At 53.0% G+C, this 57441-nt stretch carries 55 protein-coding genes (1 of these 55 running past the window's edge); 24 read left to right on the top strand and 31 right to left on the bottom strand.

Annotated elements, in window-relative coordinates; genetic code table 11:
- Nucleotides 1-156 precede the first annotated feature (156 nt).
- Both CKQ54_RS08715 and CKQ54_RS08710 read left to right on the top strand, forming a co-directional pair.
- Nucleotides 157-1521 carry an MFS transporter gene (locus CKQ54_RS08715; RefSeq protein WP_120160798.1) on the top strand — a complete coding sequence of 455 codons (1365 nt, stop codon included), beginning with the start codon at nt 157-159 and terminating at the stop codon, nt 1519-1521.
- Between the two features lie 170 nt (nt 1522-1691).
- Nucleotides 1692-2990: a Gfo/Idh/MocA family protein gene (locus CKQ54_RS08710; protein ID WP_120160800.1), complete on the top strand. Its 1299-nt coding sequence runs from the start codon at nt 1692-1694 to the stop codon at nt 2988-2990.
- A 116-nt stretch (nt 2991-3106) separates the two neighbouring features.
- On the opposite strand, the gene CKQ54_RS08705 is transcribed toward CKQ54_RS08710, so the two are convergent.
- Nucleotides 3107-3598 carry a YajQ family cyclic di-GMP-binding protein gene (locus tag CKQ54_RS08705; RefSeq protein ID WP_112287500.1) on the bottom strand — a complete coding sequence of 164 codons (492 nt, stop codon included), beginning with the start codon at nt 3596-3598 and terminating at the stop codon, nt 3107-3109.
- Nucleotides 3599-3838: 240 nt separating this feature from the next.
- On the opposite strand from CKQ54_RS08705, the gene panE reads away from it, so the two are divergent.
- Nucleotides 3839-4750: a 2-dehydropantoate 2-reductase gene (panE, locus tag CKQ54_RS08700; RefSeq protein WP_120160802.1), complete on the top strand. Its 912-nt coding sequence runs from the start codon at nt 3839-3841 to the stop codon at nt 4748-4750.
- A complete protein-coding gene (gene yajL / locus CKQ54_RS08695) occupies nt 4713-5321 on the top strand; it encodes a protein deglycase YajL (RefSeq protein WP_112287498.1) in 609 nt (202 codons plus the stop codon). Before panE ends, yajL begins: the two co-directional genes overlap by 38 nt.
- Before the next feature lie 74 nt (nt 5322-5395).
- Here the strand turns inward: yajL and thiI are convergent, their stop codons facing one another.
- Nucleotides 5396-6844 carry a tRNA uracil 4-sulfurtransferase ThiI gene (gene thiI, locus CKQ54_RS08690; RefSeq protein WP_120160804.1) on the bottom strand — a complete coding sequence of 483 codons (1449 nt, stop codon included), beginning with the start codon at nt 6842-6844 and terminating at the stop codon, nt 5396-5398.
- A 276-nt stretch (nt 6845-7120) separates the two neighbouring features.
- Here thiI and xseB point away from each other — a divergent pair, with 276 nt between their 5' ends.
- The 4 genes from xseB to CKQ54_RS08670 all read left to right on the top strand — a co-directional run bounded on the left by xseB (nt 7121) and on the right by CKQ54_RS08670 (nt 11306).
- The gene (gene xseB / locus CKQ54_RS08685; protein WP_013576657.1) at nt 7121-7363 is read left to right on the top strand and encodes an exodeoxyribonuclease VII small subunit; all 243 of its coding nucleotides are present in this window, start codon (nt 7121-7123) and stop codon (nt 7361-7363) included.
- A 6-nt stretch (nt 7364-7369) separates the two neighbouring features.
- The gene (gene ispA / locus CKQ54_RS08680) at nt 7370-8299 is read left to right on the top strand and encodes a (2E,6E)-farnesyl diphosphate synthase (RefSeq protein WP_120160806.1); all 930 of its coding nucleotides are present in this window, start codon (nt 7370-7372) and stop codon (nt 8297-8299) included.
- A gap of 18 nt (nt 8300-8317) precedes the next feature.
- Nucleotides 8318-10180 (top strand): 1-deoxy-D-xylulose-5-phosphate synthase, encoded by a 1863-nt coding sequence (dxs, locus tag CKQ54_RS08675; protein WP_120160808.1) that lies wholly within the window; start codon nt 8318-8320, stop codon nt 10178-10180.
- A 151-nt stretch (nt 10181-10331) separates the two neighbouring features.
- Complete coding sequence (locus CKQ54_RS08670; protein ID WP_112287494.1) at nt 10332-11306, top strand: aldo/keto reductase; 975 nt, start codon at nt 10332-10334, stop codon at nt 11304-11306.
- Between the two features lie 79 nt (nt 11307-11385).
- Here CKQ54_RS08670 and pgpA read toward each other — a convergent pair whose 3' ends face one another.
- From pgpA to nrdR, 6 genes are all read right to left on the bottom strand, one after another.
- A complete protein-coding gene (gene pgpA, locus CKQ54_RS08665; protein WP_112287661.1) occupies nt 11386-11880 on the bottom strand; it encodes a phosphatidylglycerophosphatase A in 495 nt (164 codons plus the stop codon).
- 62 nt (nt 11881-11942) lie between these two features.
- Complete coding sequence (gene thiL, locus CKQ54_RS08660; protein WP_120160810.1) at nt 11943-12929, bottom strand: thiamine-phosphate kinase; 987 nt, start codon at nt 12927-12929, stop codon at nt 11943-11945.
- Nucleotides 12930-13095: 166 nt separating this feature from the next.
- Nucleotides 13096-13509, bottom strand: coding sequence for a transcription antitermination factor NusB (gene nusB / locus CKQ54_RS08655; RefSeq protein WP_013576663.1), 414 nt, complete (start codon nt 13507-13509; stop codon nt 13096-13098).
- Between the two features lie 20 nt (nt 13510-13529).
- On the bottom strand, nt 13530-14000 hold the full coding sequence (gene ribH / locus CKQ54_RS08650) for a 6,7-dimethyl-8-ribityllumazine synthase (protein WP_095924936.1): 471 nt from the start codon (nt 13998-14000) through the stop codon (nt 13530-13532).
- A 124-nt stretch (nt 14001-14124) separates the two neighbouring features.
- Complete coding sequence (gene ribD, locus CKQ54_RS08645) at nt 14125-15279, bottom strand: bifunctional diaminohydroxyphosphoribosylaminopyrimidine deaminase/5-amino-6-(5-phosphoribosylamino)uracil reductase RibD (protein WP_113876154.1); 1155 nt, start codon at nt 15277-15279, stop codon at nt 14125-14127.
- 9 nt (nt 15280-15288) lie between these two features.
- Nucleotides 15289-15738 (bottom strand): transcriptional regulator NrdR, encoded by a 450-nt coding sequence (nrdR, locus tag CKQ54_RS08640; RefSeq protein ID WP_015698341.1) that lies wholly within the window; start codon nt 15736-15738, stop codon nt 15289-15291.
- 160 nt (nt 15739-15898) lie between these two features.
- On the opposite strand from nrdR, the gene CKQ54_RS08635 reads away from it, so the two are divergent.
- Nucleotides 15899-16486: a DUF3251 domain-containing protein gene (locus tag CKQ54_RS08635; RefSeq protein ID WP_120160811.1), complete on the top strand. Its 588-nt coding sequence runs from the start codon at nt 15899-15901 to the stop codon at nt 16484-16486.
- Between the two features lie 79 nt (nt 16487-16565).
- Here the strand turns inward: CKQ54_RS08635 and secF are convergent, their stop codons facing one another.
- From secF to queA, 5 genes are all read right to left on the bottom strand, one after another.
- Nucleotides 16566-17477 carry a protein translocase subunit SecF gene (gene secF / locus CKQ54_RS08630; protein WP_211334002.1) on the bottom strand — a complete coding sequence of 304 codons (912 nt, stop codon included), beginning with the start codon at nt 17475-17477 and terminating at the stop codon, nt 16566-16568.
- A 73-nt stretch (nt 17478-17550) separates the two neighbouring features.
- On the bottom strand, nt 17551-19398 hold the full coding sequence (gene secD / locus CKQ54_RS08625) for a protein translocase subunit SecD (protein WP_112287489.1): 1848 nt from the start codon (nt 19396-19398) through the stop codon (nt 17551-17553).
- A gap of 27 nt (nt 19399-19425) precedes the next feature.
- On the bottom strand, nt 19426-19758 hold the full coding sequence (gene yajC, locus CKQ54_RS08620; protein ID WP_013576670.1) for a preprotein translocase subunit YajC: 333 nt from the start codon (nt 19756-19758) through the stop codon (nt 19426-19428).
- A 162-nt stretch (nt 19759-19920) separates the two neighbouring features.
- Nucleotides 19921-21045, bottom strand: coding sequence for a tRNA guanosine(34) transglycosylase Tgt (gene tgt / locus CKQ54_RS08615; protein ID WP_015698345.1), 1125 nt, complete (start codon nt 21043-21045; stop codon nt 19921-19923).
- Nucleotides 21046-21156: 111 nt separating this feature from the next.
- Nucleotides 21157-22227: a tRNA preQ1(34) S-adenosylmethionine ribosyltransferase-isomerase QueA gene (gene queA, locus CKQ54_RS08610; RefSeq protein WP_113876156.1), complete on the bottom strand. Its 1071-nt coding sequence runs from the start codon at nt 22225-22227 to the stop codon at nt 21157-21159.
- A 134-nt stretch (nt 22228-22361) separates the two neighbouring features.
- On the opposite strand from queA, the gene CKQ54_RS08605 reads away from it, so the two are divergent.
- The 3 genes from CKQ54_RS08605 to ggt all read left to right on the top strand — a co-directional run bounded on the left by CKQ54_RS08605 (nt 22362) and on the right by ggt (nt 25778).
- Nucleotides 22362-22943 carry an acyl carrier protein phosphodiesterase gene (locus CKQ54_RS08605; protein ID WP_120160813.1) on the top strand — a complete coding sequence of 194 codons (582 nt, stop codon included), beginning with the start codon at nt 22362-22364 and terminating at the stop codon, nt 22941-22943.
- A gap of 224 nt (nt 22944-23167) precedes the next feature.
- The gene (locus CKQ54_RS08600; RefSeq protein ID WP_095924927.1) at nt 23168-23770 is read left to right on the top strand and encodes a peroxiredoxin C; all 603 of its coding nucleotides are present in this window, start codon (nt 23168-23170) and stop codon (nt 23768-23770) included.
- 256 nt (nt 23771-24026) lie between these two features.
- Nucleotides 24027-25778, top strand: coding sequence for a gamma-glutamyltransferase (gene ggt, locus CKQ54_RS08595; RefSeq protein WP_120160815.1), 1752 nt, complete (start codon nt 24027-24029; stop codon nt 25776-25778).
- 196 nt (nt 25779-25974) lie between these two features.
- Here ggt and proY read toward each other — a convergent pair whose 3' ends face one another.
- From proY to CKQ54_RS08580, 3 genes are all read right to left on the bottom strand, one after another.
- The gene (gene proY / locus CKQ54_RS08590) at nt 25975-27399 is read right to left on the bottom strand and encodes a proline-specific permease ProY (protein WP_208644587.1); all 1425 of its coding nucleotides are present in this window, start codon (nt 27397-27399) and stop codon (nt 25975-25977) included.
- Nucleotides 27400-27561: 162 nt separating this feature from the next.
- On the bottom strand, nt 27562-28881 hold the full coding sequence (gene brnQ, locus CKQ54_RS08585; RefSeq protein ID WP_120160819.1) for a branched-chain amino acid transport system II carrier protein: 1320 nt from the start codon (nt 28879-28881) through the stop codon (nt 27562-27564).
- 444 nt (nt 28882-29325) lie between these two features.
- Nucleotides 29326-30429 (bottom strand): cobalamin-independent methionine synthase II family protein, encoded by a 1104-nt coding sequence (locus tag CKQ54_RS08580; protein WP_113876159.1) that lies wholly within the window; start codon nt 30427-30429, stop codon nt 29326-29328.
- Between the two features lie 269 nt (nt 30430-30698).
- On the opposite strand from CKQ54_RS08580, the gene CKQ54_RS08575 reads away from it, so the two are divergent.
- Together CKQ54_RS08575 and CKQ54_RS08570 are read left to right on the top strand one after the other, a co-directional pair.
- A complete protein-coding gene (locus CKQ54_RS08575) occupies nt 30699-31094 on the top strand; it encodes a type II toxin-antitoxin system RelE/ParE family toxin (RefSeq protein ID WP_120160820.1) in 396 nt (131 codons plus the stop codon).
- On the top strand, nt 31087-31419 hold the full coding sequence (locus tag CKQ54_RS08570) for a helix-turn-helix domain-containing protein (RefSeq protein WP_120160822.1): 333 nt from the start codon (nt 31087-31089) through the stop codon (nt 31417-31419). The genes CKQ54_RS08575 and CKQ54_RS08570 overlap by 8 nt, the downstream gene beginning before the upstream one ends.
- A gap of 32 nt (nt 31420-31451) precedes the next feature.
- Here the strand turns inward: CKQ54_RS08570 and phoR are convergent, their stop codons facing one another.
- Together phoR and phoB are read right to left on the bottom strand one after the other, a co-directional pair.
- The gene (gene phoR, locus CKQ54_RS08565; RefSeq protein ID WP_120160824.1) at nt 31452-32771 is read right to left on the bottom strand and encodes a phosphate regulon sensor histidine kinase PhoR; all 1320 of its coding nucleotides are present in this window, start codon (nt 32769-32771) and stop codon (nt 31452-31454) included.
- 22 nt (nt 32772-32793) lie between these two features.
- Nucleotides 32794-33483, bottom strand: coding sequence for a phosphate response regulator transcription factor PhoB (gene phoB / locus CKQ54_RS08560; RefSeq protein ID WP_112287479.1), 690 nt, complete (start codon nt 33481-33483; stop codon nt 32794-32796).
- Between the two features lie 238 nt (nt 33484-33721).
- Between phoB and sbcD the strand changes: the two genes are divergently transcribed.
- From sbcD to CKQ54_RS08535, 5 genes are all read left to right on the top strand, one after another.
- Nucleotides 33722-34960, top strand: coding sequence for an exonuclease subunit SbcD (gene sbcD / locus CKQ54_RS08555; protein WP_120160826.1), 1239 nt, complete (start codon nt 33722-33724; stop codon nt 34958-34960).
- Entirely contained in the window at nt 34957-38205 is a 3249-nt protein-coding gene (gene sbcC, locus CKQ54_RS08550) for an exonuclease subunit SbcC (protein WP_120160828.1), read from the top strand. The genes sbcD and sbcC overlap by 4 nt, the downstream gene beginning before the upstream one ends.
- A gap of 236 nt (nt 38206-38441) precedes the next feature.
- The gene (locus CKQ54_RS08545) at nt 38442-39455 is read left to right on the top strand and encodes an ABC transporter substrate-binding protein (protein ID WP_120160830.1); all 1014 of its coding nucleotides are present in this window, start codon (nt 38442-38444) and stop codon (nt 39453-39455) included.
- Between the two features lie 11 nt (nt 39456-39466).
- Entirely contained in the window at nt 39467-40231 is a 765-nt protein-coding gene (locus tag CKQ54_RS08540; RefSeq protein WP_120160832.1) for an ABC transporter permease, read from the top strand.
- Nucleotides 40228-41049: an ABC transporter ATP-binding protein gene (locus tag CKQ54_RS08535; protein ID WP_232829820.1), complete on the top strand. Its 822-nt coding sequence runs from the start codon at nt 40228-40230 to the stop codon at nt 41047-41049. Before CKQ54_RS08540 ends, CKQ54_RS08535 begins: the two co-directional genes overlap by 4 nt.
- Before the next feature lie 57 nt (nt 41050-41106).
- Here the strand turns inward: CKQ54_RS08535 and mak are convergent, their stop codons facing one another.
- Nucleotides 41107-42027, bottom strand: a complete 921-nt coding sequence (gene mak / locus CKQ54_RS08530) for a fructokinase (RefSeq protein ID WP_113876166.1) — start codon at nt 42025-42027, stop codon at nt 41107-41109.
- A 210-nt stretch (nt 42028-42237) separates the two neighbouring features.
- On the opposite strand from mak, the gene rdgC reads away from it, so the two are divergent.
- On the top strand, nt 42238-43152 hold the full coding sequence (gene rdgC, locus CKQ54_RS08525) for a recombination-associated protein RdgC (RefSeq protein ID WP_112287473.1): 915 nt from the start codon (nt 42238-42240) through the stop codon (nt 43150-43152).
- 66 nt (nt 43153-43218) lie between these two features.
- Here the strand turns inward: rdgC and ppnP are convergent, their stop codons facing one another.
- From ppnP to CKQ54_RS08485, 8 genes are all read right to left on the bottom strand, one after another.
- Entirely contained in the window at nt 43219-43509 is a 291-nt protein-coding gene (ppnP, locus tag CKQ54_RS08520) for a pyrimidine/purine nucleoside phosphorylase (RefSeq protein ID WP_013576688.1), read from the bottom strand.
- A gap of 181 nt (nt 43510-43690) precedes the next feature.
- Complete coding sequence (locus tag CKQ54_RS08515; RefSeq protein WP_120160834.1) at nt 43691-44368, bottom strand: AroM family protein; 678 nt, start codon at nt 44366-44368, stop codon at nt 43691-43693.
- Nucleotides 44369-44372: 4 nt separating this feature from the next.
- Nucleotides 44373-45302 carry a DUF1177 domain-containing protein gene (locus tag CKQ54_RS08510; RefSeq protein ID WP_120160836.1) on the bottom strand — a complete coding sequence of 310 codons (930 nt, stop codon included), beginning with the start codon at nt 45300-45302 and terminating at the stop codon, nt 44373-44375.
- A gap of 130 nt (nt 45303-45432) precedes the next feature.
- A complete protein-coding gene (locus CKQ54_RS08505; protein WP_113876169.1) occupies nt 45433-47010 on the bottom strand; it encodes an OPT/YSL family transporter in 1578 nt (525 codons plus the stop codon).
- Nucleotides 47011-47085: 75 nt separating this feature from the next.
- Nucleotides 47086-47862 carry an IclR family transcriptional regulator gene (locus CKQ54_RS08500; protein WP_120160838.1) on the bottom strand — a complete coding sequence of 259 codons (777 nt, stop codon included), beginning with the start codon at nt 47860-47862 and terminating at the stop codon, nt 47086-47088.
- Between the two features lie 542 nt (nt 47863-48404).
- Nucleotides 48405-48929, bottom strand: a complete 525-nt coding sequence (gene aroL, locus CKQ54_RS08495; RefSeq protein ID WP_113876171.1) for a shikimate kinase AroL — start codon at nt 48927-48929, stop codon at nt 48405-48407.
- Nucleotides 48930-49203: 274 nt separating this feature from the next.
- Nucleotides 49204-49782 carry a class I SAM-dependent methyltransferase gene (locus CKQ54_RS08490; RefSeq protein WP_112288210.1) on the bottom strand — a complete coding sequence of 193 codons (579 nt, stop codon included), beginning with the start codon at nt 49780-49782 and terminating at the stop codon, nt 49204-49206.
- Nucleotides 49783-50017: 235 nt separating this feature from the next.
- A complete protein-coding gene (locus tag CKQ54_RS08485) occupies nt 50018-50293 on the bottom strand; it encodes a YdgH/BhsA/McbA family protein (RefSeq protein ID WP_112288209.1) in 276 nt (91 codons plus the stop codon).
- 386 nt (nt 50294-50679) lie between these two features.
- Between CKQ54_RS08485 and CKQ54_RS08480 the strand changes: the two genes are divergently transcribed.
- Complete coding sequence (locus CKQ54_RS08480; protein WP_120160840.1) at nt 50680-51597, top strand: DUF808 domain-containing protein; 918 nt, start codon at nt 50680-50682, stop codon at nt 51595-51597.
- 53 nt (nt 51598-51650) lie between these two features.
- On the opposite strand, the gene CKQ54_RS08475 is transcribed toward CKQ54_RS08480, so the two are convergent.
- On the bottom strand, nt 51651-52421 hold the full coding sequence (locus CKQ54_RS08475; protein WP_120160842.1) for a class I SAM-dependent methyltransferase: 771 nt from the start codon (nt 52419-52421) through the stop codon (nt 51651-51653).
- 163 nt (nt 52422-52584) lie between these two features.
- On the opposite strand from CKQ54_RS08475, the gene CKQ54_RS08470 reads away from it, so the two are divergent.
- The 3 genes from CKQ54_RS08470 to sseA all read left to right on the top strand — a co-directional run bounded on the left by CKQ54_RS08470 (nt 52585) and on the right by sseA (nt 54938).
- Nucleotides 52585-53376 (top strand): helix-turn-helix transcriptional regulator, encoded by a 792-nt coding sequence (locus CKQ54_RS08470; RefSeq protein ID WP_120160844.1) that lies wholly within the window; start codon nt 52585-52587, stop codon nt 53374-53376.
- A gap of 133 nt (nt 53377-53509) precedes the next feature.
- Nucleotides 53510-54058, top strand: a complete 549-nt coding sequence (locus CKQ54_RS08465) for a GNAT family N-acetyltransferase (RefSeq protein ID WP_120160846.1) — start codon at nt 53510-53512, stop codon at nt 54056-54058.
- A 34-nt stretch (nt 54059-54092) separates the two neighbouring features.
- Nucleotides 54093-54938, top strand: coding sequence for a 3-mercaptopyruvate sulfurtransferase (sseA, locus tag CKQ54_RS08460; protein ID WP_120160848.1), 846 nt, complete (start codon nt 54093-54095; stop codon nt 54936-54938).
- A 67-nt stretch (nt 54939-55005) separates the two neighbouring features.
- Here the strand turns inward: sseA and CKQ54_RS08455 are convergent, their stop codons facing one another.
- The 3 genes from CKQ54_RS08455 to agp form a co-directional block, all read right to left on the bottom strand.
- Nucleotides 55006-55797: a phosphate/phosphite/phosphonate ABC transporter substrate-binding protein gene (locus tag CKQ54_RS08455; RefSeq protein WP_120160850.1), complete on the bottom strand. Its 792-nt coding sequence runs from the start codon at nt 55795-55797 to the stop codon at nt 55006-55008.
- A gap of 12 nt (nt 55798-55809) precedes the next feature.
- Nucleotides 55810-56817 (bottom strand): fatty acid desaturase, encoded by a 1008-nt coding sequence (locus CKQ54_RS08450; RefSeq protein WP_120160852.1) that lies wholly within the window; start codon nt 56815-56817, stop codon nt 55810-55812.
- A 101-nt stretch (nt 56818-56918) separates the two neighbouring features.
- Nucleotides 56919-57441, bottom strand: the 3' end of a protein-coding gene (gene agp / locus CKQ54_RS08445) for a bifunctional glucose-1-phosphatase/inositol phosphatase (RefSeq protein WP_120160854.1). Its footprint extends 779 nt past the window's final position; 523 of the gene's 1302 nt are visible here — the last part of the coding sequence; its start codon lies beyond the right edge, outside the window; the stop codon is at nt 56919-56921.

Genomic DNA, 57441 nt, shown 5'->3' with positions numbered 1-57441 from the left:
AACGCTCTGAAATCATAGCGAAAGGCCAGTAGCAATACTGGCCTTTTCTTTTGCTCTTTCAGTCAGACCACTCCCGTAATATCTGCTAAAGATCCATCGTTTTACCCTGACCGGCTTAATCATTAAAATGTCGGATTGTTATTTTGAGGTAGTAATGTGAACGATAACCAGATGACCCCGCAGGAAAGTCGGGCTACATGGGGACTAGGGACAGTATTTTCTTTACGCATGCTCGGCATGTTCATGGTTCTGCCGGTGCTGACCACCTATGGCATGAAACTCTCCGGCGCCAGCGAAACGCTTATCGGCATCGCTATCGGTATTTACGGACTGGCACAGGCCGTTTTCCAGATCCCATTTGGACTGCTTTCTGATCGCGTTGGCCGCAAACCCCTGATCGTCTTTGGTCTGGTCATCTTCTGTATCGGCAGCATTGTGGCTGCTTCAACCGAATCAATCTGGGGCGTGATCATTGGTCGTGCCCTGCAAGGCTCCGGCGCGATTGCCGCCGCCGTGATGGCCCTGCTTTCTGACCTGACCCGCGAGCAAAACCGCACCAAAGCGATGGCATTCATCGGCATCAGCTTCGGCATTACCTTTGCGATTGCGATGGTACTCGGCCCGATCATCACCCACGCCTGGGGTTTACACGCCCTGTTCTGGGCGATCGCGGTACTGACTATTCTCGGCATCATTATTACCGTTGCCGTGGTGCCCTCCCCTGCCACGCACATCCTCAATCGTGAATCGAGCATGGTGAAAGGCAGTTTCGGCAAAGTGCTGAGCAACGCCAAACTGCTCAAACTCAACTTCGGCATTCTGTGTTTGCACGTTTTGCTGATGTCGAGTTTTGTGGTGTTACCGCAAGTCATGGAACACGCCGGATTCCCGCCTAGTGAACACTGGCGTGTGTATCTGGTGACCATGCTGACCTCATTCGTCGCCGTCATTCCGGTGATTATCTATGCCGAGAAAAAACGCCACATGAAACAGGTATTCATGGGCTGCGTCGCGGTACTGCTGCTGGCGGAAATCGTGCTGTGGTCGGCGGGTTTGCATTTATGGGCGGTCATTGCAGGTATCCAGCTGTTCTTCCTGGCGTTTAACGTCATGGAAGCGATTCTGCCGTCGCTTATCAGTAAAGAATCACCGGCAGGCTACAAAGGCACCGCAATGGGACTTTACTCCACCAGCCAGTTTATCGGCGTGGCGATTGGCGGCAGTTTAGGCGGTTATGTCTACGGACACGCCGGTGCTGGGGCGGTATTCCTGGTCTGTGCAGCGATTGCCGTTGTCTGGTTGGTGGTCAGTTCCACCATGACCGAACCGCCGTATGTCAGCAGCCTGCGCATTACCTTGTCTGAACTGGCGGTGAAAGATTCCGCCCTGCAGGCACGCATTCTCGCGCAGCCGGGCGTGGCAGAAGCCATTGTCGTACCGGAAGAATTCAGTGCTTACGTGAAGGTCGATACCAAACAGACCAACCGTAAAGCCCTTGAGCAACTGGTCAGCGCTGCCTGACGCGCTATAACGTTAATAAACGCTGTGCCTGCAAACTGGCACAGCGTTTCAATTTTATCCCCACCGCGTGACTCCCCTCACTTAAAAAACCTCAGTAATCATTATCCTCAAGAATTCCTTAACAAAATTTTTTGTCAGTGATGACGGCTTTCGGGCCTATTGAGGATCTCATGAAAACATATGCTCTCGTTGGCACCGGCGGACGCTCAGGTTTATACATTGAAGCGATAACCGGCAAATACCGCCACAACGCAAAATTTGTGGCCTTCTGTGATACAAACCAGACGCGAATGGATTATGCGAACCGCCAGCTTGAGCAAAGCGGCATCGCCCGGGTATCGACCTGGAAAGCCGCTGATTTCTCTGCGATGCTCGACGAGACTAAACCGGACATCGTGATCGTCACCAGCATGGATCGCACGCACGACGATTACATCGTCCGCGCCCTGCACGCGGGGTGCGACGTCATTACTGAAAAGCCGATGACCATTGATGAACCGCGCGCGCTGCGTATTCTTGATGCCGTCGATGCCACCGGTTATCAGGTGCGCGTGGCGTTTAACTATCGCTACGCACCGCATCACAGCAAAATGCGCGAACTGCTGATGCAGGACACCATTGGTGAAGTGCTGTCTGTGCATTTTGAATGGCTGCTTAATACCGAACACGGTGCAGATTATTTTCGACGCTGGCACCGTGAGAAACGCAATTCCGGCGGCCTGCTGGTACACAAATCCACCCACCATTTCGACCTGATGAACTTCTGGCTGAACAGCACACCGGAGAAAGTTTATGCTCTGGGCGACCTGCGTTTTTATGGCAAAGAGAATGCAGAGAAACGTGGCGTGACCGAATTTTATCCGCGTGCGCATGGCTATGCACAGGCGCAGAACGATCCGTTTGCGCTGCATATGGAAGACAACGCCCAGCTCAAAGCGCTGTATCTGGATGCCGAGCATGAGGATAACTATTTCCGCGACCAGAGCGTGTTCAGCGACGGGATCAACATTGAAGATACGCTGTCGGTGTTGGTGAAATATCAGAACAAAGCCCAGCTGACTTACTCGCTGAATGCGTATCTGCCGTGGGAAGGACTGAATGTGGTATTCAACGGCACCCAGGGCCGCATTGAAATGAAAATCGTCGAGATGTCTTACGTGAATGCCGGTGGCAAACGCGAAAATGAAGGCAGTATCGAGAAAGCAGAAATCACGGTTTTCCCGTTATTTGCAGAGCCCTGGAAAGCTGAATTCCAGATGGGAGAAGGCGGTCACGGCGGCGGCGATAATGCCATGCTCGAGGACCTGTTCGGCGAGCGCAAAGACGATCCGTTAAAACGCGCTGCCGATCACCGCGCAGGTGCGATGTCGATCCTGACCGGGATCGCCGGAAACCTCTCTATGCAGCACGACAAGCCGATCTATTTTAAAGACTTCGAACTGGTGAAAAGACTGCGCCAGCGGAAGTGAACGCTATAAAAAAGGGACGCACAGCGTCCCTTTAAAAACAGCTAGCCAACGTAATTCGTGTTGCAGGAAGGCGGCCAGCGCAGCCAACGCATCTGCAGCGCGAAGTACGTTGGCTATTAGTCGCGGAAGTTTTTGAACTGGAAGGGCTGGCCCAGATCACCTTTCTTAACCAGCGCCATTACGGCCTGCAAATCATCACGTGCTTTGCCGGTGACGCGAACTTCGTCACCCTGCACCTGCGCCTGCACTTTGATTTTACTGTCTTTGATCAGCTTGACGATTTTCTTCGCCAGCGCAGATTCAATGCCAGAATGCAGTTTAGCTTCAACGCTGTATGTTTTACCGCTGTGATCCATCTGCTCAGGAATTTCCAGCGCGCCACCTTCGATACCACGTTTGGCTAGCTTCTCACGCAGAATATCGACCAGTTGGTTTACCTGGAAATCAGATTCACTGGCGACTTTGATACTCTCGTTTTTCTCGTTGAGATCGAAGCTGGCAGGAATGTTGCGGAAATCCCAGCGGGTTTGCAGTTCACGGCTGGCATTTTCCACGGCATTGCGCACTTCCTGCATGTCGATTTCGGAAACAATGTCAAAAGACGGCATAATCGCTTCTCCCTGTAGTTTTTGTATTGCACGTTATATGGCGTGCATAATACCGCCTTCAACCGTCGATGCCAAACAACAGCAAAGCACCGAACATAAAATGCCCCGATGGTCAAAAAGTGCAGGTGAAAATGTGATCTACAGCACGAATGTCTATACTAATAAGATAACCGGACAGCAGAATATTCTTTCTACAGCCGTTTTAGCGGGCGTATTTCGCCCCACATCCCTGGAGGCACAATGAAAATAACAGTATTGGGTTGCGGTGCGCTGGGACAACTTTGGCTTTCAACCCTTTATCAGCAAGGCCACGATGTTCAGGGATGGATCCGTATTCCTCAGCCTTTCTGTGCCGTCAATGTCATCTCGCCGGAAGGCATTGCATTTAACCGCAATATGCCAACCAATGATCCGGAACATCTGGCGCAGAGCGAATTGCTGCTGGTCACGCTGAAAGCGTGGCAGGTTTCCGGCGCGGTCAGCACGCTGATGCCGATGCTCAATGACAATTGCGCGATATTATTGCTGCATAACGGCATGGGTACAGTCGATGAATTACCGCCTAACCGCCTGGCAATTTTACAGGGCGCGACAACCCACGCGGCGCGACGTGAAGGCAATGCGATTGTCCATGTGGCTGCCGGTGCGACGCACATCGGCCCGGTGACACCCCGAGGTGCGGCGCTGAGTTCTCTGGCGGATACGCTGCATAATGCCTTACCGGACGTCGCCTGGCATGACAACATTAAGCCATCGCTGTGGAATAAACTGGCAGTGAACTGCGTGATTAATCCGCTGACAGCTTTGTATGATTGTACCAACGGCGACCTGGTGGCGTATGCCGATCAGATTGAGCAAATTTGTCAGGAAGTTGCGCAGGTGATGGCGATTGAAGGCGTCGAAATCCACAGAGAATCATTGCTCAGCTTTGTCTATCAGGTGATTGAATCGACCTCCGCCAACCATTCATCGATGTTGCAGGATATCCGCAACCAGCGTCATACCGAAATTGATTACATCACCGGCTATCTTCTGCGTCGCGGGCGCAAATTCGGTCTGACCCTGCCGGTCAATACCCGCTTATTTGAACAGATTAAGAGAAAGGAAAACGATTATGAGCGCGTCAGTTCTGGTCTGCCTGGCACCTGGTAGCGAAGAAATAGAAGCCGTTACTGCGATTGATTTGCTGGTGCGGGCGGGTATTAACGTTACCACCGCCAGTGTCGCCGGTGATGGAAATCTTGAGATCCGCTGCTCGCGTGGCGTGCGCATTCTGGCCGACGTCGCGCTGGTGGATGTCGCGGATGAAGATCATGATGTGATTGTATTGCCCGGCGGTCTGGGCGGCGCGACCTGTTTCAGCGAAAGTCCGCTGCTGGTGGAAAAAGTCCGCCAGATGCACGTCAGCGGTAAAATTGTTGCCGCTATCTGCGCCGCACCCGCGCTGGTACTGGAATATCATGATTTATTCCCGGTCGGCAATATGACCGGTTTTCCGGGCTTAAAAGATAAAATCGACCCGAACAAATGGTCCGATCGCCGGGTAATTTTTGATCCTCGCGTGAATCTGCTCACCAGCCAGGGACCGGGAACATCGATGGAATTCGCCCTGAAGATTATCGATCTTCTGCTGGGAAAAACAAAAGCTGCCGAAATTGCCGCCCAGCTGGTTCTCGCACCGGGGATCTACAATTATACCGATGAAGGCGCACGGGAATCCTGACTGGCATTGGGATCTGGACAAACAAAAAAGGGGCTCAGCATGGCTGACCCCCTTTTTTATAGAAGGAACGCTTGTCAAGGGCGATATACCTTAACGTTATCGAAACCTTGCTCTTTCAGATACAGCGCCTGCAAACGACTCATCACGCCACGATCGCAATACAGCAGATAGGTTTTGCTCTGGTCCAGATCGCCAAACTGCGTCGCCAGCTTGTAGAACGCTAACGGCTTCACTTCAACGTTTTCCAGCGCCAGCGGCTGCGCTTCCACTTCATCCGGCGCGCGTACATCCAGCACGATATCCGTTGAAGTAAACTCGGCCACGGTTTCTACTTCCGGCACCACTTCTGCGGCCTGCTCGGCGATTTCGCGAATATCGACGTTTCGCGCTTCGCTGACCACTTTATCCAGCACATCGAAATCGAACATCGCTTCTTCGGCTTCAATTTTGGCTTTCACGGCTTTCACCGTCGGACTTTTCGAAATCACACCGCAATATTCCGGCATGGTTTTCGCAAAATCTTCGGTACCGATTTCACGGGCAATCTTGATGATGTGCTCTTTATCGTGAGAAATCAGCGGACGCAGGATCAGTGTGTCAGAAACGTTGTCGATCAGACGCAGGTTAGTCAGCGTCTGGCTGGACACCTGACCCAGCGCTTCACCGGTCACCAGCGCCTGCACGCCGTAGCGCTCAGCAATGGAAGAAGCGGCGCGTACCATCATACGTTTCAGGACGACGCCCATCTGGCCGTCTTCGACTTTTTCGAGGATTTCACCCACTACCGGTTCGAAATCGACGGAGATAAAGCGGACGCGGTGTGAACTGCCGTAACGGTTCCACAGATAATGCGCCACCTGTTTCACGCCGATTTCATGCGCTGCACCGCCGAGATTAAAGAAGCAGTAATGCACACGACAACCGCGACGCATAAGCATATAACTGGATACGCCGGAATCGAAACCGCCGGAAATCAGCGAGATCACATCTTCCTGCGTGCCAATCGGGTAACCGCCCTGACCTTCCAGGCGACTTTTCACCAGCACCAGCTGATCGTCGTTGATTTCCAGTTTCACCGTCACTTGCGGATCTTTCAGGCTGACTTTCGCCGATTCGATGTGCTGATTCAGACCGCCGCCGACATAGCGTTCTACTTCGGTCGACGTGAAGTCATGTTTACCACGACGTTTAACGCGCACGCAGAAGGTTTTGCCTTCTACTTCAGAACGATAAGCTTCCAGCGTTTGCTCGAAGATGTTGTGAACGTCGGTATAAGGACGGTCTTCGACTTCTTCAACATAACGGATGCCCGGAATGCGGCAGAGCAATTCCTGGATCAGGTCGTGTTTGCTTTCGTCTTTACTGCGAACTTCGATATGATCCCAGTGGCGAACCACCGCCAGCGTCTCATCATGCGGTCGCACGATATTGCGAATGCTGCTTGAGAGGATCTTAATGAAGCGCAAACGCACAGATTGGCTCTTGATGGTGATTTCAGGGAACAATTTAATGATAAACTTCATGGCAGTCTTTTGTTAGCGGGTGAAAAAACGGGGTAGTAAGTCGCTGAATAAGGATCTAGGATCCTATTATTGCTAAGCCAAATGGTCGATATGTGTCACATTGGGCTTAGCAATAATATCTGCGGCGCAGAGTATATCACTTAAAATGGGTACTCTGTGCACAAAACCCTGCAGCAGATGTCATGCTGAGCAGGAATGTCTCTTGAGGCCGAGCGCTGACTCTGCCGCCTCAGTACTTCGATCATCCAGTCTGATCAACGATATTAAAAGAGAATTATGCCAAAAAAATCTGCACCACCTGCCAATTTTGAAACGGCTCTGGCCGAACTTGAACAGATCGTTTCCCGCCTCGAATCAGGCGAGCTGCCTCTGGAAGACGCACTTAACGAATTTGAGCAAGGCGTCCAGCTGGCGCGTCAGGGACAGCAAAAGCTGCAACAGGCAGAACAACGTGTTCAGATCCTGCTCGACAGCGACAACGATGCTCCGCTGACTCCGTTCACCCCAGAAGCCGAGTAACTGGCCATGTCTGAAGCGATTTCCTTTTCCGGTGCTGACGGGTTTACGCATGAGCTGCGCGCGAAGCAAAAGCGTGTGGATGAAGTCTTAACGGCGTATGTCAGCGCACAGCCACTGGCAGATTTACCGCTGGTTGAGGCGATGCGTTACGGCGCGCTGCTGGGCGGTAAACGTCTGCGCCCGTATCTGGTTTACGCCAGCGGTCAGCTGTTCAGCCTTGATTTAAAGAATCTTGATGCCCCCGCGGCGGCCGTGGAATGTATCCACGCGTATTCCCTGATCCACGATGATTTACCGGCGATGGACGACGACGATTTACGTCGCGGCCAGCCGACCTGCCACATTAAATTTGGCGAAGCCAATGCGATTCTGGCCGGTGATGCGCTGCAGACACTCGCATTCTCAATTCTGGCTGACAGTGAAATGCCAGACGTCGCGGTAAAAGATCGTCTGGCGATGATTTCCGAACTGGCCAGCGCCAGCGGTGCCAGCGGCATGTGTGGCGGTCAGGCTCTGGATTTGGCCGCTGAAGGTCAGCAGGTCGGCCTTGAAGCGTTAGAAAAAATTCACCGTCATAAAACCGGTGCGCTGATCCGCGCCGCGGTGCGCATGGGCGCGCTGGCTGCCGGTGAAACCGGACGCGCCGTTTTGCCTATACTGGATAACTACGCGCAAGCCATTGGCTTAGCGTTTCAGGTCCAGGACGATATTCTGGACGTGGTTGGCGATACCGCCACACTTGGTAAACGCCAGGGCGCTGATCAGCAGCTGGGAAAAAGTACCTATCCTGCCCTGCTGGGGCTGGACGGCGCCAAGACCAAGGCCATGGACCTGTATCAGGAAGCCGTTTCCGCACTGGATCAGCTGGCAGCACTTTCTTACAACACCGCGCCACTTCTCGCGTTAGCCAGCTTTATCATTGAACGCGATAATTAAACTTACTATGAGCAACTGATGAGTCTTGAATTAGCCAAATACCCGACACTGGCGCTGGCGGAGAATCCTGAAGATCTCCGCTCACTCCCTAAAGAGAGTCTGCCTAAGCTCTGCGATGAACTGCGCCAATATTTATTGGCCAGCGTCAGCCAGTCCAGCGGACACTTTGCGTCCGGTCTGGGAACGGTGGAACTGACCGTTGCTATGCATTATGTCTACAACACGCCATTCGACCACGTTGTCTGGGATGTCGGCCATCAGGCCTATCCGCACAAAATTCTGACCGGCCGTCGTGACCGTATTTCTACCATCCGCCAGAAAGGCGGTCTGCACCCGTTCCCGTGGCGCGGTGAAAGCGAATACGACACGTTGTCCGTGGGTCACTCATCGACGTCCATCAGTGCAGGTCTGGGCATGGCTGTGGCTGCCGAGCGTGAAGGCAAAGGCCGCCGCACCGTGTGTGTGATTGGCGACGGCGCGATCACCGCGGGTATGGCGTTTGAAGCGATGAACCATGCGGGCGATATCAAACCCGACATGCTGGTTATCCTCAATGACAACGAAATGTCGATTTCCGAAAACGTCGGCGCGCTGAATAATCATCTGGCACAGCTCTTGTCCGGCAAACTGTATTCACGCCTGCGTGAAGGCGGTAAGAAAGTCCTGTCCGGCCTGCCACCGATTAAAGAACTGGTGCGCCGTACCGAAGAACACCTGAAAGGCATGATGGTGCCGGGCACGCTGTTTGAAGAACTCGGCTTTAACTATATCGGGCCAGTTGATGGTCACGACGTGGTGGCGCTGGCGCAAACGCTGAAAAATATGCGCGACCTGAAAGGCCCGCAGTTACTGCATATCATGACCAAAAAAGGCAAAGGCTACGAGCCCGCCGAAAAAGATCCGATCAGTTTTCATGCGGTGCCGAAATTCGATCCGGCTTCCGGCACACTGCCGAAAAGCAAAGAAGGTCTGCCAACGTATTCGAAGATCTTCGGTGACTGGTTGTGCGAAACCGCCGCCAAAGACAGCAAGCTGATGGCAGTCACGCCAGCGATGCGTGAAGGCTCGGGCATGGTGCGTTTCTCGCGAGAATATCCTCAACAGTATTTCGATGTGGCGATTGCCGAGCAGCACGCGGTGACATTTGCCGCCGGTCTGGCAATTGGCGGATACAAACCGATCGTCGCAATCTACTCGACATTCCTGCAACGTGCTTACGATCAGGTGATCCACGATGTGGCGATCCAAAATCTGCCGGTGCTGTTTGCCATCGATCGCGGCGGTATTGTCGGTGCCGACGGACAAACGCATCAGGGCGCATTCGATCTCTCTTTCCTGCGCTGTATCCCGAACATGACCATCATGACGCCGAGCGACGAGAACGAATGTCGTCAGATGCTGCATACCGGTTATCACCATAACAGCGGGCCGGTTGCCGTGCGTTATCCGCGTGGTAACGGGACGGGCGCCACCTGTGAACCGCTGGCGTCATTGCCCATCGGTAAAGGCGTGGTGCGCCGTGAAGGCGAAAAAGTCGCGATCCTCAACTTCGGTACATTGCTGCCGGAAGCGCTGGCTGCGGCAGAAAAACGTAACGCCACCGTGGTGGATATGCGCTTTGTGAAACCGCTGGATGACGCGTTAATTCAGGAACTGGCCGCCAGCCATGAAGTGCTGGTCACGCTTGAAGAAAACGCCATCATGGGCGGCGCAGGCAGCGGCGTGAACGAACTGCTGATGTCTAAGCGTATCCTGGTGCCGGTGCTGAATATCGGTCTGGCGGACAGCTTTGTCCCGCAGGGCACGCAAGACGAAATCCGTCATGATGTAGGGCTGGATGCCGAAGGCATCGACCGTCAGATCACCGACTGGATGGCCTGATTATTCTCCCCTCTTTTAGTCTGAAAGAGGGGAATTTCCTTCCCCACGCCCTTCTTTGTCACACGTTCATCTCGTTCTGTGAGCTACAGTTATAGCAAGCTAATCATTTCCCACGGCTTCTGAAATCAACTTGTGTTTACCAGGAGATGTCATGCAATACACCACCTTAGGAAAAACCGGTCTGAACGTCTCACGCCTGTGTCTGGGCTGTATGACGTTTGGCGAACCGGATCGCGGAACTCATGCCTGGACGCTGCCCGAAGAAAGCAGCCGCCCGATCATTAAGCAGGCACTCGACGCGGGTATCAATTTCTTTGATACCGCCAACAGTTATTCCGACGGCAGCAGTGAAGAAATCGTCGGTCGCGCCCTGAAAGACTTCGCAAAACGCGATGAGATTGTCGTCGCCACCAAAGTCTATAACGCGGTCACTGGCCTGAAGCCGGGACTGTCGCGCGCCTCGATTATGCAATCTATCGATGACAGCCTGCGCCGCCTTGGCATGGAGTATGTCGATCTGCTGCAAATCCATCGCTGGGATTACGAAACACCGATTGAGGAAACGCTGGAAGCGCTAAACGACGTCGTGAAAGCCGGTAAGGCACGCTTTATCGGCGCATCATCCATGCATGCGCATCAGTTTAAACAGGCGCTGGATGTCTCAGAGCAAAATGGCTGGGCGAGCTTTGTGTCGATGCAGGATCAATACAATCTGATCCAGCGTGAAGAAGAAAACGAAATGTATCCGCTGTGTCTGGAAAGGAACATCGCGGTGCTGCCGTGGAGTCCGCTGGCACGCGGCAAACTGACCCGTCCGTGGGGAGAAACCACCGCACGTTCAGTTTCCGACAATTTTGCCAAAACGTTGTACGACGCTACCGATGAAGCTGACGGTAAAATCGCTGAACGTGTGGGTAAAATTGCCGAAGATCACGGCGTACCGCGCGCGCAGATCGCACTGGCGTGGATCCTGAGCAAGCACGTGGTAACGGCTCCGATTATCGGCGCTTCACGCGCAGCTCATCTGGAAGATGCTGTCGCCGCACTGGAGATAAAACTCTCCATTGAAGAAATCGCCGAACTGGAAATGGCCTACGTGCCGCACGAAGCCACCGGTTTCAAATGATCCGAAGTGATTTGAAGTCATAAAAAAGGCGTTGTCAGGGCAAACCTGGCAACGCCTTTTTACTGCTATTTAATGCAAATCAGAACAAGCCAATCGGCCAGTGATGCCCGATCAGATAGATGATCGCCGCACCCAATACACCGGCGACGACATCATCGATCATGATGCCCATTCCGCCCTGCACGTTGCGATCAAACCAGCGGATCGGCCAGGGTTTCCAGATATCCAGTACGCGGAAAACGATAAACCCGATCAACACCCAGCGCCAGTCATTCACAGGGATCGCCATCAGCGTGATCCACATGCCGACAAATTCATCCCACACAATGCTGCCGTGATCATGAACCCGCATGTCGCGCGCGGTCTGACGGCAGAGATACACGCCGATACAGATACTGAACATGACGATCATGGAATAGACCTGCCACGGCAGGTACGTCATGACAATCCAGAACGGGATCGCGGCGATGGAACCTGCGGTGCCCGGCCCGACCGGGAATAATCCGCTGCCAAAACCGGTTGCCAGCAAGTGCCATGGATTACGCAGATTTAAACGTTTTTTGGCCGCAGCCATGTCCTGAACCGGATCACCGGTTTTGCCTTTATACCCGGCTGGGCGTTTTTTACGGCCAATATTCACAGCAATTCCTCTGCGGCAAAGTGATCAAAACCCTGCCATTCAAGTTCTACCGGTGCGCCTGAACGCAAAAATTTAATTCCTTCAGACAGCGGCGCAATCTGCCCGATACAGGTGAAATCAACACCCAGATGGCTTAGCGCTACATCCAGCGCGCCACGGTTGATTTCCGGCACGGTGAAGCAAAGCTCGTAATCTTCACCACCGGTCAGTGCCCATTTCAGCGCCTGCTCAGGATCCGTGACATTCTTTAATGCCGCAGATAACGGGATCGCGTCGAGATCGAGGCGCGCGCCACATTCACTGGCATTCAGTATATGTTTAAGATCCGAAATCAGCCCGTCGGAGAGATCGATAGCGGATGTCGCTAAATCACGCAATGCCTGCCCCTGCAACACGCGCGGCGACGGCCGAAGATGACGCTTAAGCAGGAATTCACGGGTATCGGACTCCGTCACATTCAGCTGTTCCAGCAGAATGGCGAGCCCCGCAGCGCTGTCGCCCAGCGTTCCGGTCACGAAAATCCAGTCACCAATACCTGCGCCGGAACGGGTTAATGCGCGCCCTGCGGGTACCAGCCCCTGAATGGTTAACGTCATGCTCAGCGGACCGCGGGTGGTGTCGCCGCCAATCAGCTGCATGCCGTAATAATTAAGTTGATCAAACAGACTGTCGCTGAATGCCTGCAGCCAGTCGGCGTTGACTTCCGGCAACGTCAGTGCCAGAGAAACCCAGGCAGGATCAGCGCCCATCGCGGCCAGATCACTGAGGTTTACCGCCAGAGCTTTATAGCCCAAATCGGCCGGTGAAATCGTTTTTAGAAAATGAATGCCTTCAACCAGAGTGTCGGTACTGACTGCTAACAGCTGCTTCTCGCCAACCGTCAGTAAGGCACAATCATCACCAATGCCTAAATGAACGTCCTGTCGGGCGGTTCTGTAACGGTTAAAGTAGCGAGTGATTACATCAAATTCGCCGCATGACATAGTACATTTCCAAATCGTTAGAATGACTTAAGGCCGGAAATCCGGCCTTAAGAGGGGTGTCACATAAAAGATAAACCAGGTGACATCACCAGATTATCAACAGAGGCGGTATTCAGGCGAAAATGACTGTCGCCATTTGTGACTGAAGCCGGCACTTTTTTGATGATCATTTTTTACGAATATGCGGGCCTGCTTTATCCAGCACACCGTTGACGAACTTATGGCTGTCTTCCGCACCAAAAGTTTTCGCCAGTTCAATGGCTTCGTTGATCGCCACTTTGTAAGGGACGTCCTGGCGTTTGCTCAGCTCAAACAGAGCCAGACGCAAAATCGCTCTTTCCACCTGGCCCAGTTCATCCAGCTGGCGGGACAGGTATGGCGCCATCAGTGCATCGAGTTTCTCAGCACTGTTTGCTACACCAGCCAGCAGTTCGCGGAAATAGGCAATGTCTACGTCTTTGACATCCTGCTCGGTCAGGAATTCTAATTCAACATCGGCGATGTCATTTTTCGACAACTGCCAGGAGTAAAGCGCCTGAACGGCACATTCACGGGCGCGGCGACGAGCAGCAGGTTTCACGGATTTCCCCTTAACTAGATTCAGGCCTTAATAGCCTTGATAACATTAATCATTTCAAGCGCGGTCAGTGCAGCTTCTGCACCTTTGTTACCGGCTTTTGTCCCTGCGCGTTCGATGGCTTGTTCAATGCTTTCTGTGGTCAGCACGCCAAAGGCAACCGGGATTTCGCTGTTCATGGCAACGCTGGACAGGCCAGAGCTGCATTCGCCCGCTACAAATTCAAAGTGGGCAGTGCCCCCGCGGATCACGGTGCCAAGTGCAACAACCGCGTCAAATTTACCGCTTTCAGCCAGTGCACGGGTTGCCAGAGGCAATTCGTATGCGCCCGGGACCCAGACTACGGTGATGTTGTCATCGCTGACCTGACCGATACGCTTTAACGCATCAACAGCGCCGGAAAGCAGGCTGTCGTTGATAAAGTTGTTAAAACGAGCAATCGCGATCGCTACGCGCGCGTTAGGCGTGGCTACAACACCTTCGATAACGTTCATAGTTTTCCTTAAAGTGGGTTCAGGAGTTTCTCAACCCCAGCCGCAGGGGGGCGGATTCTATCATAAAATTACCCTGTCTGGACATGCGCTTTTAACGTCATTCCATCAGGGGGGAGTAAAATTCTCAGTACACCGGTTTCAGGCGTAAACGTAAGTCAGGGCCAATCTGGCGGATATCGCTGAAAGCAAACTCCGGCGCATCAGTCAGATGTTGCAAACCGGGCAACTCGCAAAGTGCTCGCCCATTATTACCCAATAACTTAGGCGCCATATAAACGATTAATTCATCAACCAGACCCGCTTGTAATAAGGCGCCGGCCAGCTGCGCGCCCGCTTCCACCCAGATGGCGTTTATCTGGCGTTTTGCCAGCTGCATCATCAGCAGAACCAGATCAATACGGTTATCGCGCCCGGCCACGCGCCATTGTTCGACGGACTCCGGCCAGACCTGTGAATCTGCTTCAAGGCGCGCCAGCAAGACATCACCGGGAATATTCACCAGCTGATGCTGCGGTGTAACACGATTCTGGCTGTCGAGAATGATACGCAGCGGCTGGCGCAGATTTCCCTCGGGATAAATCGCCTGCACTTCACTGCCCAGTTCGCTCCAGCGCACATTCAGCGAAGGATTATCGGCCAGCACGGTGGCGCTTGTGCTCAGAATGGCCGAGCTTTCAGCACGAAAACGCTGAACATCCGCACGGGCTGCCGGAGACGTGATCCACTGGCTTTCGCCGGAGGCCATCGCCGTTCTGCCATCCAGAGACGCGCCCATTTTCAGCTGCACGTAAGGAAAACCTGTACGCATGCGTTTGAGAAAACCGAGGTTTACGGCTTCTGCCTGGGAATGCATCAGCCCGTGGCTGACGTCAATACCATTCTGTTTAAGGCGGTATAAACCGCGACCGGCGACTTCCGGATTCGGATCCTGCATCGCGGCGACCACGCGGCTGACACCGGCGGCCAGCAAGGCATCGGCACAAGGCGGTGTGCGCCCGTGATGGCTGCAAGGTTCGAGGGTTACGTAGGCAGTCGCGCCGCGGGCTTTCTCACCGGCCATGCGCAAAGCATGGACTTCGGCGTGCGGTTCACCGGCACGCAAATGATAGCCTTCGCCGACAATTTCGCCATTTAATACAATGACGCATCCCACATTGGGATTGGGTGTGGTGGTGAAACGCCCGAGACGCGCCAGTTCGAAAGCGCGCGCCATATAGCGTTCATCAGCAGGTGATTCATCAGAAAGATTTTGAACAGAAGACGGTTGGTCAGGCAGCATCAGCTTTCCTTAGTCCTGAAGACGGGCGATCTCTTCACCAAATTCACGGATATCTTCGAAGCTGCGATACACCGAGGCAAAGCGAATGTAGGCGACTTTATCCAGCCCTTTCAGGGCGTCCATCACCAGATTGCCGATCATCTTGGCTGGGATTTCACGTTCGCCGGTTGCGCGCAGTTGCGACTTAATGTGACTGATGGCCGTTTCGACATCATCAGAGCTGACCGGGCGTTTTTCCAGCGCTTTGAGAAAACCGCCGCGAAGTTTGTCTTCGTTGAAAGGTTCGCGAACTTCATTGCTTTTAATGACGCGTGGCATCACCAGTTCAGCCACTTCAAAGGTGGTAAAACGCTCATGGCACACCAGACACTGACGGCGGCGGCGAACCTGCGATCCATCGCCTACCAGACGGGAATCGATGACTTTAGTATCAACAGCGGCACAAAATGGGCAATGCATAGCACTTCCTGATCGCGAACTCAATTGGACATTAGTTTAACCCGAAGTGTGCCGACAACAAAGGCTGTCGCTACTTTCATCGACATCGGGTTAAACTTAGCTATCTATATTGGTGCCCGGACGGAATGTTTCAACGGGCAGATGAAAGGAAGTCTCTGATATGACGAAACACCCGCGATTTTTACTGGCCTGTGCCGCGTTATTCAGTCTGGCGGGCTGCGCGAAGCAAAATCCTCAAATGCCGGAACTTAAAACGGAAGTGGGTCAGCTCAATCAAAAACTGCAACGCCTGACAGATCTGGCCATCGCGCTGGAGCAGCAGACCACGCTTAACCGCCAGTCATCGAATGGCGTGTATTTATTGCCGGCAGCGAAAAGCGCCGCGCTGCTGAAAAGTGATATCGGCCAGCTGGAAGTTCAGCTGATCCGCGTCGCTCCGGATGCCACAGGCGTTCAGGCCGTGCTTGAAATCAAAAACACCTCCGGTCAGCCATTGCCGCCGTTTACGGCTTCTTTAAGCTGGGGACAGCTGGATCCGGTCACCGGCAAACCGCTGACCGTCGATATGCAAACCCAGACGATTACTGTCGAGCCAGATTTATTGCCGGGGCCGGTGAAAACCGTCGAGGTGAAGTTTAATCAGGTGACTGTCGACACGCTGGGATTTGTACACCTGCATAATATTGTGGCGACACCGCCGGCACAGCCGGTCGTAGCGACTGCCACAGCGCCTGTCGTGGCTAAATAGCAGCGGCGAATTACAGACCAAAAAAAACCCCGCATCGCGGGGTTTTTGTTTTCAGGTCAGTAGCTGAACCCTCGGCAAATTACGGAAGGATCGAAGGCTGATCTGCGCCCTCTTTTTCCACTTTCTGCTGCAACATGTGTTCACGCTTCATGCCCAGTTTCAGAGCCAGCGCAGACGCCACGTAGATTGACGAAACAGTACCAATTGACACACCAATCAACATGGTCAGAGAGAAGCCTTCCAGCAACGCACCGCCAAAGATATAGAGCATCAGTACCACCATCAGCGTGGTTGCTGAGGTCATAATGGTACGGCTTAACGTCTGGGTCAGGGACACGTTCATGATTTCGTAAGAGTTACCGCGACGAATTTTGCGGAAGTTTTCACGAATACGGTCCGACACCACAATGGAGTCATTCAGCGAGTAGCCGATAACCGACATCAGGGACGCGATAATGGTCAGGTCAATTTCGATCCTGAACAGCGACAATACGCCCATGGTGATGATCACGTCGTGCGCCAGTGCGATTACCGCACCCAGCGCCAGTCGCCATTCAAAACGGAACCCGACGTAAATCAGGATACAAATCAGCGCCATCAGCAGCGCCATGCCGCCAGCCTGCGCCAGATCGTTACCCACGCTCGGACCCACAAACTCGACACGTTTTACGGTGGCGTCTTTGTCGATATCAGCGTTTACCAGGCTGAGGACTTTATTCCCCAGTTCCTGACCGGCATTACCGGAAACAGGCGGAAGGCGAACCATCACGTCACGGCTGCTGCCAAAGTTCTGAACAACAGGATCCTTGAATCCTGCTTTTTCCAGATCGGCGCGCATGTCGTCGAGGTTAGCGGGCTGACTGAGGCTGATTTCAATGACGGTACCGCCAGTGAAGTCCAGACCCCAGTTGAATCCGCGAACACCCATAATCGCGACGGAAGCGATAAACAACAGGCCTGAAATACAGAAGGCCACGTTGTCCCAGCGCATAAAGTCGATGACTTTACGGCCGTAGTTCAGTTGTTCAACAGTATATGGTTGTTGCTGTGCCACAACGCACTCCTCAGATAGACAGCTTTTTAATGCGTTTGCCGCCGTAAACCAGGTTCACGATTGCACGGGTTCCCACGATCGACGTAAACATCGAGGTTGCTACACCGATAGCGGTGGTGATAGCAAAGCCTTTGATCGAACCGGTACCCACTGCATAAAGAATAATTGCCGTGATCAGGGTAGTAATGTTGGCATCGACGATACTGGAGAACGCGCCTTTATAGCCTTCATGAATCGCCTGCTGAACGGAACGTCCGTTCTTCAGCTCTTCCTTGATACGTTCGTTTATCAGTACGTTGGCGTCGACGGCTACCGCCAGCGTCAGCACGATACCGGCAATACCCGGCATGGTCAGCGTTGCCCCCGGCAGCAGCGACATGATCCCGACAATCAGAATCAGGTTAGCCACCAGCGCAGTCGTGGCAATAATGCCGAACTTACGGTACCAAACCACCATGAACAGAATGGATGCCACCAGACCCCACAAGCACGCTTCCAGACCCTGAGTGATGTTTTGCATCCCTAAGGTCGGGCCGATAGTACGTTCTTCAACAATCTGAATTGGCGCGATCAACGCACCGGCGCGCAGCAGCAGAGAAAGCTGACGGGCTTCATTCGGATCGTTCACCCCGGTGATACGGAAGCTGTTACCCAGACGTGACTGAATCGTCGCCACGTTGATGACTTCTTCCTGTTTCGCCAGAATCGAACGGCCATTCGCATCTTTCTTACCGCTGTCTTTGTATTCCACGAACAGGGTAGCCATCGGTTTGCCGATGTTATCCTTCGTAAAGTTAGACATGGCGTTACCGCCAGCGCTGTCGAGAGAGATGTTAACCTGCGGCTGATTGTACTCATCCATGCTGGATGTAGAATCAGTGATATGGTCACCGGTCAGGATCACGCGTTTGTACAGAACTACCGGACGGCCATCACGCATGTTTTTCACTTCGCTGTCGCCCGGTACACGACCGGTTGAAGCAGCAGAAGCATCCACATTGGTGTTTACCAGACGGAATTCCAGTGTCGCGGTCGCGCCTAAAATTTCTTTAGCACGCGCAGTATCCTGAATACCCGGCAACTCAACCACGATACGGTCAGCACCCTGACGCTGTACCAGCGGCTCGGCGACACCCAATTGGTTGACACGATTACGCAGGATAGTGATGTTTTGCTGAACGGCATACTCGCGCGCTTCACTCAGGCGAGCATCAGTCATCACCACGCGAGCTGCATTATCGCCGCTGTTGGTGATCACTAAATCGCGGTGACGTGGGCTCAGGTAGCTGACCGCAGAATCACGGGTAGCAGCATCGCGGAAACGCACTTCAACGCCATAGTTGTCGAGCTTACGCACCGTGGCATAAGGAATATTCTTGTCGCGCAGGTCGCTGCGCATGTTGTCCATCGTTTGCTCTTGCAGCTTACTCAGCGCGGTATCCATATCCACTTCCATCAGGAAGTGAACACCACCACGCAAGTCGAGGCCCAGCTTCATCGGCTCAGCGCCCAGCATGCTCAACCAGCGCGGCGTTGCCGGCGCGAGGTTCAGTGCAATAACAAACTTGTCGCCCAGCGCTTCAGTCAGCGCTTCACGTGCACGAAGCTGTACATCCGTGTCTTTGAAACGGGCAAGAATAGCGCCATTCTCCAGAGCAACTGATTTGATCTGGATTTTGCTTTGATCTAATACGTTACGGACTTGGTCCAGCGTTGCTTCACTGGCGTCGGAACCCCGAGCACCAGTGATTTGAACAGCCGGATCCTCACCATAAAGGTTGGGAAGTGCATAAAGCAAACCGACGATGACCACAACGATCAACATCAGATACTTCCACGCAGGATAACGGTTTAACACGGCAGTTCCCTTCGGGAAAATCGAAAATTAGATAGACTTCATCGTGCCTTTTGGCAGAACTGCTGCCACGAAGTCACGTTTGATCATCACTTCGTTGGTGTCGTTCAGTGCGATAACCACATAACCGGTTTCGGCTACTTTAGTTACGCGACCGATCAGACCACCGGTGGTCATGACCTCGTCACCTTTACCGATAGAGTCCATCAGTTTTTTGTGTTCTTTAGAACGTTTCTGCTGCGGGCGCAGGATCATGAAATAGAAGATTAGACCAAAAACCACCAGCATGATAACCAGAGAGTAAGGACTTCCCTGTGACGGTGCGCCGGTCGCTGCGACTGCATCGGAAATGAAAAGACTCATTTAAATTCCCTCATTGTTGTTGTGAAGCAAATTGATGTAATACAAACCGAGAATCCGACCCGGAGTCTGGCGATGAAACGTCTCGCACAATACCCCATAATGCCGGTTCAAGAAATTATAAAATCGGCACCCCCTTTCGAAGATGCCGATACGAAAAAGAAATCAGAAGTTTAAAGGCGGAACAGGCTTGCCTTTACGCTCGTAGAAGTCTGTCACAAACGCTTCTAATTTACCCTCTTCTATAGCCTGGCGTAAACCGGCCATCAGACGCTGGTAATAGCGCAGATTATGGATCGTATTTAACCGCGCACCGAGAATTTCGTTGCAACGGTCAAGATGATGCAAGTAAGCGCGGCTGTAATTGCGACATGTGTAGCAATCACAGTGTTCGTCGAGCGTTGACGTGTCATCTTTATGCTTCGCATTTCGGATTTTCACGATGCCATCGGTCACGAAAAGATGACCATTTCGCGCATTACGCGTTGGCATCACGCAGTCAAACATATCGATACCGCGACGCACGCCTTCCACCAAATCTTCAGGTTTACCGACACCCATCAGATAACGAGGTTTGTCTTCCGGGATTTGCGGGCAAACGTGTTCGAGGATACGGTGCATATCTTCTTTTGGCTCACCTACCGCCAGGCCGCCCACAGCGTAACCATCAAAGCCGATATCTACCAGCCCTTTTAATGATACATCTCGTAAATCTTCGTAAACGCTGCCCTGAATAATACCGAACAAAGCATTCTTATTATTCAATTCGTTGAAGCGATCGCGGCTACGTTTTGCCCAGCGCAAAGACATCTCCATAGAACGTTTTGCGTAATCCCAGTCAGCAGGATAAGGCGTACATTCGTCGAAGATCATCACGATGTCCGAACCCAGATCGTTTTGGATTTCCATCGATTTTTCAGGGCTCAGGAAGACAGGATCTCCGTTGATCGGATTGCGGAAATGCACACCTTCTTCTTTGATTTTGCGCATCGCGCCCAGGCTAAATACCTGGAAACCGCCGGAATCGGTGAGGATCGGGCCGTGCCAGTTCATGAAATCATGCAGGTCGCCGTGCAGCTTCATGATTTCCTGCCCCGGGCGCAGCCACAGGTGGAAAGTGTTACCCAGCAAAATCTGTGCGCCGGTTTCCTTTACTTCTTCCGGGGTCATGCCTTTTACGGTGCCGTAAGTACCCACTGGCATAAATGCCGGGGTTTCGACTACGCCACGTTCAAAGACCAGACGTCCGCGACGTGCGCGGCCATCGGTAGTGCTTAATTCGTACTTCACATTGCCTCCAGCATCAGAGAAACAGTCTGATGAGGTTAAGTCCGTGGCATGATGCCCGGAAAAGAAAGCCCGAATGCACCGAGTGCGTCCGGACCGTTAATTACAAAAAAGCTACTGGCCGACCACTTCCTGCGGCGCCAGCGGGTTACGGTTGATGAACATCGCATCCCCATAACTAAAGAAACGGTACTGCTCTGCGACGGCCTGATGATAGGCATTCATCGTATTTTTATAGCCGGCAAACGCCGACACCAGCATGATCAGCGTCGATTCAGGCAGGTGGAAATTGGTAATCAGGGAATCAATCACCTGATAGTGATAACCCGGATAGATGAAGATTTTGGTATCGCCGAAGAATGGCGCAATCAATGCATCTTCACTGGCCTTCGCCGCACTTTCCAGCGAACGCACAGACGTTGTGCCCACGGCCACCACTTTATTGCCGCGCGCTTTACACGCCAGCACCGCATCCACGACTTCCTGAGGCACTTCGGCATACTCAGCGTGCATGATGTGGTCTTCAATGGTGTCCACCCGAACCGGCTGGAAAGTCCCTGCGCCCACGTGCAGTGTGACGAAAGCAAACTCCACACCTTTGGCTTTCAGCGCATCCATCAGCGGCTCATCGAAATGTAAGCCAGCGGTTGGCGCAGCTACCGCGCCCGGACGTTCGCTGTAGACGGTCTGATACAGTTCACGATCAGCATCTTCATCAGGACGGTCGATATAAGGCGGCAGCGGCATATGGCCGATTTCGTTGAGCAGAGTAAAGACATCACGATCTTCATTAAATTCCAGCTCGAACAACGTATCGTGGCGCGCCACCATCGTCGCTTTAATATCTTCTTTATCACCAAGCAGCAGTTCTGCGCCCGGTTTTGGCGATTTGGACGCACGCACATGCGCCAGAACGCGGTGCGAATCGAGCACACGCTCAACCAGCACTTCAATTTTTCCGCCGCTGACCTTACGGCCAAACACGCGGGCCGGGATCACGCGGGTATTGTTAAATACCAGCAAATCGCCGGGATGGATTTTATCGAGAATATCGGTGAACACGCCGTGCGTTAACTCACCGCTAGGCCCGTCCAGAGACAACAAACGACAGCCGCTGCGCTGGGTCTGCGGATAGCGCGCAATCAGGGATTCAGGGAGTTCAAAAGAAAAATCGGCAACACGCATGGCTTTTCACTTCACTTAACGACAAAAACAGGCGGCTTAGTCTAGAGGGACGGGGCATCCCCTGCAAGCATCTGCGTCAATAAAGGCATCCGCTGCCCTGTCAGAGATCAACTTTCCTGCGTTATACTGCCGTCATGAATTTTCTCGCTCACCTCCATCTGGCCTCACTGGCCCAAAGCTCACTGACCGGCAACCTGCTGGCTGACTTCGTTCGCGGCAATCCTGACGGACAATATTCAGCTGAAATTGTCAGCGGGATCCGTATGCATCGCCGCGTAGATACCATGACCGATTCGCTGCCGGAAGTGAAAATTGCCCGCAGCTATTTTCGTGAAGATTTTCGCCGCGTCGCGCCCATCACGCTCGATGTGGTCTGGGATCATTTTCTCTCACGTCACTGGGACAGCATTCATCCTCAGCAGTCGCTGGAAGATTTTCTTGACGGCTGCCAGCAGGAAATCGAGCCACAGTTGCCTGAAATGCCGGAACGCTTCCAGAATCTGAATGCGTATTTATGGCCGGAACGCTGGATGGAACGTTATGCCGTGCTGCCTTTTATTGGCGACGTATTGCGAGGCATGGCTAACCGGCGGCCAAAGCTCGGCGCGCTGACCGGTTCCTTCCATGATATCGAGCTCAATTACGACGCCCTCGAACAGCTTTTTTGGCAGTTTTATCCGGTCATGATGCAACAGGCGAAAGACCGGCAAATCTGACAAACACTGCGAATTTTGTGATTCCATCCGCAATTCCCTGCAATCCAAAAGGTTGTTGTTAAAAAAGTTTGAGACTTACGTCAAAGACTGATAGCCGGATGCTATCTGATTGATTGGTGCGATGGGGTTTATTCACCTGCGGGTTGCCCCTATACTGGCAGTCGTTTTGTTCACCCTTCCTTCTCACCTACGACGCCCGTAAGGGTTTCATAAGGAGTAATATTATGGTTCTGGTAACTCGTCCAGCCCCTGACTTCACCGCAGCAGCAGTTCTCGGTAGCGGCGAAGTAGTTGAAAACTTCAACTTCAAAAAACACACTGCAGGCAAACCTACTGTTATCTTCTTCTGGCCAATGGACTTCACTTTCGTATGTCCTTCTGAGCTGATCGCTTTCGATCACCGTTACGAAGAATTCCAGAAACGTGGCGTAGAAGTGGTAGGCGTGTCCTTCGACTCCGAGTTCGTTCACAACGCATGGCGTAACACCCCTGTTGAGAAAGGCGGTATCGGTCCTGTTAAATACGCGATGGTTGCTGACATCAAACGCGAAATTCAGAAAGCCTACGGTATCGAACATCCGGACGCTGGCGTTGCACTGCGCGGCTCTTTCCTGATCGACAAAGAAGGCGTTGTTCGTCACCAGGTAGTGAACGATCTGCCACTGGGTCGTAACATCGACGAAATGCTGCGTATGGTTGACGCACTGCAATTCCACGAAGAGCACGGCGAAGTGTGCCCGGCTCAGTGGGAAAAAGGCAAAAAAGGTATGGGCGCTTCTCCGGACGGCGTGGCTAAATACCTGACAGAAAACGCGTCAAACCTGTAATCCCTTCACGGATTTCAAGGTCAATAACGGTCAGCTTAGCTGGCCGTTTTTTTTTGCCTGCCATCCGGCACGATCACAATTTCCCCTTCCCGCTCCCTGTTCTGCCTGTTTTACGTCTACGCTGAAAATGTTCCACTCCGGTCATTATGGCGTGCAGTTTGCATAGTTCTGATCGGATAAAACACACAAAAAAGCGTTATCACACAATAACCTGAAGGTTATGACTCATAAGACAGGGTAATAAACAGGAGCCCCTATGTTACGGAAATCACTCATCGCGCTGGCCTTACTGACCAGCTTCCCGCTGTATGCCGCGTCCAGTCCTGCGGTTGAAGCCAAAAACGGCATGGTTGTCACTTCGCAATATCTGGCCTCTCAGGTCGGTGTCGATATTCTAAAAATGGGCGGAAACGCCATTGATGCCGCCGTGGCCGTCGGCTACGCGCAGGCCGTCGTCAACCCATGTTGTGGCAATATCGGCGGCGGAGGCTTCATGACGGTGCATCTTGCTGATGGCAAGGACACTTTCATTAACTTCCGCGAAACCGCACCTGCCGCCGCCAGCGCCAATATGTATCTGGACGCCGACGGCAATGTGAAAAAAGGCGCCAGCCTGTACGGATATCTCGCGGCAGGTGTACCGGGCACAGTACTGGGCCTGGATACGGTGCAGAAGGAATACGGCAAACTGACGCGCCAGCAGGTGATGGCACCGGCGATTAAACTTGCCCGTCAGGGCTTTGTGCTGACCCGCGCCGATACCGATATTCTCGATACCAAGGTTGACCGCTTCAAAGAAGATCCTGAGGCAGCGCGCATTTTCCTGCGTAAAGACGGCAGCGCGCTACAGCCGGGCGATAAACTGGTTCAAACCGATTTAGCCAATACGCTGGAATCCATTTCAAAACACGGGCCGGATGCTTTCTATAAAGGCAAAATCCCGGCTGCTGTGGAAGCGGCCTCCAAAAAAGGCGGCGGTATCCTGACAGCGGCAGATTTCGCGAATTATAAAGTCACTGAAGACGCGCCGATCACCTGCAGCTATCGGGGCTATAAATTTGTTTCCGCACCGCCGCCGAGCTCCGGCGGCGTGACGATGTGTGAAATTCTCAACATCGTTGAGGGCTACGACATCAAGAGCATGGGCTTCAACTCAGCGGCGTCGATTCATGTCCTCACCGAAGCCATGCGCCATGCTTACATGGACCGCAATACCTATCTTGGCGATCCGGAATTTGTGAAAAACCCGATTGACCGCCTGATCAGCAAAAGCTACTCCGAAGAAATTCGTAAGAAAATAGTAGCAGATAAAGCCACGCCTTCCACAGCCGTTCAGCCGGGGATGGAACCGCACGAGAAACCGGAAACCACCCATTACTCTATCGTCGATAAAATGGGTAACGCCGTCTCTACCACTTACACCATTAATGGCCTGTTTGGCTCTGTGGTCATCGCGCCAGGAACCGGTTTCTTCCTTAATGATGAAATGGATGACTTCACCACCAAAGTCGGTGAGAAAAACCTCTTCGGCCTGGTGCAGGGCGTTAAAAACGCTATCGCCCCCGGTAAGCGCCCACTATCGTCTATGAGTCCGAGTTTAGTGACCAAAGACGGCAAAACCTTCATGGTTCTCGGCTCGCCGGGGGGTTCGCGCATCATCACCATCACTCTGCAAACAGCGCTGAATGTTATCGACCACGGTATGCCACCGCAGGAAGCGGTGAATGCGCCACGTATTCATCATCAATGGTTGCCGGATGAAGTCTATTACGAGCAGCGCGGCGTTTCACAGGACAGCCTGAACATTCTGCAGAAGATGGGTTACAAAATGGTGGAACAAACGCCGTGGGGTGCCGCAGAGCTGATTATGGTGGGATTACCGGGTGCCGCTGGCGTGACATCCGCGACCTCAGGTAATGACTCGGCAGTTTCAGGCAAGGTGCGCGAAGGTTATCTGTACGGCGCGAATGATGTGCGACGCCCAGCAGGTGCGGCCATCGGCTATTAACTGGCATCCTTCACGCTATCTCTGCGTTGGCTGCCTTCATTCACCCCGGTCACTTACCTGTGTAAGCTCCCGGGGATGTACTCAGTTGCCGCCTTGATGTAGTCCGAATGATTTGGTTAATAAAATTTATAAACAGTAAAAAGCCCCGAGATCATCAGATCCCGGGGCTTTTCCTTACCGGAAGGTAAGTGCTTGCTTACGCTTTGTTGTTCAGCGCCAGCGCTTGTTTTTTGCGGTCATTGCGCAGTTTAAAGGCATAACCGACCAGCAGCGCCACAACCCAAACCATCCCGACATACAGCGAAATACGGGTATCCGGGAAGTAACCAATCAGGCCAATGATGAACACCAGGAAAATGATACCGAACACGGAGGTGTAAACACCGCCACGCAGCGGGAACTCAAGTTCTTTAACCTGCTGTTTGCTCAGCTTGCGACGGAAACCAATCTGGGAGAACAGGATCATAATCCACACCCAGACAGTTGCGAACGTCGCCAGAGACGCGATCACCAGGAACACGTTTGACGGCATGATGTAGTTCAGGTAAACCGCCACCAGCAGCGCCGCCATCATCACCAGCACAGTGACCCACGGCGTCCCCAGACGCGAAACCTTGCTGAACATTTTCGGTGCCTGTCCCTGCTCTGCCATACCGTGCAGCATACGGCCCACGCCGAACACATCACTATTGATGGCAGAAAGCGACGCGGTGATCACCACGAAATTGAGAATAGCCGCTGCCGCCGTAATGCCCATATGCTGGAAGGTCAGAACGAACGGACTGCCCTGCGTCCCCACCTGATTCCATGGGAAAATGGACATAATCACAAACAGCGTACCCACGTAAAACACCAGAATACGCAGCGGAACAGAGTTGATGGCTTTCGGAATGGATTGCTTTGGATTCTCAGCTTCACCGGCTGTGATGCCGATGATCTCAATGCCGCCGTAAGCAAACATCACCAGCTGGAGTGACAGAATCGTCCCCATGATACCCTGGCTGAAGAAGCCGCCGTTGCTCCACAGATTGTGGATACCGGTGGCCTGTCCGCCGTTACCAATGCCCCAGAAAATAATGCCAAAGCCTGCCACGATCATGATGATGATGGTCAGTACTTTGAAGAAGGAGAACCAGAACTCCAGCTCGCCGAAGACTTTCACGCTGACCAGATTGATCGCGCCGATAATCAGCACCACGCTGAGCACCCAGGTCCATTGCGGCACATCCGGGAACCAGACGCCCATATAAATGCCGAATGCCGTCACATCGGCGATGGCGACGATCAGGATTTCGAAACAATACGTCCAGCCGGTGATGTAACCCGCCATCGGCCCGAGATAATCCTGCGCATAACGGGAGAATGAACCGCTCTGCGGGTTGTGAACGGACATCTCACCGAGGGCGCGCATGATGATAAACGCAATGATCCCGCCGACCAGATACGCCAGCAATACACTCGGGCCCGCCATTTTGATGGCATCTGCCGAGCCATAAAACAGTCCGGTTCCGATGGCTGATCCCAGTGCCATAAAGCGAATATGGCGCGTTGTCAGGCCACGTTTTAATTTCGTGCCCGGCGCTTCGTTCTGCGCTGTTGGTTGTTCAGCTTCTTGCTGCATGTGCATTAACCCGTGTTGTTTTTTTAACTATCAAAAATCGTATTCTAAAAAATGACTTTTAGCCTGCCAATGAAAAAGCCACGGAAGGGTTCTCCGTGGCCTGATTGGCTAAATATTCTTCAGACGATCATTATTTCAGGTCTTCGAACATTCACCCGATAATCATTGGTGCGCGGTGACGCTGCGCGGGCCGCTGATTTTGTCATAAATCCCGACCAGTACCAGCATTAATAATGACGGTGGTAACCAGGCAAGACCTTGCGCAGCCAGTGGCAAGTTCGCGGTCCAGGCTGGCATCAGATCAGCAAAAGCAGAAGCCTTAATACCGTCAACAATGCCGAACACCAGGCTCACTACCATGACCGGCGCCACAATACGTGTGGTGCTGTTCCACCAGCGAAGGGTAAAGCTCAGCACAACCAGCGCGATACATGGCGGATAAATAGCCGTCAGTACCGGCACAGAAATCTGGATCAGATGGCTCAACCCGAGGTTGGACACCAGCATGGAGAACAGACCCAGAATGAATACCAGCGTTTTGTAAGACAGCGGCAGATATTGGGCAAAAAATTCCGCACAGGCGCAGGTCAGGCCAACCGCTGTCACCATACAGGCGATGAAAATCAGCGCACCTAAGAAGAAGCTGCCAACACTACCAAAAGTATGAGCGACATAAGCATGCAGGATAACCGCACCGTTGGTCGCATCCGGCACCAGCGAGGCGCTGTTTTCACCGAGTTTGAACAGGCTCAGATAAACCAGCATCAGTCCCAGACCGGCAATCAGACCGGCCAGAACAGTATAACGGGTCAGCAATTTCGCATCAGAAACACCGCGGGAACGCGCGGCATTAACGATAACGATACCGAACACCAGCGCACCAAGCGTATCCATGGTCAGATAGCCATTAACAAAGCCACTGGAGAAAGGAACGGTCTGGTAAGCGCCGACAGCAGGCATTGGCTGACCGGCAGGCCACAACAGTGCAGCGATACCCAGCGCAGCCAGTGCGACCATTTTCAGCGGTGCAAGGAAATGTCCGACAGTATCAAGCAAACGGCCCGGATACAGGGAAATACCGATAACCAGAGTGAAATAAATCACACTGTAAATCAGCAGCGGCAGCGGGCCGTCACCGGTCATCGGCGCGATCCCCACTTCAAACGAAACCGTTGCGGTACGCGGCGTGGCAAACAGCGGCCCTACGGCGAGATAACAAACGGTAGCCAGAAGAATACCGGCACCACGACCAATTGGCGTACTCAGGGCATCCACACCGCCGCCAACGCGCGCAAGTGCAATTACCGTCATCACCGGGAGTCCGACCGCGGTAATCATAAATCCGGCGGCAGCCCACCAGACGTCATGACCTGCCTGCAGGCCAACCATTGGCGGGAAAATAATATTCCCGGCCCCGACGAATAAGGCGAAGGTCATGAAACCCAGCGCCATAATATCTTTATTTGTTAAACGAGTACTCATGATTGGTGTCGTGTTGCCTGTTCAAATGAATAAAGTGTCCGTTGCCGTCGCCGTGCCACGTCGTCAGAAGGATGAATGGCATAAAAAAGCCAGAGAGCATCCGATGAGGAACGAAGTAAGCTAAAAACGCCTGATGATATGCAGATAATTACGTTGTTATGCAGGGAGTATCGAGCGACAGCGGACGCTAAGGTAAACGTTTATAGCGTATAAAGGCAAGCCGCGATCCAAAAAGCAGAGTGTTTAACCAGATTAACAATATAAGACAGGCATATTCACTAAATACAACGAAAAACACGCCATATGATATGTATGATTTTTGAACTAATGAAGCACAAGATATGCTCCGGTAAGACGAAAAATGCGTGAAATCACCACTCTCAGGTTATTTCACGCACAGTTTACAGCATTTTTACAAGGTCAAAATTCGACCACGTGCGGGCATTACCAGACGCGGGCGGCGATATCGACGACCAGCTTCAGTTTTTCCCACTGCTGCGCTTCGGTCAGGCTGTTGCCCTCTTCCGTTGAAGCGAAACCACATTGCGGGCTGAGGCAAATCTGGTTGATATCCAGATATTCTGCTGCCTCGGCCAGACGTGCCTCCACCGTTTTCGCCAGTTCAAGCTCACCGGATTTGGTCGTGATCAGACCCAAAACCGCCTGCTGATGGCCTTTTTTGATAAAACGCAGCGGCTCAAAGCCCCCGGAACGCTCGTTGTCATATTCCAGGAAGAAGGCATCGATGTTCACGCCACCAAACAGAATCTCTGCCACCGGTTCATAGCCGCCTTCTGAAATCCAGGTGGAACGGAAGTTGCCCCGACAGACATGCAGACCAATCACCAGATCATCCGGTTTACCGGCAATCGCTTTGTTCAGCACATCGGCGTAAGTGCGCGCTAACTCTTCCGGAGAGTCGCCACGTTCGCGGATTTGCTTCTTCTGATCTTCAGAACACAGGTAAGCCCAGACGGTGTCATCAAGTTGCAGATAACGACAACCGGCATCATAAAACGCCTTAATCGCGTCACGGTAAACCTGCGCCAGATCGTCAAAGTAGTCTTTCAGATCCGGATACACTTCTTTACTGATCGCGTTACGGCCACCGCGGAAATGCATCACGCTCGGGCTTGGAATGGTCATTTTCGGCACTGCACTTCCGCTGATGCTTTTCAGGAAACGGAAATCTTCCAGCATCGGATGTGAGCCGAACCCCAGTTTGCTGACGACTTTGATGCTGCGTGCTTTGGTCTGTACGCCATTGAACTGGATCCCCTGCACCGCGTCGTAACCTTCAACGCCTTCCAGACCTTCGAAGAAATCGAAGTGCCACCATGCGCGGCGGAATTCCCCGTCAGTGACCACTTGCAGACCGGCTTCACGCTGCAAATCCACCACTCGGCGGATTTCGGTATCTTCTACGGCGCGCAACTGCGCGGCATCAATCTCACCGGCCTGAAATTGCTTACGGGCTTCTTTAATCGCGGCCGGACGCAGGAAACTGCCAACGACGTCAGCGCGGAATGGAGGTGTTGTACGTTGCATGGAGAACTCCTTATGACATCCCGCCATTGGCGAAATGCGAATGATTCATTAAGTAAATAATTACCTTGCGTTATATTTAGACATCTGGATGTCTAAACGTCTTTGGCAGGATACTGTCATGCAGATGCTTCACAGGCAACAGAGGAATCTTCATGGGACGTGAATAAAATTCATGTTCACTTCGCGATGTTTCATGATGCTGAACAATATGTGCCCCCTTGCGATCTGTAGTAATAAATACTATAGTTTATTTTACCAGGGACGATGGCATGAACGATTTACGTATTTTTGTTACAGAGGATTTTCACGACTTCATGACCGATAGCAAACTGTCGGAAAAGGATATCCTCAAGTCTGCACATGAACTGGCAAACGGACTTTTTGATGCGGACTTGTCTGGCAACATTTACAAGAAAAGAATTGCACCGACAGGAAGGTCGAAATCAGGGTTTGGCCGTGCCATCGTCGCATTCCGTTTTGAGGATAAGATTTTTTATATCGATGGCTGGCTGAAACACAGTGTTCGCAAGAACGGGCATGAAATTCCCGACAAACTTTTGTCTTTGTATAAGGCAGTTGCTAAAGATTTGCTCAATTTCACAGAGCAGCAACTCGAAATAGAACTTCGAACTGGATTAATTAAAGAGGTGATTTCTAATGGTTGATGAACGTTTGCTAAAACTGCAGCGGATGGCTCAACGCTTCCATGATTCATCTGGCGTGGTTTCACAAACCACGATGCGCGAAATTAACAAAATTGTTGATGAAGCCGTACAGGAAGAAAGGCTGAAAGCCTTTGCAGAACGCTCTGCTGAACGTATACGCGCGCTGCGGGAAAAAGAAAAAATCAGCCAGGGCGTGCTGGCCAGACTCATCAATATGTCGGCTAACAGCATTCAAAAATGGGAGCGTGACGAAACCAAACCCACCGGTGCGGCTCTGATCTTACTGATGCTGATCGAAGAAAAAGGTTTACAGATCATCTGCTAAAAGAAGCCACAGCGTGGGCTGTGGCTACTTTTTTATCCCTTCACATCGCTTTGGCTGGCCTGTTCCTGAGGAACAATCAGTTTCGGTGCCAGTGTAAATATAAAGCGGGTACCAACGCCGACTTCACTCATCACTTCAAGTTTGGCGTTGTGATGACTCAGGGCGTGTTTGACAATGGCCAGCCCCAGACCGCTGCCCCCCGTCTGGCGCGAACGCGCTTTATCAACCCGGTAGAAACGTTCAGTCAGACGCGGCAGGTGTTGCGGCGCAATGCCCGGCCCGTTATCACTGATCTGGAACTGCGCGCCATGCGGCGTTTGTTGCCAGCTGACTTCTATCCGCGTCCCCGCCGGGGTGTGGTTGACGGCGTTGTACACCAGATTCGACACCGCGCTGCGTAACTGATCTTCATTGCCAAAGACCTTCAGTTTCTCGTTTACACGGAACACCACTTCGTGACGGCCACCGCTTAAAGATTGCACTTCGCGCTCCAGCATGCCGAGCATCACCGGAATATCGACTTTCTCCTGCATATCGATATTTGCTGATGCTTCGATTTTTGACAGTGTCAGCAGTTGCTTGACCAGCCCGTCCATGCGCCGCGTCTGTTCCTGCATGGTGTCCAGCGCTTTGGTACGAAACGGCTCTTCCAGTTTGGCGTCTTCCATCATTTCCAGATATCCCTGCAATACAGTCAGCGGGGTTCTCAGTTCATGACTAACGTTAGCGAAGAAGTTACGACGCGCACCTTCGAGCTGACGCATCTGCGTAACATCACGCGCCACCATCAGCAGTTGCCCTTCGGAATAAGGCATCACGCGAAACTCGACGTAATGCTCGTTATTGAGTTGCAAATTCAGGGCACGGCTGAAATCACGGGTCTGGATCCAGGTACGAAACTCGGGATAACGCAGCAGGTTAAAGATGTGTTGTCCGTTATCCTCCGGCCAGCGGAAACCGAGCAAATCTTGCGCCAGTCCGTTACACCAGAAAATATTGCCCTCTTCCGTCGTCAATACCACCGCATCGGGTAATGATTCGGCACCGCTGCGGAAACGTTTGATGAGCTGACCTAATTCACGACGGCGACGGCGGTTACGCATCTGCATCTGGTTCAGCCCGTAAAACAGAGGCTCCCAGCTCCAGCGGCCATTCGGCGGGGTTATGCTGCGGTCAAGCCACAGCCAGTGAGAGAGTTTGAGCTGGTTGTAATAATTCCAGCCCAGCGCCGCCAGCAGCGACGCAAAGAGGAGCCAGCCGAAATGGCCGACGAAGATACCGAGGATTAACGCGGGCAGGCAAAAGAGAAAGAATTCACCGGCCAATCGTTTCCATGACAAACGTTCTAGCACACAGATTCTCCGCTGTGGGGACTCAATAACGCGTTGAAAAACGGTATCCGGTTCCACGAACAGTCTGGATCATTCTGTCATGTCCACTGGTTTCCAGCGCTTTACGTAAACGACGAATATGCACGTCTACCGTGCGATCTTCCACATAAACGTTAGTGCCCCAGACGTTATTGAGCAACTGTTCGCGGCTGTAAACACGTTCGGAGTGGGTCATAAAGAAGTGCAATAATTTAAATTCGGTCGGCCCCATATCGAGCGCCTGCTCGTTGGCCATCACACGGTGAGACGACGGATCCAGGCTTAAACCCTGCATGTCGATCACTTCTTCCACCGCCATTGGCGAGATGCGGCGCATCACGGCTTTAATACGTGCAACCAGTTCTTTTGGAGAAAACGGTTTGGTGATGTAATCATCGGCACCGACTTCCAGGCCGCGCACCCTGTCTTCTTCTTCACCGCGGGCGGTCAGCATCATCACCGGAATTTCGCGGGTCAGTGCTTCACGTTTGAGATGTTTGATAAACTGAATACCGGAACCGCCGGGTAACATCCAGTCGAGCAGGATAAGTTCAGGGTAAGGTTCTACCAGCTGGCCAACGGCTGAATCAAAATCTTCAGCTTCTACTGCCTGATAGCCATTCTGTTCCAGTACAAAACACACCATTTCACGGATTGGAGCTTCGTCTTCAACCACCAATATACGTCTTGCCATCGTAGGTCCTGCCAATAGGTTAGCGATCTTTTATTTGATTGCGGGCGCCATTATGCGTCAGTTTTGTGACAGATTTATGAATAGAAAGGATGGTTCATTACAGTCAAATATGACAGATACATTTCTTCTATTCAGCTGCCATCTCGCTGAAATTGGTCCGATTTATCGGGGACAGCGTCCCCCGCCGACGTTTATACTTTGCCCCATTGTCGTCATCCAGGATCCATACGGGAGTCTCATGCGCCTGATCCACACGTCAGACTGGCACCTCGGCCAGTACTTTTTCACCAAAAGCCGCGCCGCCGAACATCAGGCATTTTTGCGCTGGCTGACCGGTCAGGTGCAGCAACATCAGGTAGATGCCGTGATTGTGGCAGGCGATATATTCGATACCGGTTCGCCACCCAGCTATGCCCGCGAGCTTTACAATCGCTTCGTCGTCGAGTTGCAACAAACCGGCTGTCAGCTGGTGGTGCTGGCCGGAAATCACGATTCTGTCGCGACATTAAATGAATCACGTGAGCTGCTTTCCTGCCTGAATACGCGGGTGATTGCGACCGTCGGCGAAAACCTCTCTGAACAGATTTTAGTGCTCAACCAGCGTGACGGAAAACCGGGCGCGGTACTTTGCGCTATTCCGTTTTTACGTCCGCGGGATTTGCTCGCCAGTCAGGCGGGACAATCCGGCAGCGACAAACAGCTGGCATTACAGGAAGCCATCGCCACGCATTATGACGCGTTGTGGCAGGCCGCGCAGACCAAACGCGACGAACTCGGCGTTTCGCTACCGATCATTGCTACCGGCCATCTGACCACGGTTGGCGTCAGCACCTCCGATTCCGTGCGCGACATCTATATCGGCACACTCGATGCCTTCCCGGCGCAGGCGTTTCCGCCGGTCGATTACGTGGCACTTGGTCATATTCACCGCGCACAGTGCGTCGCCAAAACCGAACATATCCGTTACAGCGGTTCGCCGATTGCACTGAGTTTTGACGAACTGAGTAAAGCCAAAAGTGTGTACTTACTCGATTTCGACGGCGCGACGCTCAACGCCATCGACACGCTGGAAATTCCCGTTTTCCAGCCGATGCAGATAATCAAAGGCTCGCTGGCAGAAATCGAAAAACAACTGGCGCAGTTCGAAGGCGGCGATCCGGCCAAACCGGCCTGGCTGGATATTGAAGTCGCCACGCAAGATTATCTCAGTGATATTCAGCGCCGCATTCAGGCGCTGACGGAAGATCTGCCGGTAGAAGTGGTGCTTTTACGCCGCAGTAAAGAACAGCGTATCAACAGCATTGAGCAACAGGAGAAAGAGACACTCAGCGAACTGAGTGTCAGTGACGTCTTTGAAAGACGGCTGGCACTGGAACCGGATCCTGACGAACCGCGTCAGGCGCGGATGCGCACGCTGTTTGCGCAGGTTGTTGAACAGGTCACCAGCGGTCAGAATGCGGAGGACAGCGCACAATGAAAATTCTCAGCCTGCGTTTAAAAAACCTGAACTCGCTGGAAGGCGAATGGAAAATTGATTTCACGGCTGAGCCTTTTGCCAGCAACGGATTGTTCGCCATCACCGGCCCGACCGGCGCGGGGAAAACCACCCTGCTCGATGCCATCTGTCTGGCGCTCTATCACCAGACGCCGCGTCTGAACATCACGCCAAGCCAGAACGAGCTGATGACCCGCCACACCGCCGAATCGCTGGCCGAAGTGGAGTTTGAAGTCAAAGGCGTCGGTTATCGCGCGTTCTGGAGTCAGCGCCGCGCCAAAAACTCGCCGGACGGCAATCTGCAGGCACCGAAAGTGGAGCTGGCATTACTGGCCGACGGCAAAATTCTGGCCGATAAAGTGCGCGATAAACTCGATGCCATCGCCACACTGACCGGGCTGGATTTCGGTCGTTTCACCAAATCCATGATGCTGTCTCAGGGGCAATTTGCCGCATTTCTGAATGCCGATGCCAATGACCGCGCCGAACTGCTGGAAGAACTGACCGGCACCGAAATTTACGGTCTGCTGTCCGAGCGCGTATTTGAGCAACATAAAGAAGCGCGGATTACACTCGACGGTTTGCATCAGCGTATGGCGGGTATCGAACTGCTCAGCGAAGAACAGCGCCAGACGCTCGAAGCACAACTTGCTGAACTGAACGCGCAGGAAATCACGCTCAGTCAGCAGGCGCAGCAGCGCCAGCAGGATCTGAACTGGCTGCAACAGTGGCAGCAGGTGCAGCAAAAACAGCAGCAGTCTCAGCAACAACTGACCGCCGCAGAGCAGGAGAATCTGGCCGCCGCGCCGCAGTTACAGCAACTGGCGCGCAGCGAACCGGCAGAAAAACTGCGTCCGTTGCTCAACGATCGCCAGCGTTGTCAGGATGAATCGCAACGTCTTCAGCAGCAACTGGCGCACCTGACGCAGCATCAGGAACAGCAAATCGCGCAAATGACGCCGCTGAATCTGGCGGTGGAGCAGGCACAAACGTCACGTCAGAAACAGGCGGAAGAACAGCGTCAGATGCAGACGCTGATCGAAGAAAAAATCCTGCCGCTGGATGGCGAAATCACCCGCTTGCGTAAATCACTGACTGAAACACAGCAGTCGGTCACTGACGTACAAAAACTTGTCAGTGAGCATAACGCGACGCTGTTACAAATGACCACCGAACGGCAGAAGCTGGACGAAGATAGCCGCCAGCATCAGACCCGCCAGACCGCGCTGACCGATGCACTCAACACTGCGCAACAGCGTCTGACTGAGCTGGAAAAACAGCACCCGCTGGCAGCATTGCATAAACGACAATCCGAACTCACGCAGCTGCGTCCGGTGCGCCAGCAGCTGTATTCGCTCGCGCAAATTTTCCCGCAGCTTAATCAGCGCGTGCAGCAACAGCAAAAAGATTTCGTACAGTATCAAACGCAACTGGCTGAAGAAGAGCAGCGACTGGGGGCCATCCGCCTGCAATGTCAGAAACAGCTGGAGCATCTCAACGACGTTAAAGTACTGCATAAACAGGAAATGCTGATCGTCAGCCTCGAAGCCGAACGTGCGAATCTGCAAAGCGGCAAAGCCTGCCCGTTGTGCGGTTCCACATCGCATCCGGCGATTGAACATTATCAGGAGGTCAAGCCTTCTGAAACGGCGCAGCGCGTCGAGAAAATGCAACTGGAGTTCGATGCAGCAAAAGCCAGCGGTATCGAACTGGCAACAAAAATTAAAAGTCTGAAAGAACAGCAAACGCGGCTGCAAATCCAGCTGGAGCAAGACCAGCAGCAACTGAATGCACATACCGCAAACTGGCAACAGCTCAGCGCACCGCTGAATCTGACGTTTACGCTACATGACACCGCCGACATCACTCAATGGCTGACCGCCCGCGATGAAGAAGAACAACAATCGCAGGCGCTGATTAGCCAGCACGAACAGCTGGCACGGGCGCTGCAACAGGCTAAAGATGCCCTGAACGACGCACTGAACGCGCAGCAGAAAGTGCAGCAGCAAAGCGCATTGCTGACCGAACGCATTACCCGGTTGGAAGAGACGCAGGCGAAATCTCAGCAAGACGTCGAACGGCTGCAAAAGTTGTTTGCAGAAGGCGAAAAAAACCTTTCAGAACTGACGGCTCAACGCCTTGAACTGTTCGGCGACCGCCAGGTGGCACAGGTTCGCGAGCACTTACATCAGCAACAACAGTCTGCAGAAAAAGCGGTCAGTGACGCGCAAACCGCATTGCAAAAAGCGCAGGAACAGCGCGATCAGCTGGCCGGGCAACTGGCGAGCACGCAACAGCAACAGTTGCAGACCACAGAACAACTGACGCAGGCGGAACAGGCGTGGCAACAGGCGCTGAGTGCCAGCGGATTTGCCGATGAAGCCGCGGTGAAACTGGCGCTGCTGGATGACGCACTCCGTCAGCAACTTCAGCAACGCAAAGAAAATCTGCAACAACAACTGGCGCAGGCGCAGGCGTTACTGGCGGATGCCGGTCAGCAACTCGAAAAACATCGTCTTGCCCGCCCGGCTCATCTGAGTGAAACAGAAAGCGATCTTGATGTTCTGACAGCGCAACAGGCGGAAATGGCGCAACAGCTGAAAGCTTTACAGCAACGTCTGGGCGAAGTGAAAAATCAGCTGGAAAGTGACAAATTACGCCACAGCGGACAACAGGCGCTGATAGCTCAGATTGCGCAAGCGCAGCTGACCTGCGATGACTGGGGTTATCTGAATCAGATGATTGGCTCCAGCGACGGCGCGAAATTCCGTAAATTCGCGCAGGGACTGACGCTCGACCATCTGGTGTATCTGGCGAACCTTCAGCTCGAAAAACTGCACGGGCGATATTTGTTGCAGCGCAAAACCAGCGATGCGCTGGAATTGCAGGTGGTCGATACCTGGCAGGCGGACGCCGTGCGCGATACCCGCACCTTATCCGGCGGCGAAAGCTTCCTGGTCAGTCTGGCACTGGCGCTGGCGCTGTCTGATCTGGTCAGTGATAAAACCCGCATCGACTCGCTGTTCCTCGACGAAGGTTTCGGCACACTCGACGCCGATACGCTGGACACCGCCCTGGACGCGCTCGACAGCCTGAATGCCTCGGGCAAAACCATCGGCGTCATCAGCCATGTGGAAGCGATGAAAGACCGTATTCCGGTGCAAATCAAAGTGACTAAGGTGAACGGTCTGGGCGTCAGCCGCCTGAGCAATGAGTTTAAAGTCTGACTGATTACCCTGCGGAGCACCTGACTGGTGAATTGCTAGCCATCTGCTCCGCAATGGATCCTGATTGTGAGCAACTGCGCAAAATTCGCACCAGCGCAGTGCGTTCAATGTTCCCAACCCGCTGAATTCCCGCTTATTCCCTCCTGCCGATAAACTGGCACGCCCTGTGCTTAACGTTATGTATACAAGTTGCAGTACAAGTTGCAGCGCCTGCATAACCGTTAAGGGAACCGCCCATGAATAACATCAAACCTGAAGTCGATAAAAAACGCCGCCAGCTGATGAAATGGCTCGCCATCACCGGCGGCGTCTCCACGCTTGGCGGTATGATCCCGACCTCGGTCTTTGCGGCTGATGACGATGAAATCCGCATTGGTTACTGGCCGATTGTCGGCGGTTTACCGTTATATGTGGCGCTGGAGCAGGGCTTTTTTAAAGAAGCCGGACTGAATGTGAAAGGCGTTAAATTCGCCAGCGCACAGCAAATTGTCGAGGGGATGATCACCGGCAGGATCCACGGATGCGCTAACGGCACGGCCACGGGTGCGCTGGGTCTGGGGGCGATCACTTCACCGGATTTGTTCAAAATCATCTGCTCGAATCCGTCCAATCACCAGCTGGTTCTGGATGAATTTCTGGTGCCGCTGAACAGCACAGCGAAAGCGATCAGCGACCTGAAAGGTAAGAAGATCGCCTGTGGTCCGGGGATCCAGAACGTGACGATGGCGAAGATCATTCTGGAGAAAAATGGTTTCACTAATCCTTCAGTGATCGAACTGCCCGTCGGGCAGCACGCGCCTGCGCTGGCCGCCGGGCAAATTGACGGCGTATATACGCTCGAACCGACCGGCACCGTCGGGCGGATGAAAAACCTTTCCCGCACACTGGAAACCGGCGTGATTTCTAAATATGTGCTCGGCAATGCAGACGCGCCCTGGTTCGGCGGCGCAGCGGCGCTGAACTCCAGCTTTATCGCCAGCAAACCGGAAGAAACCAAAAAGTTTATTGCCGCTTATCAGAAAGCGGTGGAATTCATTGCGGCGCATCCTGACAAGGCTCGCGAAAACGTCGCCGGTTACACCAGCATAGAACCGGCGCTGGTGAAAGAGGTGCCGCTGCCGGGCTTTGTGATGTATCCCGATTTAAAAGGCGACAACCTGCAATGGTTCCAGAAATTTTATGACGTCTTTACGGAAAGAAAAATCTTCAGCAAACCGGTGGATGTCGCTTCGCTGATTTATAAAGTATAAGGAGAAACAGGATGACTTCACGCTGGTCTTCAAGGTTACTGCCGCTGGTCGGCCCGGTGCTGCTGTTTTTATTCTGGCAACTGGCCGTCAGCGCAAAATGGCTGAATCCGGTGCTTCTGCCCTCGCCCGTCGAGACAATTGGCTACATGTTCCAGTCATTTTTCGATGCTTCCATGCGTACCGACATCGGCGCAACCCTTTACCGCACGCTGGTATCCTTTGCTTTTGCCGCAGTGATAGGCGTGCCGCTCGGCGTCATTTTAGGCAGCAATGAAAAGGTCTATCGCAGTCTGGAATTTCTGATCGACTTCTTCCGCTCCACGCCGTCATCAGCGCTGATCCCGCTGTTTATGCTGATTTTCGGCATTACCGATGCCAATAAAATTGCCATCGCCGCCTTTGCCGCGGTGCTGGTTATCCTGTTTAACAGCGCGTACGGCGTGATGAATGCCAAGAAAACCCGGCTGATGGCGGCCAGAGTGATGGGGATTTCGCGCTGGCATATTTTCAAAGACATTCTGCTGATGGAAAGCCTGGCGCAAACCTTTGTTGGCCTGCGCACCGGCGTGTCGATTGCGCTGGTGATCGTGATCGTCGCTGAAATGTTTATCGGATCGGAAACCGGCCTCGGCCACCGGATCATCGATGCCCAGCAGGTGTTTAACATCAAAGACATGTACGCCTCGATCCTGATCACCGGCGCGCTGGGTTATCTGCTGAATCTGGCTTTTTTGCTGATCGAGAAAAAAACCGTCCACTGGAGTAGCAAAGCATGACGCAACCTCTCTCGCTGAACCCTGATTATAAAGGCCCGCAGTTGCCGCAGTACGCTACGCGCCCGGATACCCATGTGACGATCCGCGGACTGAGCAAGGCGTTTGCCGGACAGCCGCTGTATACCGATCTCAACCTCGACTTACCGCGTGGAAAGATCGTGTCGATCTTCGGCCCGAACGGCTGCGGTAAATCGACGTTAATGAACATGATCGCCGGGCTGATCCCGGTGGATAAAGGCGACATTCTGTTCGACGGCAAAACGCTGGCGCAGACCACCATCGGTTATGTGTTTCAGAACTACCGCGACGCGCTGTTTCCGTGGATGAGTGCCCGCGCAAATATCGCGTATCCGCTGATCCGACACGGCATGAGCAAAGCGGACGTCAATGCGCGGGTCGAAGAACTGACGCAGATGTTTGATATCCGCTTCGACCTGAAACGCTATCCGTATGAGCTTTCAGGCGGCCAGCAGCAAACCGTGTGCATCATGCGGGCGCTGGCGACGCGTCCGGAAGTGATGTTCCTCGACGAGCCTTTCTCGGCCCTGGATTTCGAGATGACGCTGTTTATCCGCGATAAATTGCAGGAAGTGCAGCTGGCGACCGGCGTCACCATGCTGATTGTGTCACATGATCTCGAGGATGCAGTGTTTCTGGCGGATGAGATTTTACTGCTGACACGGCGACCGACGCAGATTGCGGAAATTGTGCCGTTTGACCTGCCGCGTCCGCGTGGTTCCGAAATCATGAGCCACCCGGAATTCATCCGCGTGAAGGCGCATACGCTGGACGTATTTAAACGGGAGATGGCGCTTTAACTGTGAAGTTATGAGATCAGGGGCGCAAACTCTGCCCCCTGAAAATTGATGAAGAACTTATAACGCAAAACGCGATTGCGGCCAAAGCCAGGCGGCACCGCGCACTCCGCTCGAATCACCGTGTACCGCTTTGAGCATCGGCGTTTCACATTCCCCGCCAAATACCCATTGTTTAACCAGCAGCGGAACGGTCTGATACAAACGATCCACATTACTCATGCCGCCACCGAAGACAATCACGTCCGGATCGAGAATATTTACTACGTTTGCCAGCGCCTTAGCCAGACGACGCTCATAGCGACCCAGCGCCAGTTCCGCCGTTTCATCGCCCTGCTCAACCAGCGCAATAATCTCTGCGCCGTTTAAACGCTGACCGGAATGACGGAAGTAGTCTTCTGCAAAACCGGTGCCGGAGACAAATGTTTCGACGCAGCCTGATTTTCCGCAGTAGCACGGGACTTCGCGGGCAAACTGGATTTCCTCCTCATCCTGCCACGGCAGCGGATTGTGGCCCCACTCACCTGCGTTGCCATTGCCGCCCGCGTGCGCCACGCCGTTAAGCGCAATGCCGGAACCGCAGCCGGTGCCGATAATCACGGCGAATACGGTGTGACGGCCTGCGCCTGCACCGTCGGTGGCTTCGGAAACCGCCAGGCAATTGGCGTCGTTTGCAATATGCACTTCGCGTTTGAGCAAAAGCGCCAGATCCTCATCCAGTTGCTGGCCGTTCAGCCAGACCGAATTGGCATTCTTCACTTTGCCGGTAAATGGCGATAACGTGCCGGGGATCCCCAGCCCCACGCTGCCGCGCTGTCCGGTGCCTTTCTCGGCGTCCAGCACCAGCCCTTCAATCGCCTTGAGTGTGCGCTCGTAGTCATTTCTCGGCGTATCGACCCGTTTGCGAAACAGCTCTTTGCCTTCATCCGATAACGCAATGACTTCTATTTTTGTGCCGCCTAAATCAATGCCAATTCGCACGTTTTATTCTCCTTTTTATGTCCTGCAGGGTCAGTTTTTCTGAGTCTGTTCAGTTTAGAAGCCAGTGGCCTCTGTCACCAGAATAAGCTGTTATGCAATGTTACAGGCCACGGCGATTTCTTAACGACGACCGGCGCTCAATTGGTTATCATGCCGCCCTGCATTCATTTATTCAGCGTACCACGAGTGCGCCGGGACAGGGATAACGCCATGTTATGGTTTAAGAATTTGTTGGTTTACCGTTTGAGCCGTGAAGTTTCGTTATCTGCTGACGAAATGGAAAAACAGCTCAGTGCTTTCACCTTTACCCCGTGCGGCAGCCAGGATATGGCGAAAACCGGCTGGGTTTCACCGATGGGTTCTCACGGTGGCGACGCGCTGACTCACGTCAACGGCGGGCAGATCCTGATCTGCGCACGCAAAGAAGAAAAAATTCTGCCTTCTCCGGTTATCAAACAGGAGTTACAGGCCAAAATTGATCAGCTCGAAGGCGAACAGCACCGCAAGCTGAAAAAGACCGAAAAAGATTCCCTGAAAGATGAAGTGCTGCACAGCCTGATGCCGCGCGCATTCAGCCGCTTCAGCCAGACGTTCATGTGGATTGATACCGTTAACGGCCTGATCATGGTCGATGCTGCCAGCGCCAAGAAAGCCGAAGATATGCTGGCGCTGCTGCGTAAAAGCCTCGGTTCGCTGCCGGTGGTGCCGCTGACCATGGAAAGCCCGATCGAGCTGACGCTGACCGAATGGGTACGTTCAGGCGAAACACCTGCCGGTTTCACCTTACAGGATGAAGCAGAGCTGAAAGCGATTCTGGAAGAAGGCGGCGTGATCCGCTGTAAAAAACAGGCGCTTGTCAGTGACGAAATCGCCACGCATATCGAAAATGGCAAACTGGTCACCAAGCTGGCCGTTGACTGGCAGGAACGTATCGCCGTGGTACTGGCCGACGACGGCAGCATTAAACGCCTGAAATTCAGCGACGTTATTCGTGATCAAAATGAAGACATCGACCGCGAAGATTTCGCCGGACGTTTCGATGCTGATTTCGTGCTGATGACCGGTGAACTGGCGGCGCTGATCCAGAACCTGATCGAAGCATTGGGCGGCGAAGCACAACGCTAAGACCGGATGCAGAACGTAAAAAAGGCGCTCATGAGCGCCTTTTTGTTTGTACTGTGTCTGAATATATTATTTGGTCAGGTATTTACACAAGTACGAAGTCGTTTCGCCGACCTGTAAGTTGAATTCACTTTTACCTGGAATATAGAAAGTTTCGCCTGGCTTAAACACCTGCCAGTCCGGAGATCCCGGGATCAGCACTTTAAGTGAGCCGCTGATGACGGTCATTTCTTCCGGCTTTGCAGTACCGAACGTGTATTCACCGACGGCCATCACGCCAACGCTGGCTGAACCCGTACTTTCGCTGTCGAAACCAATCGACTTCACTTTCCCGTCAAAATACTCATTATTTTTCAACATAGATTGGCCCTTTGCGATAATTTTCAGAGCCTTCATATTAGGGGCAGAAAGCGTCTTCTGTCACTGATTATTACCGCTTTATCTGCACCAGACGACACCGCCCGCAAAGCGGCGTCACTGATTTGATTTTACGGTCACACAGTGCCATTGTGGATAGCTGTTTGCCCCGTCCGTCACATCCTCAGACCACCAGCTCCGCCGCCAGTTTTGCCATCAAGACATTCGATAACACCACCGGAATATTCAGATGCTTTTTCAGCACATCCTCGTGATGCCGGTTAAAGCCGATGCAGTCGAGCACCACCACTTCCGCCCCCTGTTCAGCCAGACGCATCGCGGCTTCCGTCAGGGTCTGGTCATCAGAAAGATACGGGCTGGCGACCGCAAAACACGGCACTTTGGCTAATTTGCGCCACTTGTTGGCCTGTTCAACCACCTGGGATTCTACCGGTACCACAATGCCTGCGCGGTGCTGGCCGATAATCGAGCTAATCAGTGGCGGGATAATGCGGTCAGGTTCGAGAAGCAGGGCATTATTCGCGTGCAGATGGTTAAACTCGCCGGTACACAGCAGCAGAATGGTCATGCAACCCAGCGCTTCGAGCACATCAATCTTTTCCTGTAAGCCTCGCTCTACGCGCGGCGCGGCAAGCTTTACTTGCGAACCATCCAGCAAACGGGTGACCAGCACCGCGTCGCCTTCGGCAGGCGCATAGCGCTGCTCAATTTGCCCGGTGCTTAACCCGTCCAGTAAGCCAACATGCGTGACTGACCCGGCTGGCAGATGCGCCATCAGCAGCGGCATAATATCGCTGCGTGGCGCCTGTCCGATGGTTAACGTTGCAAAGGATGTCATCATGGTGTTACTTCCGGTTTTGCAGGTGGCGCAAGCTTCCGTACAGCGACAACAGGAGTTGATATTCATCGGCATCAAAGAACTGACAGGTGCCGCGGCCAAACTCTTTCGCGACTTCAACGGCGAACTTCGCCGCCAGTGCGATATCCACTTCATGACTTGCGCCGGTGCCACAACCGGGCACCACAGATTCCGCTGTAATCGCCACACCGACAACCGGCACGCTGGTCGCCGTTGACGGTTGCAGAATGCTGTTCAGGTGATGCACACCATTGCCGTAAGGCGTGATGTCCTGCGTGGTGATCGGGAAAGTGACTGCCGGTTTGCCGCTGGTCATTTCCATGATGCGCAGTAAATCTTCGGAAACACGCAGGATGTACCCCTCTTTCACCGTCGGCGAAATCGCGAATCCCTTGTGATTGATAATGCGGTTGCCTTTGGTGGTGTCGATAGAAAGTATCGCGTCCACGCCTTCAACCACTTCGTTATCATTCATGGTCACGTCATCAATCGGCGAATCCATAAAATCAACCGGATCGTGCGGACGGGTCGGCGCGTTCGGGCAAATGTGCGTCGTGATAATCACATCGCCTTCCAGCACATCGCCCTTGCGCTGCATGTCGGCCAGCTTCAGTGCGCTGGTGACGGCGGCAATGGCACCGTCGGCATCGGATACCAGCCCGATACGCGTCGGACGCGCACCGATGCCGCCCAGACGACCAATAATTCCGAGCGTGGGCGCAGTGCCGCCGCTGCTCTTACCTTTGCTGCCTGGCACGGTGATGCGGACAAAATCGGTACCGCCTTTCGGGCCCTCCGCACGGTGTGTACTGGCGGTGATCCCCGGATAACGGGTGAATAAGTCCACAATGTCCTGGCCGCTGACATGTGCACTGTCAATCAGTTCGAATACGGTTAATGTCTGTTGCAAACTCATCACAAAATCCTCTTAAAACCCCGCACCGGCGCATAAGGCGCAGTGGCAAAACGGTCGCGGGCGCTGTTCATCGTGGAACAGTCGGTGTGTCGTGCTGGCTGATTAAGCCCTGGTGTTGGTGCGGTACTCACTACTTTTTGGTGCTGAAAACCGAGGTGAAGAAGCTGTAAAGTGCGTCACCGGCAATAAATCCTGCCGCCAGCACTTCCATTGGCGTACGCCCTTTTTCACCCCAGATTCGAATAATGATAATGCGCAGCACGATGCCGCAGACGACTGCCCAACCGGCCATCACGCTGTTGATCAGCAAACCGGTGGCGAGCAGTACGCCGAGCTGGCGTTTCGGGCCGCCAATCAGCTGTATTAATGCGCCCGGAATGGCCCAGATAAGCAAACTGTGCGCAATCCCAGGCTGTGCGCCGGCCTGAATGGTTTTGGCATAAACCCGCGCAACTGGCGGCACTAAATCCTGCGCGAAATAGCCGTAATGGGCGTACCAGACCACAGGAATGGCGATAATAAAGGCCAGCAACGCGGCGAATAACTGGATGCGGCGGCCATAAAGTTCAGCCTGCAAATCTTTGCCATAGCCGCGCAGAATGAATCCGGCTTTCAGGTCGAAGCCCATATCGGCGAACGCCGGACCGGTAGCAGCGGTAAAGCCGGTCAGCACGCACAGCGCCAGTGGCGGGAAGCCAATCAGGATGCCGATAATCAACGTGATCAGCGCCACGGCAAAGGCCGGGAACCAGCCAGAATGCATCGCGGCAATTCCGACAATCAGCTCATGGAAGAACGCGGCAAAGGCGGCATAAATCACGAAGGCAATCAGCATGCTGACTGACATTTCGCTGTACAATCCGCCCCCTAGTGCCAGCAGTGCGGCAATGGCGATATAACCGAATGCGCCCAGCCCGAGTGCTTTGCGCACTTCTTTCGCTGGTTGGGTAAAAGTGGTTTTGGCGTCGGCGTTTTTAGCACGCACCACCTGAATCACCTGCAGCAGCGACACCAGCCCGGCACCGACCATCATGCCGTGCGGAATATACATCGCATTAAGATCTAAACCGGCAAGCGGCTGGGCATAAGCGCGGATAAGCAAACCGATGCCAAACATGCTCAGCGCCCAGATATTGCCGATAAACGCCGTGCCGAACGCCGCCATAGGAATCTTAAGCATCGCGCCAGCCAGCCCGACCACCACACCGGCGACCAGCAACCACGCCTGGCGCCCGCCATTATCACCGGCTTTGATGGCTTCAGCGGCAGCGACGCCCGGTGGCCACGCATTACTGGCCGGGAACACTTTGGTATCAAACAGACGATAAAGCAGGTAGGCATCGAGCAACATCGCCACCGCTACGCCGGTAAACATCGGCATAATCAGTTGCGGCTGGCCCATGACATAAGGGATGGCGATCGGCATCAGCAGGCTGTTTGCCGCACCAAAGGTCGCGGAAGAAATCACAGTCTGCGCCAGATTCTGCGTGTGAACAGAACGGTAGCGCTGAAAAGCCTGCATCGGGATGCGCGCCAGTAACATGGCAAACAGCGCACCGATAATCGACGTATTAGGCGTCACGCCCAATGTGGTAATCAGCTGAACTCCGATGATTGCGCCCAAAACAGACAGCAGGATCATCACGATGAGAGTGCCAATATCCTTTAGCGGATTTTCCTTATTATTTTTAGCAGGTTGATCTGACATAAGGCCCCTGGTGTTGGCAAATATAGAAAACTGCGATTTTCCGGGTCCGTTATTAGTCATTACTTTCGCGGTTAATTACCGCTCTGGTAAATGCCAATACTCATCACCCAATTTTTCGGCGAGTTGCCGGGTTACGGCAATCAGCCCTTCCCTGATCCCTTCCGGAATTTCTTTTCCCTGCGCGGGGGAAGGAAAAGATAAACACAACCCCACGAGTTCATTGCGATGCTTATTAAAAATGCTGGTCGCTAACGTACTTATTCCCAGCAGCGTTTCATTGTTGGCAAAAGACACGCCGGTCAGTCGCACTTCAGCCAGGCGAGATAACAAAACGTCCAGACTTTTCGGTGCATTCACAGAATGCGCTTCGTAATGACCGCTAAAACGCTGACGGACCTCTTCATCGGAATAACGCGATAAAATGGCCCGGCCAATCGCCGTTTCATGCGCGGGCAAAAGGCTTCCCGCCGGAGTGACCACTTGCAAATAGGTTCTGCCGGGGAACATACGCATCACCATAATGTCACGCCCTTCCAGCATCGAGATGTAACCGGTACATTGCGTATGCTGACTGAGTTGCGTCATATAAGGCGACGCCAAATCCACCAGCGGCGCCGATAAATAATGGCTTGAGACGGCCAGTAATAACTTTCCAATCTGATAAAGACGGCTGTCCGGATCACGCTCCAGCAACCCTTGCGTTTCCATGGTCATTAGCAAACGCGATACCGTGCTTTTAGGTAATTTTAAATTTTCGACGACATCACTGAATGACAAACCGGGATGTCCCTGTCGGACCCCCTTTTTGGAAAATAACTTCAGCACTGCTGCTGCATTTTCTAAAGTAGTCATAAGGAGGCAGTTCCGGTATATGGAACAGGGTTCCTGTTAAGTTAAATAAAAACTAAAGCTGATACGTGTCAGCGTCAAGCCGTTTATTTTTCACGCACAAGAAGACAGATAAATGAATATGCTTAAAGAAATTCCTAAAGCCATTCAATTCACAGAAAGAGAGGTTGAATGCCGAGTAATAATGAGGTGACGGACGTAAAACTCAGCAGATAATTTTGATTAAATATTGCGCAAAATATAGAGTGCAATAGAGGCTTCAACAAGAATGATCGTCACTGACCATATCGCGGGCATCGCTTTCGCATGCTGGCTGAAGAAGTGTTTCAGGGATTTCATCATGGGTTCCGTTGCAGAAGTGGACGTAAAAATTAATAACCTGAGTGATTACTTTACGCCTGCACATCACTGCGTACAATACTTAAACACCCGTGACATTCATCACAAAAATGGCCCGTTTAATTTACACCTTCCGCCACTTCAGGATTTTGGGGCATAAAAAAACGAGCCACATGGGCTCGTCTTCAGAGAGGGTGACAGAGGATTTAACGCGCGACCGGCAGTGCCAGCGCATCGAGTATTGCATTCACCACACCCGCAGGATCCAGCGTTCCGTCCACCACATGATGCGCAGCCTGCTGATAAAGGGCTTCGCGCTCATTCAGGACTTCCATCATTTCTTCGGTAATCGGTTTACCCGTCAGCGTAGGTCGCTGATCTTCCAGCGGGGCATCTTCCAGACGGTTAGCCAGCGTTGAAGCCGGCGAACGCAGATAGATAACCGTTCCGGCATCACGCATGAAATCGCGGTTTTCCTGCGCCAGCACCACGCCGCCACCGGTCGCAATCACCGTGAAGGGCGCGCAAATCGCTTTCAGCGTCTCAGTCTCACGGCGGCGGAAACCTTCCCAGCCTTCACGCTCAACGATGTCCGCCACGCTCAGGCCAGAGGTGCGCAGCAATGTCAGATCGGTATCGACAAATTTATAGCCCAGTGCTTTCGCCAGAGCGCTGCCGACCGTCGTCTTACCCGCACCGCGCGCGCCTACCATGAAAATGGGTTGTGTCATTACCGCTATCCTTTATTCCCCGGGAGCCGTTAGCCCGCCTGATGAAAATCCATCATCAATATGAAGTGTAAACATCAAAAGTGGTCATTGTACTGGCCTGAAAATGTACTCGCCAGATAGTACAACAAAAAAGCCTCACTGGCAGATTTTTATCACCTGCCGGTGAAGCTTCTGTAGCGTTTTATTTACGCTATGGTGCTCATCATACTGAAAAATCCTTGTTCCGCAAAGGCCTGCGGGCAGCTTTGCGACCCAGCTTCCATAAGTAACTGTATCAGCGAGGTTTACAGATATACACCAGCGCCGGGGGAAAATTCTTCACCACCCGAATTTTTTTCCAGGTGAAGTAGCGTGACAGTAACTTCTCTGAGAGATGGCTGTACTGGAACAAAACAAGTACCCCGTCCTTTTCTTTCAACTGCTGGCGGGTGGCCTGCAAAATCCGGATGCTGGTTCGCACTGGCATCGACAGCAGCGGTAAACAAGAGAATACAGCGTCGTACTGCGTACTCATATGCTCAGCAGAATGCGCCATCACCTGCAAACGGGGATCATCCATCTGGTTTAGCTTGCGGACAAACGCAGGCTGAATTTCAAATGCCTCGAGTTTCGCGTCAGCACGCATCCGGCTGAGAATGCGGCGGGTCAGCACCCCGTCGGCTGCACCCAGTTCAGCTATCTCCAGCGACGTCGCCCAGTCAATCTGGCTAAGCATCGCATGGCACAACCACGGGGATGACGGCATCAGCGTCCCCATCGTTCTTGGTGAAGTAATAAAATTCTGTAAATAGAAAAATTGGTTCTGAATCGAGACCCCAGTGTTCTTGATTGTCATTCTTGCGGCATTCAGCATATTAACTCCTCCTGAGGACATAGACCCTTATATAACGCAAAAATTCTTAAGAAATGATTAATAAGAGAAATTATTATCAAAAAGAATAGGATAAATTAAAACACATGGGATGATTCTCAAAAGAGGCTATAAATGATGGTAATAAAAAGGCCAATGTCAGATGACATTGGCCTTCTCGCTACAGGAAATAACGTTAATCAAATTTTATAAAAAAGGCTTTCTATAAAAGCTGAGTTTATTTATACAACTCAACGCTTGCACGGTTCAGGCTTGAATCGCCCGGCGTACCCTGGCCGATGACGCGGTAGTGTGTTGCACCTTTGTCGCTGGCGACCTGGTTCAGCTGGTCACGCATGCTGCCCGGGACGGTATTAGGTGCGCTCACTGAAACAACACCCAGGGACTGGAAATTACCACTTTGCGCCTGCATTTCTGAAATTGGCGTAGCAGCAAGAGCAGAGAATGAAGCAACGGTAATAGCAACAGCTGTGATTGCAGGTAAGAGTTTCATAATACGCACCTTTCTTTCGTTAGTTTAGTTAATTAATGGAGCGGAAGTTATCCGTTGAGTTAATTATCTGCGAAGCAATGAAAGGCGACGTAATCGAACGTAAAGAAATTTAACCTTTGTGGTAAAAATGAGGAGAGAATGCAAAGAAATATTTCTGCCGGTATAACTGCTGGAAAAACGAGGATATTTAATGGAGAAACTATGGAGAGATTTCAAAGTTATTTAAGAACGGGACAACATTCGCACAAATCGACGCCGCTATGCAATCACTGATATGATTATTTTTTATGAATTTTCTGTTGCTGTGATCTGATGCAAGGTCAGAACAGCAGAGTTCAGGCTCCGCGCGTGCGGAAAGCCTTTGCACAATGAAAAAGGGAGTGTTTATGGCGGGTGGAAGTCTTCTGGCATTGATCGATGATATTGCATCGATTCTTGATGATGTCGCGGCGATGAGTAAAGTCGCCGCTAAAAAAACAGCCAGCGTGTTGGGCGACGATCTGGCGCTGAACGCACAGCAGGTTACCGGAGTAAAAGCCGACCGGGAATTACCGATCGTCTGGGCTGTCGCAAAAGGTTCCATGATCAATAAAGCGATTCTGGTTCCTCTGGCGTTACTGATCAGCGCCTTTATTCCCTGGGCGATAACACCTTTACTGATGATTGGCGGCGCCTATCTGTGTTACGAGGGTTTCGAAAAAGTCGCCCACAAATTCATGCCCGGTGACCATCATGAAGAAGAAAAACCGGCGTCGGCTGAGTTAAAAAATGAAGCCGATGCTAAAAAGCTGGAAAAAGAAAAGGTCAAAGGTGCCGTTCGCACTGACTTTATTCTCTCTGCTGAAATCATTGTGATCTCACTGGGGATTGTGTCATCAGCACCTTTCCTTAATCAGGTCACTGTGATGGTGCTGATTGCCGTGGCAATGACTATCGGTGTGTATGGCCTGGTCGGGGCTATTGTGAAAATTGACGACGCCGGTTTGTACCTGAGCAAGCTGAACGGCGAAAGCGGCATGATGAATGCTGTACGCGCCTTCGGACGCGGCATTGTGAATCTCGCGCCCTGGCTGATGAAGATACTGTCGGTTGTTGGCACTATCGCGATGTTCCTGGTCGGCGGCAGCATTATCAGCCATGGTTTACCGTTCATGCACAGCCTGATTGAACCGCTGACACACGGCCATGAGAGTTGGGTTAATACGCTGATTACCGGCGCGACAGATTTGGTCGTTGGTCTGGTGGTGGGTGCCGCGGTACTGGCGCTGGTACTGCTGGGCAAGAAAATGTTTGGTAAGAAGTAAGAAGACAACTTCACGCCCTCCGTTCACCGGAGGGCGCATCACGCCGCAATTCTTTAGTTTTTCGACGCGACCAGCATCATAATATCGCTGGTAAATGAGCCGTCAGTTTGGATCTCAAAGTGTTTTATCACATCCTCGGACATCACTTTTTGCAGCTCTCGGATAGCGACGGCGAAATGTTCCGGCGTGCGCATACGCGCTATCCAGCTGGTGAATTCCAGCGGCAGGCGGTCGGTGGTGACTTCGCGGGCAATCAGACCGGCTTCTGAAGCCATGTTCAGCCATTCACCTGGGGAATAGTTGCGGACATGAGAAGTATCGCGCAGCACTTCAATCGTTTGCAGATAAATATCCAGCAACGGGTGCCCCGGCGATACTACATCCATCATGATGAACTTTCCGCCCGGTTTCAGCACACGCGCCACTTCACGCAGCGCCTGCCCGACATCATGCCAGTGGTGTGCCGAATAACGGCTGATAATGATATCCGCGCTGCTGTTGTCAAACGGCAGTGACTCCGCAACGCCCTGCTGCACCGTAATGTTATTCAGCTCTTTATCTTTTGCCGCCTGCGCCACGACGTCCAGCATCTGCGCCGACAAATCGTAGGCAACCACATTTTTAACGACCCGTGCAGCCACAAAACTGGCGTGCCCCGCGCCACATCCCAGATCAATCACATGCGCATCCGGAAAAGGTGCCAGCAGCGTCGCCAGACGTTGCAGATCCGCGCCCTGTGAGTGAACGGCACTGGTCAGATAATCTTTTGCCTGCGAGCCAAACTGCTTATCAACGGCCTGAGTATGGGTGTTTTTCATGTTCATCATTGCTCCTGTCTGTCTTGTTTTTTTATTGATTTATTAGGGAAGAACGCGGTTTCAAATGACCTCAAAATCACTATAGGCATTGTTTTATACGGGTACAATATGAGCATTTATACTGGTATAAGTAGGTTCCTGTCTAAGAGCTCAAGTTTAAGAGGATGTCATGATTGATATCGCAGAGTCGCTCAGTGGCCCCAGGGCGCTGGGAACCTTTTTACGCACACACCGCGAACGGGTGACGCCGGAAATGGTGGGTTTGCCAGGCTCACCCCGTCGCAGAACCAGCGGGCTGAGGCGTGAGGAGCTGGCACAAATCAGCGGTATCAGCGCAACCTGGTATACGTGGATTGAACAGGGACGCGATGTGTCGATTTCAGCCGCCACGCTTGACCGGCTGGCGAAATCGCTGCGTATGGAGCCTGCCGCACGCGAGTATTTATTCAGCCTCGCATCGGTGAAAGACCCTGAAGCGTTGCCGTCTTCCGCCGCGCCGGACGCGGGCCTGAAAGATTACGTCAATCAGCTGACCTGCCCCGGTTATCTGCTCGACAGTTGCTGGAATGTGCTGGCGTGGAATCCGCAGGCGGGTGTGCTCTTCAGCGGCTGGCTGGGCGTGGATGAAAATCCTAATTTACTGGATTTTATGTTTCTGCATCCGCTGGCGCGCCAGCTGGTGACAAACTGGCCGGAACGCGCCAAACGCGTGGTGGCAGAATTTCGGGCCGAAACCAGCCACTACCCTCACTCCGAAGCGGTCCGCCAGTCGGTCCTCCGGTTACGGGAACGCAGTGCCGAATTCAGCCAGTGGTGGACACAACAGGAAGTGCTGGCGCGCGAAGGTGGCGAGCGGCGCTTTAACCATCCGCTGAGCGGTGAAATACGCTACCGGCAGCAGACATTTTTTCCGGCGGGATATGCCGAATGCAAGCTGGTGATGTTACTGCCGGAAGAGTAAAGCGGTTAGCAGACAGCCTGCTGTTTTTTCTGGCTTATTTTTTCTGGCAAAACGGGCATTTTCGCCAATTGACAGACGGATACATGATATGTGAGGCTGACTTATTGGTCTCCTCAATAACAGGATAACGCCCATGCTGACACGCCAGATTTATCAGGATGAAGAAATAGAAATCCGCGTGGCTACGGAGCTGGAAGCCATCACCCACTTTGCCGCCGTTCAGGCCTCGGTGGCTGAAATTGGTGCCTGGGAAAGCTGGTGTACCGATAAATATTCCCCTGATGACAGCCGCAAATATCTCACCGACAGTGAGCAAAAGCGTCATCGCGGGGCAGAATTCAATTTCTGTGTTTTTGAACGCTCCGGCGGAAATCTGATTGGCAGCGTGGGCATCAACCGCATCGTTCAGGAATATAAGTTTTCCAATCTTGGCTATTGGATCCGCACCGGTTATACCGGCCGGGGACTGGCAACGCTGGCGGTCAGAGCCGCAGCGCGTTTTGCGTTTACCGAACTGGAGCTGACCCGTCTGGAAATCGTCGTGATGGACGGCAATGAGAGCAGCCGCAGGGTGGCAGAAAAAGCGGGCGCGACGTCCGAAGGTCTGCACCGCAACCGGCTTTATTATCACGGTCAGCCGCGTGACGCCTGGATGTATTCGTTGATCCCGGGCGATCTCTGAGGCTGGTTTCACAAAAAAGATAAGGCAACAGAACATGACTTTTTCTACCCATACCGTTTCTACACAATGGCTGGCAAAAAATCTGAACTCACCGGATGTCGTCATTATCGATTGTCGTAAATCCAAACCGGGCATTACACCGCCGGTGGATTTTCATGGCAAATATCTTGAAGCGCACATTCCCAACGCAATTTATGTGGAAGTCGACAGCATTTCTGACTGCACCACCGGTCTGCCGCATATGATGCCGACCGCAGAAGAATTCGCTGCCTCGATGAGCCGTTTGGGCGTTGCGGATACGCAAACCATCGTGCTGTATGATGAGGGCGATCTGTTCTCCGCGCCCCGCGTGTGGTGGATGCTGACCAGCTTCGGCGCGAAAAGCGTACGCGTGCTGGATGGCGGCCTCAATGCGTGGATTGCTGAAGGGAAACCCACACAAAGCGGCGAGCACATCCGCGTCCCGACCACCTTTAACGCTAAACTGGTGCGTCCGGTCGTCGTCAGTGCGGATCAGGTAAAAGACGCGCTCGGCAAGGTACAGATTATCGACGCCCGTTCTCTGGCGCGTTTTAAAGCCGAAGCGCCGGAACCGCGTCCGGGCCTGCATGGCGGCCATATTCCGGGCAGCCTCAGCGTTCCGTTTACCGAGCTGACACAAGACGGGCATCTGAAATCGCCATCTGAGCTGAAAGCGACGTTCGAACGGCTGGGCGTTGATCTGAATAAACCGGTGATCACCAGTTGTGGTTCCGGTGTGACCGCAGCGGCGCTGGCGTTCGGACTGGATTCTCTGGGTGTTAAAGATGTGCAGCTTTACGACGGTTCATGGGCTGAATGGGGCGATGTGAACGAAGATTTCCCTATCGAAACGCACTGATTTATCGCTACGCAGAAATTATTACCGGGCGCTCAGGCCCGGTTTTTTTATGCAATATTTCAGAGCGTTATGACGTTGTCAGTTCGCGGACGCCAAACTCCTGAGCAATATTTTTCATCAATGAAATGACGCTATAGGCCTGACGCGGCACTTCACTAAACTCTTCAATCAGCAGCGGTTTAGCGACCGGCTCATGCGCGATTTCATGCAATGCCTGACGCAAAATAGACAAATGTTCCGGAGACGTTTGTGACGAAGTGATCAGCGGCAAACCCGGCACGGCCGCCGTCTGGCCAATAATCACCAGACCGCTGAGCGCTGACGGCTCGTGGCGGTGCAACAGCGCCAGCGTCACGCAGTCGATCGCCGCCAGATCTGCCCGGTTTTGCTGAACATAATGCAGGGATTCACGATGGCTGCCGGTTGCGGTGGCCTGAGAGAAAAATTTTCCGGCCTGCGCCAGGGGTGCCACCAGCGCCCGCAGGCTGTTGTATCCGGACTGAGAATCGGTGCTGTTGAACGCCAGCCGCCGGTGACGAAAATCAGGCAAATGCAGTTTTGCATCGTCATCACGCGCCAGCAAAAAACTGCGGTAACGATATCCGTCACAGCCCGGCGCGCGGTAACTGAAAGTGCCGACCAATTGAACATCCGGCAGGCTTTCTACCAGCGGAAAACCACAGGTCTGGCTGAGCAGCAGATCCGGCTGCTGCCAGTGAGTGAATAAATCCTGCGGCCAGCTCAGCGATTGCGGTGTGGCAATCAGACCTGCGCGCTTCAGTTTTTCCCGCAGAACATCGGCAAAAGCTTCCACGTCTGGTACAGAAACAGCATACATCGGTAAAGACATCAGCATCATCCGGCCACTCCGTCAGGGGGTTTCCTGCTGATAATCATAGTCGCTGCGCGCGGTTTGCACCGGCTCACCAGTGCTGGCAAACGGATGCGCTTCTACACAAACCGGTTTCTGCGAGTGTTGCCTGAACCACTGCCGGTAACCTTTCACCACAAACCCCTCGCTGCGCGCAATATAAGCTCTGCGTTCAGCAAAATACACCTGACGCAGTGCGAACCACGGCACGCCGGGCAAATCGTGATGTACCAGATGATAATTGAGATTAAGGAACAGCAGCCGCCAGATAAAACCGGCCTCATTAAGGGTTGAGCGTGCCTGTGGCGAATGTTCGGCGCGATGTTCATAAAAAGAACGGACTTTAGTCAGGCTCAGCGCCGGATAGCTCACCGCCAGAATGAAATACCCGGCAGACAGGCCGTGCAGCGACATCCAGTACAACAAACCTGTCAGCAAAACCCCGTGGAAACCCCACATGCCGACTGTGCGCCAGTCACCGCGCAATAACGCTGTCAGCGTGCCGGTCTGCGTGGCGGAAATATCCAGCAGTGGCCCGATCAGCATCCGTCCCGGCAGTGTGTTACGCAGACGAACAACAGCTTTCATCAGCGGCGACAAGCTTTCCCAGCTGGCGCGGCTGAAATAATACGCCTCGGGGTCATCGCCCGGCAGCGTCAGATGTTCATTGCGATGATGCTGTAAATGCGTGTCGCGGTATAAACCATAGGGATACCAGACCGCCAGCGGCAGCGTGCCGAGCAGCTGATTCAGCCAGGGTTTACGGGTCGGGTGCCCGTGAATGAGTTCGTGTTGCAGCGACATATACCAGGCCGTGAACCAGATAAGCGCAGGCGTGGCAATCCACGGACCGAGATCTTCCCAGAAATAGACCAGCGCAAACCAGCCGCTGTAAACCGTGGCGATCAGTGTCCAGGTGGGGATTTCCAACCGCCACCAGAAACGGGCGGAGCGGGAAGCAATCTCTGCCCGCTGACGGGCGCTGAGGTAAAACGAAGAGGACGCCATAATGTGCCAGAGTGAGGAAACTTTGGCACATTATCTGGCTGAGGAAAGCCGCCGCTAACTAACTTAAAACGCTATCTATTGCCAGTTAGCGGCTTAAGGCATCAGCCCTGTAAATCCTTTTGCACGGCCTGATTAAATTGCTCCATCGGGCAGAAACCTTGCTTATCAACGGTACAACCTTCGATTTGCAGCGTGACGCGTTCAGGTGGATTTTTCAGGCTCAGCGCTACATTGTTGCGCAGCTGACGGGCGGTCGGATATACATACTCGATTTTCATCAGGTCTTTATCGGTCTTTTTATCGTGCCAGCGCTGGAAGACTACTGTCCCGTTGATTGGCGTACGTTCGTACTGACCCGGCAGCTGGTAATCCTGGGTTTTCAGTGCCGCAAGCAGTGACGCGATATTGGAATCATGCCCGACCAGCACCGCCAGTTTTGCCTGCTGCGCCGCTTTCTGATCGGCGGTCGTTGCCAGTTTCGGATCCAGCACACCGGAAATAAAGGTCAGCAACGGTTTAGCCGCGTTGGCAGCAATCGCCGGCGAGCCGAACAGCGTTTCGTGATAAAGATTTTTGATATCCTCCAGTTTCTTCCACTGCTCCGGCGTCGTTATTTTCCCCCAC

Source organism: Rahnella variigena (assembly GCF_003610915.1).
In the GTDB taxonomy this organism is placed as follows: Bacteria; Pseudomonadota; Gammaproteobacteria; order Enterobacterales; family Enterobacteriaceae; genus Rahnella; species Rahnella variigena.
This window is presented reverse-complemented; position numbering and strand designations above follow the sequence as displayed.

Bases quoted from the DNA above. Each gene is read 5' to 3' on its own strand.
- CKQ54_RS08540 (WP_120160832.1), top strand. From the start codon at position 39,467: ATGACTTCACGCTGGTCTTCAAGGTTACTGCCGCTGGTCGGCCCGGTG.
- CKQ54_RS08450 (WP_120160852.1), bottom strand. From the start codon at position 56,817: ATGGCGTCCTCTTCGTTTTACCTCAGCGCCCGTCAGCGGGCAGAGATT.
- CKQ54_RS08500 (WP_120160838.1), bottom strand. From the start codon at position 47,862: ATGACTACTTTAGAAAATGCAGCAGCAGTGCTGAAGTTATTTTCCAAA.
- queA (WP_113876156.1), bottom strand. From the start codon at position 22,227: ATGCGTGTTGCCGATTTTTCTTTTGAACTCCCTGAATCCCTGATTGCG.
- CKQ54_RS08470 (WP_120160844.1), top strand. From the start codon at position 52,585: ATGATTGATATCGCAGAGTCGCTCAGTGGCCCCAGGGCGCTGGGAACC.
- CKQ54_RS08670 (WP_112287494.1), top strand. From the start codon at position 10,332: ATGCAATACACCACCTTAGGAAAAACCGGTCTGAACGTCTCACGCCTG.
- sseA (WP_120160848.1), top strand. From the start codon at position 54,093: ATGACTTTTTCTACCCATACCGTTTCTACACAATGGCTGGCAAAAAAT.
- thiI (WP_120160804.1), bottom strand. From the start codon at position 6,844: ATGAAGTTTATCATTAAATTGTTCCCTGAAATCACCATCAAGAGCCAA.
- CKQ54_RS08635 (WP_120160811.1), top strand. From the start codon at position 15,899: ATGACGAAACACCCGCGATTTTTACTGGCCTGTGCCGCGTTATTCAGT.
- aroL (WP_113876171.1), bottom strand. From the start codon at position 48,929: ATGACACAACCCATTTTCATGGTAGGCGCGCGCGGTGCGGGTAAGACG.
- thiL (WP_120160810.1), bottom strand. From the start codon at position 12,929: ATGTCATGCGGCGAATTTGATGTAATCACTCGCTACTTTAACCGTTAC.
- dxs (WP_120160808.1), top strand. From the start codon at position 8,318: ATGAGTCTTGAATTAGCCAAATACCCGACACTGGCGCTGGCGGAGAAT.
- CKQ54_RS08575 (WP_120160820.1), top strand. From the start codon at position 30,699: ATGAACGATTTACGTATTTTTGTTACAGAGGATTTTCACGACTTCATG.
- CKQ54_RS08580 (WP_113876159.1), bottom strand. From the start codon at position 30,429: ATGCAACGTACAACACCTCCATTCCGCGCTGACGTCGTTGGCAGTTTC.
- sbcC (WP_120160828.1), top strand. From the start codon at position 34,957: ATGAAAATTCTCAGCCTGCGTTTAAAAAACCTGAACTCGCTGGAAGGC.
- CKQ54_RS08545 (WP_120160830.1), top strand. From the start codon at position 38,442: ATGAATAACATCAAACCTGAAGTCGATAAAAAACGCCGCCAGCTGATG.
- CKQ54_RS08710 (WP_120160800.1), top strand. From the start codon at position 1,692: ATGAAAACATATGCTCTCGTTGGCACCGGCGGACGCTCAGGTTTATAC.
- panE (WP_120160802.1), top strand. From the start codon at position 3,839: ATGAAAATAACAGTATTGGGTTGCGGTGCGCTGGGACAACTTTGGCTT.
- ribH (WP_095924936.1), bottom strand. From the start codon at position 14,000: ATGAACGTTATCGAAGGTGTTGTAGCCACGCCTAACGCGCGCGTAGCG.
- sbcD (WP_120160826.1), top strand. From the start codon at position 33,722: ATGCGCCTGATCCACACGTCAGACTGGCACCTCGGCCAGTACTTTTTC.
- CKQ54_RS08505 (WP_113876169.1), bottom strand. From the start codon at position 47,010: ATGTCAGATCAACCTGCTAAAAATAATAAGGAAAATCCGCTAAAGGAT.
- brnQ (WP_120160819.1), bottom strand. From the start codon at position 28,881: ATGAGTACTCGTTTAACAAATAAAGATATTATGGCGCTGGGTTTCATG.
- CKQ54_RS08705 (WP_112287500.1), bottom strand. From the start codon at position 3,598: ATGCCGTCTTTTGACATTGTTTCCGAAATCGACATGCAGGAAGTGCGC.
- CKQ54_RS08490 (WP_112288210.1), bottom strand. From the start codon at position 49,782: ATGCTGAATGCCGCAAGAATGACAATCAAGAACACTGGGGTCTCGATT.
- ispA (WP_120160806.1), top strand. From the start codon at position 7,370: ATGTCTGAAGCGATTTCCTTTTCCGGTGCTGACGGGTTTACGCATGAG.
- CKQ54_RS08515 (WP_120160834.1), bottom strand. From the start codon at position 44,368: ATGATGACATCCTTTGCAACGTTAACCATCGGACAGGCGCCACGCAGC.
- pgpA (WP_112287661.1), bottom strand. From the start codon at position 11,880: ATGGCTGCGGCCAAAAAACGTTTAAATCTGCGTAATCCATGGCACTTG.
- yajL (WP_112287498.1), top strand. From the start codon at position 4,713: ATGAGCGCGTCAGTTCTGGTCTGCCTGGCACCTGGTAGCGAAGAAATA.
- CKQ54_RS08485 (WP_112288209.1), bottom strand. From the start codon at position 50,293: ATGAAACTCTTACCTGCAATCACAGCTGTTGCTATTACCGTTGCTTCA.
- phoB (WP_112287479.1), bottom strand. From the start codon at position 33,483: ATGGCAAGACGTATATTGGTGGTTGAAGACGAAGCTCCAATCCGTGAA.
- ppnP (WP_013576688.1), bottom strand. From the start codon at position 43,509: ATGTTGAAAAATAATGAGTATTTTGACGGGAAAGTGAAGTCGATTGGT.
- xseB (WP_013576657.1), top strand. From the start codon at position 7,121: ATGCCAAAAAAATCTGCACCACCTGCCAATTTTGAAACGGCTCTGGCC.
- CKQ54_RS08455 (WP_120160850.1), bottom strand. From the start codon at position 55,797: ATGATGCTGATGTCTTTACCGATGTATGCTGTTTCTGTACCAGACGTG.
- CKQ54_RS08605 (WP_120160813.1), top strand. From the start codon at position 22,362: ATGAATTTTCTCGCTCACCTCCATCTGGCCTCACTGGCCCAAAGCTCA.
- CKQ54_RS08465 (WP_120160846.1), top strand. From the start codon at position 53,510: ATGCTGACACGCCAGATTTATCAGGATGAAGAAATAGAAATCCGCGTG.
- CKQ54_RS08475 (WP_120160842.1), bottom strand. From the start codon at position 52,421: ATGAACATGAAAAACACCCATACTCAGGCCGTTGATAAGCAGTTTGGC.
- CKQ54_RS08570 (WP_120160822.1), top strand. From the start codon at position 31,087: ATGGTTGATGAACGTTTGCTAAAACTGCAGCGGATGGCTCAACGCTTC.
- CKQ54_RS08480 (WP_120160840.1), top strand. From the start codon at position 50,680: ATGGCGGGTGGAAGTCTTCTGGCATTGATCGATGATATTGCATCGATT.
- CKQ54_RS08510 (WP_120160836.1), bottom strand. From the start codon at position 45,302: ATGAGTTTGCAACAGACATTAACCGTATTCGAACTGATTGACAGTGCA.
- ribD (WP_113876154.1), bottom strand. From the start codon at position 15,279: ATGCTGCCTGACCAACCGTCTTCTGTTCAAAATCTTTCTGATGAATCA.
- ggt (WP_120160815.1), top strand. From the start codon at position 24,027: ATGTTACGGAAATCACTCATCGCGCTGGCCTTACTGACCAGCTTCCCG.
- secF (WP_211334002.1), bottom strand. From the start codon at position 17,477: ATGCGCTGGGACAACGTGGCCTTCTGTATTTCAGGCCTGTTGTTTATC.
- proY (WP_208644587.1), bottom strand. From the start codon at position 27,399: ATGCAGCAAGAAGCTGAACAACCAACAGCGCAGAACGAAGCGCCGGGC.
- CKQ54_RS08535 (WP_232829820.1), top strand. From the start codon at position 40,228: ATGACGCAACCTCTCTCGCTGAACCCTGATTATAAAGGCCCGCAGTTG.
- nrdR (WP_015698341.1), bottom strand. From the start codon at position 15,738: ATGCATTGCCCATTTTGTGCCGCTGTTGATACTAAAGTCATCGATTCC.
- rdgC (WP_112287473.1), top strand. From the start codon at position 42,238: ATGTTATGGTTTAAGAATTTGTTGGTTTACCGTTTGAGCCGTGAAGTT.
- yajC (WP_013576670.1), bottom strand. From the start codon at position 19,758: ATGAGTCTTTTCATTTCCGATGCAGTCGCAGCGACCGGCGCACCGTCA.
- CKQ54_RS08600 (WP_095924927.1), top strand. From the start codon at position 23,168: ATGGTTCTGGTAACTCGTCCAGCCCCTGACTTCACCGCAGCAGCAGTT.